49 protein-coding genes (1 of these 49 running past the window's edge) are annotated in these 57,671 nt (G+C 62.0%); 22 read left to right on the top strand and 27 right to left on the bottom strand.

Annotated features, from left to right (window positions below; all coding sequences use genetic code 11):
- The first annotated feature begins 23 nt into the window (after window positions 1–23).
- From PW789_RS08300 to PW789_RS08285, 4 genes are all read left to right on the top strand, one after another.
- Entirely contained in the window at window positions 24–1,436 is a 1,413-nt protein-coding gene (locus PW789_RS08300; protein WP_299374185.1) for a TldD/PmbA family protein, read from the top strand.
- A gap of 23 nt (window positions 1,437–1,459) precedes the next feature.
- On the top strand, window positions 1,460–2,839 hold the full coding sequence (locus PW789_RS08295; RefSeq protein ID WP_299374180.1) for an excinuclease ABC subunit C: 1,380 nt from the start codon (window positions 1,460–1,462) through the stop codon (window positions 2,837–2,839).
- 288 nt (window positions 2,840–3,127) lie between these two features.
- Complete coding sequence (gene rpe, locus PW789_RS08290; protein WP_299374176.1) at window positions 3,128–3,814, top strand: ribulose-phosphate 3-epimerase; 687 nt, start codon at window positions 3,128–3,130, stop codon at window positions 3,812–3,814.
- Window positions 3,815–3,870: 56 nt separating this feature from the next.
- Window positions 3,871–5,673: an outer membrane protein assembly factor BamD gene (locus PW789_RS08285; RefSeq protein WP_299374171.1), complete on the top strand. Its 1,803-nt coding sequence runs from the start codon at window positions 3,871–3,873 to the stop codon at window positions 5,671–5,673.
- Window positions 5,674–5,767: 94 nt separating this feature from the next.
- On the opposite strand, the gene PW789_RS08280 is transcribed toward PW789_RS08285, so the two are convergent.
- Window positions 5,768–6,283, bottom strand: a complete 516-nt coding sequence (locus PW789_RS08280; RefSeq protein WP_299374168.1) for a hypothetical protein — start codon at window positions 6,281–6,283, stop codon at window positions 5,768–5,770.
- A 126-nt stretch (window positions 6,284–6,409) separates the two neighbouring features.
- Window positions 6,410–6,931, bottom strand: coding sequence for a polymer-forming cytoskeletal protein (locus PW789_RS08275; protein WP_299374165.1), 522 nt, complete (start codon window positions 6,929–6,931; stop codon window positions 6,410–6,412).
- Window positions 6,932–7,046: 115 nt separating this feature from the next.
- Between PW789_RS08275 and PW789_RS08270 the strand changes: the two genes are divergently transcribed.
- The gene (locus PW789_RS08270; RefSeq protein ID WP_299374162.1) at window positions 7,047–9,827 is read left to right on the top strand and encodes a valine--tRNA ligase; all 2,781 of its coding nucleotides are present in this window, start codon (window positions 7,047–7,049) and stop codon (window positions 9,825–9,827) included.
- Here the strand turns inward: PW789_RS08270 and PW789_RS08265 are convergent.
- Window positions 9,804–10,352, bottom strand: coding sequence for an ester cyclase (locus tag PW789_RS08265; protein WP_299374158.1), 549 nt, complete (start codon window positions 10,350–10,352; stop codon window positions 9,804–9,806). The two genes, PW789_RS08270 and PW789_RS08265, sit on opposite strands and share 24 nt — an antisense overlap.
- Before the next feature lie 120 nt (window positions 10,353–10,472).
- Between PW789_RS08265 and nadC the strand changes: the two genes are divergently transcribed.
- Genes nadC through rlmD form a run of 5 tightly spaced genes read left to right on the top strand, consistent with a single transcriptional unit; the run spans window position 10,473 to window position 15,043 of the window.
- Window positions 10,473–11,357: a carboxylating nicotinate-nucleotide diphosphorylase gene (nadC, locus tag PW789_RS08260; RefSeq protein WP_299374155.1), complete on the top strand. Its 885-nt coding sequence runs from the start codon at window positions 10,473–10,475 to the stop codon at window positions 11,355–11,357.
- A 5-nt stretch (window positions 11,358–11,362) separates the two neighbouring features.
- Window positions 11,363–12,172 carry a biotin--[acetyl-CoA-carboxylase] ligase gene (locus tag PW789_RS08255; protein WP_299374149.1) on the top strand — a complete coding sequence of 270 codons (810 nt, stop codon included), beginning with the start codon at window positions 11,363–11,365 and terminating at the stop codon, window positions 12,170–12,172.
- Window positions 12,173–12,203: 31 nt separating this feature from the next.
- Window positions 12,204–13,010, top strand: a complete 807-nt coding sequence (locus PW789_RS08250) for a type III pantothenate kinase (protein ID WP_299374144.1) — start codon at window positions 12,204–12,206, stop codon at window positions 13,008–13,010.
- Window positions 13,011–13,037: 27 nt separating this feature from the next.
- A complete protein-coding gene (locus PW789_RS08245; protein ID WP_299374141.1) occupies window positions 13,038–13,760 on the top strand; it encodes a hypothetical protein in 723 nt (240 codons plus the stop codon).
- A complete protein-coding gene (gene rlmD, locus PW789_RS08240; RefSeq protein ID WP_299374138.1) occupies window positions 13,757–15,043 on the top strand; it encodes a 23S rRNA (uracil(1939)-C(5))-methyltransferase RlmD in 1,287 nt (428 codons plus the stop codon). Before PW789_RS08245 ends, rlmD begins: the two co-directional genes overlap by 4 nt.
- A gap of 38 nt (window positions 15,044–15,081) precedes the next feature.
- Here the strand turns inward: rlmD and PW789_RS08235 are convergent, their stop codons facing one another.
- Complete coding sequence (locus PW789_RS08235) at window positions 15,082–15,264, bottom strand: hypothetical protein (protein ID WP_299374135.1); 183 nt, start codon at window positions 15,262–15,264, stop codon at window positions 15,082–15,084.
- On the opposite strand from PW789_RS08235, the gene PW789_RS08230 reads away from it, so the two are divergent.
- Together PW789_RS08230 and PW789_RS08225 are read left to right on the top strand one after the other, a co-directional pair.
- Window positions 15,179–17,767: a ComEC/Rec2 family competence protein gene (locus tag PW789_RS08230; protein ID WP_367182513.1), complete on the top strand. Its 2,589-nt coding sequence runs from the start codon at window positions 15,179–15,181 to the stop codon at window positions 17,765–17,767. The genes PW789_RS08235 and PW789_RS08230 overlap by 86 nt on opposite strands.
- Before the next feature lie 91 nt (window positions 17,768–17,858).
- Window positions 17,859–18,140: a hypothetical protein gene (locus tag PW789_RS08225; protein ID WP_299374394.1), complete on the top strand. Its 282-nt coding sequence runs from the start codon at window positions 17,859–17,861 to the stop codon at window positions 18,138–18,140.
- Between the two features lie 6 nt (window positions 18,141–18,146).
- On the opposite strand, the gene PW789_RS08220 is transcribed toward PW789_RS08225, so the two are convergent.
- The 11 genes from PW789_RS08220 to PW789_RS08170 all read right to left on the bottom strand — a co-directional run bounded on the left by PW789_RS08220 (window position 18,147) and on the right by PW789_RS08170 (window position 35,157).
- The gene (locus PW789_RS08220) at window positions 18,147–19,928 is read right to left on the bottom strand and encodes an NHL repeat-containing protein (RefSeq protein ID WP_299374133.1); all 1,782 of its coding nucleotides are present in this window, start codon (window positions 19,926–19,928) and stop codon (window positions 18,147–18,149) included.
- 458 nt (window positions 19,929–20,386) lie between these two features.
- On the bottom strand, window positions 20,387–21,658 hold the full coding sequence (locus tag PW789_RS08215; protein WP_299374131.1) for an MFS transporter: 1,272 nt from the start codon (window positions 21,656–21,658) through the stop codon (window positions 20,387–20,389).
- Complete coding sequence (locus PW789_RS08210) at window positions 21,655–24,264, bottom strand: M1 family metallopeptidase (RefSeq protein ID WP_299374129.1); 2,610 nt, start codon at window positions 24,262–24,264, stop codon at window positions 21,655–21,657. Before PW789_RS08210 ends, PW789_RS08215 begins: the two co-directional genes overlap by 4 nt.
- An 88-nt stretch (window positions 24,265–24,352) precedes the next feature.
- Complete coding sequence (gene glk, locus PW789_RS08205) at window positions 24,353–25,399, bottom strand: glucokinase (protein ID WP_299374126.1); 1,047 nt, start codon at window positions 25,397–25,399, stop codon at window positions 24,353–24,355.
- A complete protein-coding gene (gene pgl / locus PW789_RS08200; protein ID WP_299374123.1) occupies window positions 25,400–26,191 on the bottom strand; it encodes a 6-phosphogluconolactonase in 792 nt (263 codons plus the stop codon).
- Window positions 26,192–26,322: 131 nt separating this feature from the next.
- The gene (zwf, locus tag PW789_RS08195; protein WP_299374120.1) at window positions 26,323–27,873 is read right to left on the bottom strand and encodes a glucose-6-phosphate dehydrogenase; all 1,551 of its coding nucleotides are present in this window, start codon (window positions 27,871–27,873) and stop codon (window positions 26,323–26,325) included.
- A 43-nt stretch (window positions 27,874–27,916) separates the two neighbouring features.
- Window positions 27,917–28,822 (bottom strand): phosphogluconate dehydrogenase (NAD(+)-dependent, decarboxylating), encoded by a 906-nt coding sequence (gnd, locus tag PW789_RS08190; protein WP_299374117.1) that lies wholly within the window; start codon window positions 28,820–28,822, stop codon window positions 27,917–27,919.
- Window positions 28,823–28,926: 104 nt separating this feature from the next.
- Complete coding sequence (locus PW789_RS08185; protein WP_299374114.1) at window positions 28,927–29,799, bottom strand: oxidoreductase; 873 nt, start codon at window positions 29,797–29,799, stop codon at window positions 28,927–28,929.
- Window positions 29,800–29,866: 67 nt separating this feature from the next.
- Complete coding sequence (rpiA, locus tag PW789_RS08180) at window positions 29,867–30,544, bottom strand: ribose-5-phosphate isomerase RpiA (RefSeq protein WP_299374108.1); 678 nt, start codon at window positions 30,542–30,544, stop codon at window positions 29,867–29,869.
- A gap of 27 nt (window positions 30,545–30,571) precedes the next feature.
- Window positions 30,572–32,572, bottom strand: coding sequence for a transketolase (gene tkt / locus PW789_RS08175; protein ID WP_299374105.1), 2,001 nt, complete (start codon window positions 32,570–32,572; stop codon window positions 30,572–30,574).
- Window positions 32,573–32,691: 119 nt separating this feature from the next.
- Window positions 32,692–35,157: a glycoside hydrolase family 15 protein gene (locus PW789_RS08170; protein WP_299374102.1), complete on the bottom strand. Its 2,466-nt coding sequence runs from the start codon at window positions 35,155–35,157 to the stop codon at window positions 32,692–32,694.
- Between the two features lie 237 nt (window positions 35,158–35,394).
- Here PW789_RS08170 and PW789_RS08165 point away from each other — a divergent pair, with 237 nt between their 5' ends.
- Window positions 35,395–36,006, top strand: a complete 612-nt coding sequence (locus PW789_RS08165) for a superoxide dismutase (RefSeq protein ID WP_299374099.1) — start codon at window positions 35,395–35,397, stop codon at window positions 36,004–36,006.
- A 76-nt stretch (window positions 36,007–36,082) separates the two neighbouring features.
- Here the strand turns inward: PW789_RS08165 and PW789_RS08160 are convergent, their stop codons facing one another.
- The 3 genes from PW789_RS08160 to typA all read right to left on the bottom strand — a co-directional run bounded on the left by PW789_RS08160 (window position 36,083) and on the right by typA (window position 40,297).
- Window positions 36,083–36,949: an alpha/beta hydrolase gene (locus tag PW789_RS08160; RefSeq protein WP_299374096.1), complete on the bottom strand. Its 867-nt coding sequence runs from the start codon at window positions 36,947–36,949 to the stop codon at window positions 36,083–36,085.
- 66 nt (window positions 36,950–37,015) lie between these two features.
- Window positions 37,016–38,329, bottom strand: coding sequence for an acetylxylan esterase (locus PW789_RS08155; protein WP_299374093.1), 1,314 nt, complete (start codon window positions 38,327–38,329; stop codon window positions 37,016–37,018).
- A 153-nt stretch (window positions 38,330–38,482) separates the two neighbouring features.
- Window positions 38,483–40,297, bottom strand: a complete 1,815-nt coding sequence (gene typA, locus PW789_RS08150) for a translational GTPase TypA (RefSeq protein ID WP_299374091.1) — start codon at window positions 40,295–40,297, stop codon at window positions 38,483–38,485.
- 318 nt (window positions 40,298–40,615) lie between these two features.
- Here typA and PW789_RS08145 point away from each other — a divergent pair, with 318 nt between their 5' ends.
- Genes PW789_RS08145 through PW789_RS08135 form a run of 3 tightly spaced genes read left to right on the top strand, consistent with a single transcriptional unit; the run spans window position 40,616 to window position 44,055 of the window.
- Window positions 40,616–42,031 (top strand): circularly permuted type 2 ATP-grasp protein, encoded by a 1,416-nt coding sequence (locus tag PW789_RS08145; RefSeq protein ID WP_367182511.1) that lies wholly within the window; start codon window positions 40,616–40,618, stop codon window positions 42,029–42,031.
- Window positions 42,032–42,044: 13 nt separating this feature from the next.
- Entirely contained in the window at window positions 42,045–43,010 is a 966-nt protein-coding gene (locus tag PW789_RS08140) for an alpha-E domain-containing protein (protein WP_299374086.1), read from the top strand.
- Window positions 43,011–43,023: 13 nt separating this feature from the next.
- Entirely contained in the window at window positions 43,024–44,055 is a 1,032-nt protein-coding gene (locus PW789_RS08135) for a transglutaminase family protein (protein WP_299374084.1), read from the top strand.
- Window positions 44,056–44,270: 215 nt separating this feature from the next.
- Here the strand turns inward: PW789_RS08135 and PW789_RS08130 are convergent, their stop codons facing one another.
- From PW789_RS08130 to rpmI, 6 genes are all read right to left on the bottom strand, one after another.
- Complete coding sequence (locus tag PW789_RS08130; RefSeq protein ID WP_299374082.1) at window positions 44,271–45,032, bottom strand: SDR family oxidoreductase; 762 nt, start codon at window positions 45,030–45,032, stop codon at window positions 44,271–44,273.
- On the bottom strand, window positions 45,029–46,372 hold the full coding sequence (locus tag PW789_RS08125) for an FAD-binding oxidoreductase (protein WP_299374391.1): 1,344 nt from the start codon (window positions 46,370–46,372) through the stop codon (window positions 45,029–45,031). The genes PW789_RS08130 and PW789_RS08125 overlap by 4 nt, the downstream gene beginning before the upstream one ends.
- Before the next feature lie 99 nt (window positions 46,373–46,471).
- A complete protein-coding gene (locus PW789_RS08120) occupies window positions 46,472–46,900 on the bottom strand; it encodes a hypothetical protein (RefSeq protein ID WP_299374079.1) in 429 nt (142 codons plus the stop codon).
- Window positions 46,881–47,387 (bottom strand): polysaccharide deacetylase family protein, encoded by a 507-nt coding sequence (locus tag PW789_RS08115; RefSeq protein WP_299374076.1) that lies wholly within the window; start codon window positions 47,385–47,387, stop codon window positions 46,881–46,883. The genes PW789_RS08120 and PW789_RS08115 overlap by 20 nt, the downstream gene beginning before the upstream one ends.
- A gap of 138 nt (window positions 47,388–47,525) precedes the next feature.
- Complete coding sequence (gene rplT / locus PW789_RS08110; protein WP_299374073.1) at window positions 47,526–47,897, bottom strand: 50S ribosomal protein L20; 372 nt, start codon at window positions 47,895–47,897, stop codon at window positions 47,526–47,528.
- Between the two features lie 185 nt (window positions 47,898–48,082).
- The gene (gene rpmI, locus PW789_RS08105) at window positions 48,083–48,280 is read right to left on the bottom strand and encodes a 50S ribosomal protein L35 (RefSeq protein ID WP_299374070.1); all 198 of its coding nucleotides are present in this window, start codon (window positions 48,278–48,280) and stop codon (window positions 48,083–48,085) included.
- A gap of 330 nt (window positions 48,281–48,610) precedes the next feature.
- Between rpmI and gyrB the strand changes: the two genes are divergently transcribed.
- Window positions 48,611–51,241 (top strand): DNA topoisomerase (ATP-hydrolyzing) subunit B, encoded by a 2,631-nt coding sequence (gene gyrB / locus PW789_RS08100; protein WP_299374067.1) that lies wholly within the window; start codon window positions 48,611–48,613, stop codon window positions 51,239–51,241.
- Between the two features lie 135 nt (window positions 51,242–51,376).
- On the opposite strand, the gene PW789_RS08095 is transcribed toward gyrB, so the two are convergent.
- Window positions 51,377–51,982, bottom strand: a complete 606-nt coding sequence (locus PW789_RS08095) for a PEP-CTERM sorting domain-containing protein (RefSeq protein ID WP_299374064.1) — start codon at window positions 51,980–51,982, stop codon at window positions 51,377–51,379.
- A gap of 272 nt (window positions 51,983–52,254) precedes the next feature.
- Here PW789_RS08095 and PW789_RS08090 point away from each other — a divergent pair, with 272 nt between their 5' ends.
- Genes PW789_RS08090 through PW789_RS08075 form a run of 4 tightly spaced genes read left to right on the top strand, consistent with a single transcriptional unit; the run spans window position 52,255 to window position 56,196 of the window.
- A complete protein-coding gene (locus tag PW789_RS08090; protein ID WP_299374061.1) occupies window positions 52,255–54,114 on the top strand; it encodes an amidase in 1,860 nt (619 codons plus the stop codon).
- A gap of 21 nt (window positions 54,115–54,135) precedes the next feature.
- The gene (locus tag PW789_RS08085; protein WP_299374058.1) at window positions 54,136–54,900 is read left to right on the top strand and encodes an ATP-binding cassette domain-containing protein; all 765 of its coding nucleotides are present in this window, start codon (window positions 54,136–54,138) and stop codon (window positions 54,898–54,900) included.
- A 31-nt stretch (window positions 54,901–54,931) separates the two neighbouring features.
- Window positions 54,932–55,711 (top strand): sulfite exporter TauE/SafE family protein, encoded by a 780-nt coding sequence (locus tag PW789_RS08080; protein WP_299374055.1) that lies wholly within the window; start codon window positions 54,932–54,934, stop codon window positions 55,709–55,711.
- A 41-nt stretch (window positions 55,712–55,752) separates the two neighbouring features.
- Complete coding sequence (locus PW789_RS08075) at window positions 55,753–56,196, top strand: DUF971 domain-containing protein (protein WP_299374052.1); 444 nt, start codon at window positions 55,753–55,755, stop codon at window positions 56,194–56,196.
- Window positions 56,197–56,208: 12 nt separating this feature from the next.
- On the opposite strand, the gene PW789_RS08070 is transcribed toward PW789_RS08075, so the two are convergent.
- A complete protein-coding gene (locus PW789_RS08070; RefSeq protein ID WP_299374049.1) occupies window positions 56,209–56,748 on the bottom strand; it encodes a TIGR00730 family Rossman fold protein in 540 nt (179 codons plus the stop codon).
- 145 nt (window positions 56,749–56,893) lie between these two features.
- Window positions 56,894–57,226: a hypothetical protein gene (locus PW789_RS08065; RefSeq protein ID WP_299374046.1), complete on the bottom strand. Its 333-nt coding sequence runs from the start codon at window positions 57,224–57,226 to the stop codon at window positions 56,894–56,896.
- A 225-nt stretch (window positions 57,227–57,451) separates the two neighbouring features.
- Between PW789_RS08065 and PW789_RS08060 the strand changes: the two genes are divergently transcribed.
- Window positions 57,452–57,671: the 5' portion of an ATP-dependent helicase gene (locus PW789_RS08060; RefSeq protein WP_299374043.1), read on the top strand. Its footprint extends 2,591 nt past the window's final position; the window shows 220 of its 2,811 coding nt (coding positions 1–220); its start codon is at window positions 57,452–57,454; the stop codon falls past the right edge of the window.

The raw sequence follows: 57,671 nt of genomic DNA, 5'->3' as shown, positions 1-57,671 counted from the left end.
CCCCCCATTTATCCTGTGAGGGCATGCCCACCGAGACGCAGACGCCCCCGAAGACCGACCTCCGCCAGCTAGCCCAGGACGTGCTCGACCGCGCCCTGAAGGCCGGCGCCACCGACGCCGAGGCCGTCGTCTACGAAGGCGACGAGTTCTCCGCCCGCGTCCGCCTCGGTCAGGTAGAGACGCTCAAGGAGTCTGGCTCCCGCGCCGTCGGCCTGCGTGTCTTCCTCAGCTCTGGAAAAGCTCAGCGCACCGCCAGCACCTCATCCTCCGACTTCTCCGACGACGCCATCCAGCACCTCGTCGACGGCGCCCTCACCCTGGCAAAGATCACCAGCGAAGACCCCTTCGCCGGCCTCCCCGAGCGCGAAGAGTTCGGCCAGCTTCCCGGCGACCTCAAGCTCTACTTCGACGACGTCAACCACCTGCCCCCCGCCGAGCGCATCGAGATCGCACGCCGCGCCGAGGCCGCCGCCCTCGCCTGCGATACCCGCATCCAGAACTCCTCCGGCGCCGACTTCGACACCGGAACCTCCCACAAAATCCTCACCAACTCCCGCGGCTTCACCGGCGAGTACCGCCGCTCCTACTGCGGCTTCTCCGTCTCCCCCATCGCCATCGACGAAAAAGGCGGCATGCAGCGCAACTACTGGTACTCCAGCGCACGCACCATCGCAAAGCTCGAGTCACCCGAAGAGATCGGCCGCATCGCCGCGCAGCGCACCCTGCGCCGCCTCGGCGCACGCCGCGTTCCCACGCAGAAGGCCTCCATCGTCTTCGCGCCCGAGATCGCCCGCTCCATCATGGGCAACATCTTCGACGCCGCCAACGGCGACGCCATCTACCGCCACGCCACCTTCTTCGCCGACATGCTCGGCAAGGAAGTCGCCGGCAGCAATATCACCATCGTCGACGACGGCACCATGCTCCTCGACAACCGCGGCATCCAGACGGGCGGCTTCGGCACCGTGCCCTTCGACGGCGAAGGCCTGCCCACGCGCCGCACCGTGCTGGTCGACAAGGGCGTCCTCCAGACTTACGTCAACAACACCTACACCGCCCGCAAGCTCAACATGCGCTCCACCGGCAGCGCGTCGCGCGGCCTCGCCGGAAACCCAGGCATCGGCGCGCACAACTACTATCTCGAACCCGGCGACTGCACACCCGAGACGCTCATCGGCGACGTCAAGAACGGCCTCTACGTCACCGAGACGATGGGCTTCGGCGTCAACCTCGTCACCGGCGACTACTCGCAGGGAGCCTCAGGCATCTGGATTGAAAACGGGGAGCTTGCCTACCCGGTCGAAGAGATCACCATCGCCGGAAATCTCAAGGACATGTACCGCAACATCGTCGCTATCGCCAACGACCTCGAGTTCCGCAGCTCCAGCGCCGCACCAACCATGCGCGTCGAAGGCATGACCATCGCCGGCGCGTAACCGCGACAGCTAAAATCGCAGACGTGGCAGCCAGCTTCACCTTCGAGCAATCCATCGCCTTCTCCCCCGAGAACGCAGAGGAGATCCTGCGCTCCATCCCCGCGCTTCCCGGCGTCTTCGCGCTCTACGGTCAGCAGGAGAATGCCGAACCGTATCTGACACGCGCCGCCGATCTGCGCCGCCGCATGAAGCGTCTGCTCGCGCCGCCCGAGTCGCAGTCCAGGCGGCTCAATCTGCGCGATCGCGTGGCTCGCATCGAGTACACCGTCACAGGCTCCGAGTTCGAGTCGACGCTCACCCTTTACCACGCTGCCGCCAGCATCTACGGCTATGCCGAGGCGCGCCGTCGCCTGCGCCTGCACACGCCAACCGTGCTGCGCATGACGATGGAGAATGAGTTCCCCCGCGTCTACGCAACCAACCGCCTCTCCAGGCGCGGCCTCGCCCAGATGTACGGCCCCTTTCCCTCGCGTGCCGCAGCGGAGCGTTACTGCGATGCCGTGCTCGATCTCTTCAAGCTGCGCCGCTGTCACGAAGACCTCGCGCCATACCCCGAGCATCCCGGCTGCGTCTACGGCGAGATGCACAAGTGCATCGAGCCCTGTAAACAGGCCTGCACACCGGAGCAGTACGCCGCCGAGGCCGCTGCCGTGAAGGCCTTCTTCGACACCCGCGGCGAGAGCATGCTGACCAGGATCGGCATCGACCGCGATAAGGCCTCCGAAGAGATGGAGTTCGAGCGCGCCGCCGAGCTGCACGAGCAGTATCAGAAGGTGAAGGCCGCCGCCTCTTTGGCCGACGAGCTCGTGCGCCCCATCCCGCAGCTGCGCGCCGTCATCGTGCAGAAAGCCGCCGAAGACGAGGCGCATCGCCACTCCGCCGACGCCGCCATCATCCTTCTTCAGGGCGGCTGCCTTCTCGGCCCCGAGCGACTCTCGACGCTCGGCGTGCGTGCCGTCAAGGAGCAGACCTCGGTCGGCAGCTCGCTCTTCGCGCAGCCGCTGATGCTTGAGGCAGTACCGCTCGAAGGCGAGGCCGCCGACACCACCAACTCCCCGGAGCAGCGCGCGCGAGCCGTGCTCGAACGCCTTGAAGCAGCCGCGAGCCCGTCGAATGACGTCGCCATGCTCAGCGATCATCTCTCGCTGCTGCGCCGCTGGTACTACCGGCCCGAGAAGCAGCGTGCCGGCGAAGTCTTCCTGCCGAACGCCGACGGCGGCTGGCCGATCCGCCGCATCCTCAACGGCACCGCACGCGTCGTGCTCGGCGACCCCAAACCCATGGCCGACACCGACCGCGAGGCTGCGAAGAAGATCGCAAAGGAGACCAAGACCCGCATCCTGCACGAAGGCCGCCCTGACGTCGAGCGCGTCGTTCCGGTCATCACACGCGACAAGCAGTAAACAGCTCTTCCCGTCTCAGACTCTTTCCTCTCCCCGCACCACTGGCACGCTGGCCCTGCACACCATCATCCTCTGCCCGCACACTGTCATTTCGACCGAAGCGCAGCGAAGTGGAGAAACCCGCTTTTCGACCACCCAAGCTCGCATCAGCAAAGACAGACAGCAAATTCCCTGGCGATGCCCGGCAAGGACTACCATTTCGGCGGATCGAACAGGTCTTACCCGCGATCCACGATTCATGAAGCACGGCGTCTCCGCTGATAGACTTAACCGCAGGAGCAACCCCCTTTGATCGAACTGGCATTCTCCATCCTGGCTTCGGACTTCGCCCACCTCGCCGACGAGGTGAAGGCAGCAGAGCGCGGCGGCGGAAGCATCGTGCACGTCGACGTCATGGACGGCCACTTTGTCCCCAACATCACCTTCGGGCCTCCTATGGTGCAGGCGCTGCGCCCGGTCACGAATCTCCCTCTCGACTGCCATCTGATGATCGAGAATCCGGATGAGTACATCCCGGCCTTCGCCGAGGCGGGCGCCGACCTGATCAGCGTTCACCAGGAGGTCTGCCGCCACCTGCACCGCACCCTGCAGCTGATCGCCGATCACGGAGCGCTGCCCGGCGTGGTCCTCAATCCAGCCACCCCGGTCGATACGCTCATCGAAGTCCTTCCGATGGTGCACTATGTGCTGATCATGAGCGTGAACCCCGGCTTCGGCGGGCAGAAATTTATCCCCTTTGCGGTAGAAAAAATCGCTTATCTCGCCGAAATTCGCAAGAAGATGGGCCTGAACTTCCGTATCGAAGTGGACGGCGGCGTGGCTCACGACACGGTGGCCTCGGTCGTCCAAGCGGGAGCGGATATGCTCGTCGCCGGTTCGGCCGTCTTCAGCAAGGGCAAGACCGAACAGAACGCCCGTAAATTATTGAAACTGGCGAACGCCGCAGCACCGGACAAGAAGGCACGGAAAGTCTAGAATATTGACAAGCCGTGGCTCGCTCCGCGACCCGGCCGATGTGAGGTCCTTAGTTGATGAATCAGAACCGTTCTTTCTTCCCCAGTCTCAAGGCCAGCCTGCTGGCCGGAGTCGCCGTCGCTGCGCTTATCGCCGGTACTGCAGGCGCTCGCGCCCAGGACAACGGCGCAGCCGCGCAGCAGACCACTGATGCCAGCGCTCAGCCGCAGCAGAGCGCCACGCTCTCCAACAACAGCGACAACGACAAGAAGGGCAAGAAGAAAGAGAACAAGGAAGATAAGGTCGTCCAGTCCAAGGACACCAAGAAGCGCCTTGCCTCGGAGAAGAAGAACGACGAGCTCGCCGCCACCGACGCCAAGCTGCCGGACCGTCAGCTGTACGACAAGGCTCTCGCTGCGACCAAGAAGGGTCACTTCGACGTCGCCCGTCTCGATCTGCAGACCCTGCTGAACACCTATCCCGATTCGCAGTACCAGATGAAGGCCAAGCTGGCCATCGCTGACAGCTGGTACCGTGAGGGCGGCTCAGCGGCTCTCACTCAGGCCGAGCAGGAGTACAAGGACTTCATCACCTTCTTCCCCAACGTGCCTGAGGCCGCCGAGGCCCAGATGCGCGTCGGCGATATCTACTTCCGGCAGATGGATAAGCCGGACCGCGACTACACCAAGTCCATGCACGCGCAGGAAGAGTACCGCCTGATGCTGCAGCAGTTCCCCGAATCCACACTGGTGCCGCAGGCCAAGCAGCGCCTGCGCGAGGTGCAGGAGGTTCTGGCCACCCGCGAGGCTGAGATCGGCGCCTATTACGCCACCCGCGAGAACTGGCCTGCCACCATCGCCCGCTACCAGACCGTCGCCGATACCTATCCGCTGTACAGCCACATGGACGACGTGCTGATCGCGCTCGGCGACGCCTACGAGTCCGAGGCTCGCATCGCCCGACTGCAGAAGCAGCTTCCGTCGGATGCCCGCGGCCGCCTGGCCTCGATCTACGAGGCGCACGCAGCCGATGCATACCGCAAGGTTGCGCTCGAGCACTCTGCCTCCCCGCACGTCGAAGATGCACGTGATCGTCTCGCGGCCATGAACATTCCGATTCCGACGCCGACGCCGGAGCAGGTTGCGGCCAGTACGGCGCTCGAAAACAGCCGCGGCCAGTACAGCCTGCAGAGCCGCGCCATGCTGATGGTGCTGCGCCGCCCCGACGTCGTCACCGCGGCCCGTCTTGGCGACCCGTCGATGAACGACGCCAAGCCCACCATGGCCCCCGAGGTCACCAAGGGCATCATCAAGGACTACCAGACGGCGATGAACCCCACGGCAGCTCCGGCCACGTCGGCCGAGAAGCCGGCTGACGCCACGCCGTCGACCGCGGCAGCCGACACGACACCGGCCCAGCCCGCAGCACCGGCGAAGCCGGCCACTCCGCTGGCCTTCCAGGATATTCCCAGCGCCGGCACGGGTTCGGACGGTGCCTCCGTCATGTCCAACGTGCCTTCCACTGGCGGCGCCGCGACCCCTGCAACGGCAGCTCCGGCAACCAGCGGTGGATCGAATGCGATGGGTGTCGAGATCCTGACTCCCGGCGCGAACGGAAGCTCCACTCCTGCGCAGCCCGCGCCAGACGCTAACGGAGGCCTGAAGGCTGTGGGCCCGACCAACACCGAGGCAGCTCCGGCGATCGAGAAGCCGGCAGCGGCTCCCGACGCGATCAACGATGTCAACGCCGCCGAGCAGCCCAAGGCTCAGCCTACCAAGACAGGCGACAAGAAGACTCCTAAGCCGAGTTACGACAACGGCGAAGAATCCTCGAGCACCCACAAGAAGAAGAAGGGTCTCGGCAAGCTCAACCCCTTCTAAGCTTCAGAAGACCTTTCTAGCTTCAGAAGAGAAGACAGACAGAAAAATCCCCGGAGCATCTCCGGGGATTTTTCTTTGTTTCAATCTGCCGCGCTCAGGCAGGCTGGGAGCGACGCCGCAGCACCAGGATCGTCGAAAGCAGCACAAAAGCCACGACTGCCGCCGCCGTCGAAACCAGCGGGCTGAAGAAGAAGCGCCGCGCCGTATGCGGACGGTGGCCGCCCATCGGCGACAGGTGGCCGCCGATGACCCAGGCGTTGCCCGAGATGGACTCATCGGCCTCGTAAACTGCATTGCCGCCGACGATCAGCGCATTTCCGCCCAGCCCCTCCACCGAATCGATCACAGCATTCCCGCCGACGATCGTAGCCCGCCCATCCACGCGGCCCGTGATGTTGAGGCTTCCGAAGAGGACGGTGACATTGCCCGTGACCTCGCCTTCCACCTGCACCGAACAGAAGAGGCAGACCGCATTATGCACCTGCTGGCCCTGCGCTACGAAGATGTCCTGATTGAAGTAGGTACGCGAACCGCCCTGCGCCCGCGCCGTGACCACGGTGACGAGAAACAAAAACACGATGCCGAGAGATCGAAGGACACGGCTGGACACGGCTCAACTCCTGGAGATGAAATGCAGAACGCTGGCAGCGATACCGTGGCGTCGCCGTTCTCCCTCCATACGCAGGCGAGGCGGGCGCAGTTCCGTAAACCGCGCAAATCGAGGATCTTGCTGGACTTACCTCGGAGGCGGAGGAGCCCCATAGCCCTGCGGGTACTGCGGAAAGCGGTAGCGGTTGCGCCGCACCAGGTAGACGATCAGCCAGATGATGAGCGCCAAAACGATCAGCGGAGAAAACAGCAGAAGTGTCCCCAGGGGCGGTGGAAGCACGGCGCGATCTCCATGGATGATTGCGCCCTCAGCCACATCAGCGACGCCGCTCAGGATGGCAACATCGCCGTGGACCGACGCACCCTCCTCAAGCCGCAGATTCCCCCCGGCAATCGCCGTATCCCCCGCAATGGTCTGGCCGGGGTCGACGATCACGCTTCCCCAGAAGACGGCGACATCGCCGGTTACGTCCCCATGGACGTGGACCGTGCAGAAGCTGCAGGCGATATCGCCAACCGACTCCCCCTCCGACACGTTAATGTCCTGGCCGAAGGAGGCGCGATTGTTGCCGCCGTGACCTTTGGCGAAGGCCGTCGCCAGCGGGGAGACCAGCAAGATCGTCATCAGGGCAAAGCGGGCACATCGCATCAGAAACGCCACCTCGAAGAAGAGTCTAAGGCCCGTCCCGAAGGACGGGCAAACATCGTTACAGCGACATTTGAGGACGCATCGTAAAGCTGCATGAATGCTACGCTTAAACAGCATGAGTCACGAGCTTCCGAAGACATACGATCCGTCCGTTATTGAAGAGCGCTGGGCCGAGTACTGGGTCCGCGAGCACCTGTTCGACGTCGCCACACCAGATGGTACGGCGGACGACGCCAAGAAGTTCACCATGTTGCTGCCGCCGCCCAACGTCACGGGCCGCCTGCACATGGGCCACATGCTCAACCAGACGGAGATGGATATCCTCACCCGCTGGCATCGCATGCGCGGCGAGACCTCGGTCTGGATCCCCGGAACCGACCACGCCGGCATTGCCACGCAGATGATGGTGGAACGCCAGCTGGCCAGCGAAGGCAAGAACCGCCGCGAGCTTGGCCGCGAACCTTTTATTGAGCGCGTATGGCAGTGGAAGGAGCTCTACGGCGGAGCCATCCTCGACCAGATGCGCCGCCTGGGAGCCAGCGTCGACTGGAGCCGCGAGTACTTCACCATGGACGACCGCCTCAGCGTCGCGGTGAAGGAGTGCTTCGTGCGCCTGTGGGAGCAGGGGCTGATCTATCGCGGCGCCTACATCGTTAACTGGGACCCAGCGATTCAGACCGCCGTCTCCGACCTCGAGGTTGAGCACGAGGAACGCGCGGGGAAGATCTATCACATCCGCTATCCGCTGGCTGATGGCACAGGTTCCATCGTCGTCGCCACCACCCGGCCGGAGACGATGCTGGGCGACGTCGCTGTTGCCGTGAACCCTGAGGACGAGCGCTACAAGGCACTCATCGGCAAGCTGGTTCGTCTGCCGCTGAGCGGCGTCAACGGTGGCCCCGACCGCGAGATCCCGATCCTCGCCGACGACTGGGCCAAGCCCGAGTTCGGCACCGGTGCCGTGAAGGTGACCCCGGCGCACGATCCCAACGACTTCGCCATCGGCCAGCGCCACGGCCTGCCGAACCTATCGATCCTCAACGACACCGCGCACGTCGATCTGCCGGGCTCGCACTACGACGGCCTCGATCGCTACGCTGCGCGAGAGAGGATGATCGAGGATCTGCGCGAGCTGGATCTGCTGGTCGACATCAAGGACCACACGCTGTCGATCGGCCTCAGCCAGCGCACCGGCGTCGTCATCGAGCCGCGGCTCTCGCAGCAGTGGTTCATCAAGATTCAGCCGCTCGCCGACAAGGCCATCGAGGCCGTCGAGCAGGGCCACATCCGCTTCACGCCCGACCAGTACCGCAAGACCTACGAGGAGTGGATGAAGAACATCCACGACTGGTGCATCTCGCGGCAGCTCTGGTGGGGTCATCGCATCCCGGCGTGGCACTGCATCAAGTGCGCGGAGATCAACGTCGCCCGTGAGACGCCGACGGCGTGCGCGAAGTGCGGCTCGACGGAGCTGACGCAGGAGACCGACGTGCTCGACACCTGGTTCTCGAGCGGCCTGCTTCCCTTCACCGTCTTTGGCTGGCCCGGCACCGAAGGCTCGAACGGCCTCACGCCTGATCTGACGGCCTTCTACCCCACGGAGCTTCTGGTCACCGGCTTCGACATCCTCTTCTTCTGGGTGGCGCGCATGGTGATGCTGGGCTGCCACTTCATGCTCGACGTGCCGATGCCCGACGGATCGAAACGCGAACTGAAGGATGCCGTCCCCTTCCGCGAGGTGTACATTCACGCACTGGTGCGTGATGCCGACCGGCAGAAGATGTCGAAGACCAAGGGCAACGTCATCGATCCCATCGAGGTGGTGACGAAGTACGGTACCGACGCTGTCCGTTTCACGCTGGCCAGCATGGCCTCGCCCGGCACCGACATCGCATTCAGCGAGTCGCGGACCGAGGGCTATCGCGCATTCGCCAACAAGATCTGGAATGCAGCTCGCTTCCTGTTTATGCAGGCCGATCGCGCGAAGGAGGCAGGCTACACGTTCTCGATGCAGGCCAGCGGCACGGTGCCTGATCTACCGGCAAACACGCCACTCGAGACGCGCTGGATCTTCGGCCGCCTGAGCGCCGTCTCCGCCGAGGTCGATCGCGCTCTCACCGACTATCGCTTCGACGAGGCCGCCGCAGCCGTCTACCAGTTCTTCTGGGGCGAGTTCTGCGACTGGTATCTCGAGCTGATCAAGCTGCGGCTCGAGTTCGGCGAAGGCCACGAGAAGAACGACGTCACCGCACTTACGCTGGCTTCACTGGTCGCCTCGTTCGAAGCAGCGCTGCGGCTGCTGAGCCCTTTCATGCCTTTCCTCACCGAAGAGCTGTGGCACGCGCTTTATGAGAACAACGCTCCGGCAAAGTCCATCGCGCTGACGCGCTATCCGCAACCCACGGATTTCGCTGCCGATGAAGCATCGGTCGCCGCCATGACCACGTTGCAGGAGCTGATCACCACGATCCGCGCCCTGCGCAAGGAGCTTGGCGTACCTGAGAAAGAGGCTGCGCCGATCAATCTGCATGGCGACAATCGCATCGTCGCGCTGGTCGACGCCAACCGCGATATGCTCTCCCGCATGGCGCGCGTCTCCAGCGTTGAGTTCGCCGAAGCAACGCTCTCCGGCAGCAATGCGCGGGCCACGGCCAGCTTCGATGTCGCAGTGATCTACGAGCGGCAGATCGACGTCGTCGCCGAGCGCGAGCGCCTGAGCAAGGAACTCGCCAAGCTGGAGAAGGGCCTGATGGCGGCAGAGAAGCAGCTGGCCAACGAGACCTTTATGTCGAAGGCGCCAGCCCACATCGTCGAGGGACTGCGCAAGCAGTCTGCCGAGACGAAGATGCTGTACGACAAGGCCAAAGCTGCGCTAGATGCTCTGCCCCCTGCCTAGAAGAATTGGCCGCGGGATGGCAGCGGGGACAGGTATCTGCAGTGGCTCTGAAAGCGGCTGCATCTGCGATACCTGGCTCTGCTGCTGCGGCGGCTGAGGCATCAGGCCAAGCTGCATCAGCAGGTACATGGCATTCCAGTCGGCCCACATCTCAGCGATCCTGCCATCCTCGAAGCGGAAGATGCTGCTCCCCGTAATCGCCGCGCACTTTCCGGTGGGTTTCATACCGAAGTAGTCGCCTGTGTGGGTGCCGGTCGCGCTCCAGTGCAGCACCACCTCATTCCGCTCGGCAATGGTGTCCTCGATGGTGAACTCCATATCAGGGAAACCATTGCGGCAGGAGCAGATATGACGAGCAAGACTACCCGGCCCCGTCACGGCATCAGGAAAAGCGGTGTCGTGCAGGCAACAGTCCGCTGCAACCATGTCCCACAGCGTCTCCATCTTGCCAATGTTCCAGCACTCATAGATAAAGCGCTGGGCCATCTCCCTATTGTCGGCGAGCATATTCCTTTCGGTCGTCATAGCCGGTTCTCCCTTCCGAGGGCACGGATTATACCCCTGCCATCCCACGACTTTCGCTGCCCCGTCGCTTTGTTGTTCGCCTGCCGTCAGATAGCACCGAAGAGGTTTAGGATTTAACTCATGGACTGGAAGAGCAAAAAGATTCGGACGATCCTCGAAGCCGCGCTTGCCGAGGATAAGGCCGCCAACGACGTGACCACTGCACTGACCATCGACCCCAGACTGCGTGCCACAGGCACCATCCTGGCCAAGCAGGCCTGCGTCGTCTCCGGTCTCGGCTGTATCCCTATCTTTCTCGACATCTTCTCCAAGATGAACAATCAGTCCGTCGGGCGCTTCGAGGTGGTCAGCCATTCCGAGATCTTTGACGGCGTGAAGGTTCGCGCGGGCCAGCCGCTGGCCGTCATCCGCCACAACGCCGCCGCCCTGCTCTCCACGGAACGCGTGATCCTAAACCTGATGCAGCGCATGTGCGGCATTGCCACACTCACGAACCAGTTCGTCACTGCCGTGGGCAAGACGAAGACCAAGGTGCTCGATACCCGCAAGACGATCCCCGGCCTGCGCACACTCGACAAGTACGCCGTCAGCTGTGGCGGCGGCACCAATCACCGCCTCGATCTACAGGACGGCATCCTCATCAAGAACAATCACATCTCGCTTGGCGGCGGTTTGCCTGCGGTGCTGGAGAAGGCGCTGAAGGGCCGCAAGACCGGCCAGGTGGTGCAGGTCGAAGTCCGCTCTCAGGCAGAACTCGATCAGGCGATTGCAGGAGGCACCGAGTCCATCCTGCTCGATAACATGACACCAGCGCAGGTGAAGAAAGCTGTCCGGCAGATCCACAAAGCGCTGCCCGGCGTGCCAGTCGAGGCTTCGGGCAACATGAACCTCAAGACCGTGCGCAAGTACGCACTCACAGGCGTTGACTTCATCTCCGTCGGCGCTCTCACGCACTCCGCCATCGCCGTTGACCTCAGCATGCGCATCACAGCGGACGTGTACTAAGCAGTATGCCGTTTGATCTTCAGGCAGTCATCGACGCGATTTCAGATACGCGCTTCGCAGGCCGCATCCATCATCTCGACTCCGTCACCTCTACCAACACGCTGGCTCTTGAAGCGGCGCAGGCAGGAGCGCGGGAGAGCGTCTGGATCGCCGATGAGCAGACCGCGGGCCGGGGTCGCGGCAGCCACGGCTGGCACTCTGCTGCAGGCGATGGCCTGTACGTCAGCGCGCTGGTGCGACCGCCTCTTCCCCCCACCGATGCCTTGCGCATCTCGCTCGCCACCGGCGTCGCCGCGAAAGCCGCCATCGCAGAGACCACAGGAGCCGAGATCGACATCCGCTGGCCCAATGACCTGCTGATCGGCACGAAGAAGTGCGGCGGCATCCTGGTGGAGACGGCGATGACACCGGAACAGAATGGCTCGCCTGCGATGCTGCGTTATGCGGTCATCGGCATCGGCATCAATCTGAACTACGCGACCTTTCCCGACGAACTATCTTCTTTCGCAACCTCGCTGCGCATCGCTACGGGCAAACTCATTTCGCGCGAAGATCTGCTCTCTGCATTGCTGCACCACATCGAACGCGAGATGATTTTTCTGAAGCGCGACTCGCACGGCACAAACGACAACTCCAGCCTGCTCGAACGCTTCGCCGCGGCCTCCACCTGGGTGCAGGGCAAGCGCGTGCATGTGGCCGAAGCGGGCGGATATACTGGCATGACGGCAGGACTCGACTCCAGCGGCTTCCTGCTGGTGGATGGCGACGACGGTCAGCGGCACACGGTGCTTTCGGGCGGCGTGCGCGAGCTCTAAACACAAGCACTAACGAGGCGGGAGAGCGAAGATGCTACTGGCACTCGACGTAGGAAATACCAATGCTGTCTTCGGGCTGTTCCGGCTCGGCGCAAACGGCAGCGAAACCGAGGTGATTACCAACTGGAGAATCACCACACCCACAGAGCAGACGGTCGATGAGTTCTGCATGCTGCTGCGACAGATGTTCGATCTGCGCGGTCTGAAGACCGACGCCGTCACCGGCGTGGCTATCTCCTCCGTCGTGCCTCCGCTCGACAGCATGATGCGCAAGGCCTGCGAGATCCACTTCGGCGTCAAGCCTCTGTTCATCGAGCCCGGCGTAAAAACCGGACTGCCCATCCTCACCGACAATCCCAGCGAGGTCGGCGCAGATCGCATCGTCAATTGCGCGGCAGCATTCGAGCAGTATGGAGGGCCCACCATCATCGTCGACATGGGCACGGCAACCACCTTCGACGTCGTCTCGAAGAAGGGCGAGTTCCTCGGCGGAGCCATCGCGCCGGGACTTGGCATCTCAGCCGGAGCGCTCTTCGCACGCGCTGCACGTCTACCGCGCATCGACATCAAGAAGCCCGCCAAGGTCGTCGGAACCAATACCGTCGACAACCTTCAGATCGGCCTCTACTACGGCTACATCGGCCTGGTCGACGGCATCCTCGAACGCATGATCGCCGAGCTTGGACCGGAGACAAAGACCGTCGCTACCGGTGGCCTCGCCCGGCTGATCGCGGGCGGCTCCAAGTTCATCGCCGTCGTCGACGAGATGCTCACCCTCAATGGTCTGCGCATCATCTATGAGCGCAGCCTCGACAAGAGCAGGAGACGCGGAGCCTAGCTCCGCACACAACAGTACCCCTCAGCAATGCGCAATTACATTAATTACTTCACCGAGATCGAGGAGCGCTTCCAGCAGCGGCGTGGATCGCTGCTGATGCTCTCCACCCTGGACTGGTCGTTGATCGAGACATGGCGCGAGGCGGGCATCCCGCTTGAAGCCGTGCTGCGCGGCATCGACAACGCCTTCGACAAGCACGACGCCAAGACGATGCGCTCCACCGCGCGCGCCCGCAAAATCAACGGCCTCGCATGGTGCGCACAGAGCATCATGGAAGCCACTGAACAGGCGATGGAGGCCGCCGTCGGCAGCACGAACAGCACCGAGGCCACCACGCCGGCCGAGAGTGGCTTTGAGGGCGAGCGCATCGCCGCCTATCTCGAAGAGAACGCGGAGACGATCCTCGCCGCAAGCATTCCGGCGCCGGCCGATGTCATCGCACAGGAGATCGGCGAGCGTCTGCGCGCGCTGGCCGCAGGCGTTCGCATCGACAGCGGCAGTGCCTCGCTCGAAGAGCTCGATCGCACGCTAACCGTCCTCGAAGAGAAGCTCTTTGCCGCGCTGCTGACGGCCAGCGACGAGACGACGCTGACCAGCCTGCGCGATCAGGCGGCACGAGAACTCGCGCCGTATCGCGGTAAGATGCAGGCCGTGCAGATCAAGCAGGTCCAGCAGCAATTTCTGCAGAAGAAGCTGCTGGAGGCCCACAGACTTCCCCGCCTCAGCCTCTTCTACATGAGGCTGGGATGAACCTGACAATCGAGAAGGTCATCTACGGCGGCAACGGCCTCGCCCGTCTCAACGATCAGGCCGTCTTCGTGCCCTTCACGCTGCCGGGAGAGGTCGTCGAAGCCACAGACGCAGGCGTCAAGGACGGCGTCGCCACTGCCCAACTCGAAGCCGTCCTTCAACCTTCTGACGACCGCGTCGCCGCAGCGTGCGATCACTTCACCGCCTGCGGAGGCTGTCATCTTCAGCAGGCCAGCTACAAAGCTCAGCTCACGATCAAGCGCGGCATCCTGAGGGAGACTCTCGAACGTGCAGGCGTCAGCGATCTTCCCGCGATCGCGACGCTTTCCGCCGAGCCCTGGGGCTATCGCAATCGCATCCGTCTGCGCATCGCAAAGCACGATGGCGCACTGCGCGTCGGCTATCTTCGTCGCGGCACACTGGAATTTCTTCCCGTGCATATGTGTCCCATCGCGGCTCCACTTCTTTGGCGGGCGGCTGAGTCACTGCTCACGCTCAATGAAAATCCGTGGATACAGGACGCCGAAGAGGTCGAACTCTTCGCCAACGATGACCTCACGAAGCTACAGCTCATGCTCTTCCTGAGCAGACAGCCCAAGGGTTCCTTCAACAGCTTTTGCGAGAGCCTGCAGCAGCAGCTTCCCGAACTTATCGGCGCAGGCGTATCCATCATGGAAGGCGCAAGCAGAGGCCGCAAGACACAGCGCTTTCGGCCCGGGCCATCATGGGGCGCTACCGGAATGAACTACCATGTTGCGAACGAAAGCTACTGGGTCAGCCGTGGCGGATTCTTCCAGGTCAATCGCTCTCTGCTCAGCGATCTCGTTCATCTCGTCACGCACAGTCGCAGTGGCAGTCTTGCATGGGATCTATATGCAGGCGTTGGATTATTCTCTCGCGTGCTCGCCAAGAATTTCTCCGCTGTCGTCGCCGTCGAGGCTGCGGCCGAAGATCTGCAGCGCAGTTTCCGCGGTAACGGCCGCCGCGCGATCGAAGCGACCACGGTCGAGTTTCTGCGACGGGCCGTGCTCGAACGCGACCGCCCTGATCTCATTGTGCTCGATCCTCCGCGTGCAGGCGCTGGCGCTGAGGTCTGCTCGCTGCTCGCTCGAATGCGAACTCCCGAGATCGTCTACGTCTCCTGCGACCCGATCACCCTCGGGCGCGACCTGAAGCTGATGGTAGACTCCGGCTACAGGTTGTGTGCGCTGCATCTGGTCGACATGTTCCCTCAGACCTATCACCAGGAGACCGTCGCCGTGCTGCGCTACACCGCCACCTAAGCCAGGAGCACGACGCTGACGGGCCACGCTGAGCAGGATCAGGCCACGACAATCGAACCGCTTCGCCTGCGTCGCATACCACTACTCGTCGCAGCGCTCTCGTTCGCCGCGGGTATCGCCATCGCCCGCAGCTGGATCCCCGCATTCTGGTTTGCATTCTCCATCATCTTCTTATCGCTGCTTCTCGCCATCGCGATACGCTTTGCCGAACGCACGGCCATGCTTGCCCTCGTCGCACTCTGGGTCGCCGCAGGTGCGTGGAGCTGGCAGCTGCGTCCGCTTCCGCTCACGCAACATGAACTGCAACAGTACGCAGACGGCCTGAGCCGCCAGGTGCGTGGCCGGATCATACGTGTACGCCACCTGCCATCACGGCACGGCAGGCCCGATCGCGATACCGACTCCACATGGTGGGAAGAACACGATGCAGAAGAAGGCGATGCCGTCTCCATCGATATCGCGGTCGATGCCGTCGAAGAGGTGACGCCGGACATCTCGCGCATGGTGCCCATCACCGGTGGTGTGCGCGTCACCATGCTCACAGACACCATGCCCTACGCCGACTCGCGATGTGGAGACGGCATCGAGCTTCCGCTGCGTTTGAAGGTCCCTGTACGTTTCCGCGATCCCGGCGTCTGGCAGTACGCGGACTATCTCCTGGCACAGGGCATTGGCGTCGAAGCCACGGCACACACGAGCAAAGCGCGTTCTCTTGCGCATCACAGCAACGATCCCCGCTGCCTGCTCGCTGCGGCTCAAAACTGGTCCTCGGCGCGCATGCTGACCGCAATATCTTCACCAGCCATGCGCCGTCTTCCGTCCGCACTGCGCCTCAGCGGCGACGACGCAGCGATGCTCAATGCCATGCTCTTCGGTGACCGTTCGCGTCTCACGCAGCAAGTACGCGCCGGATTCGTCCGTACCGGATCGTTTCACCTCTTCGTCGTCTCCGGCATGCACGTCGCCGTGGTCGCAGGAATCCTTCTCTGGATTCTTCACCGTTTACGCATCAGGGCGTGGATTGCAACGCTCCTCGCTCTCTCGCTGACAACCGCATATGCTCTGATCACCGGCTTCGGCGCGCCGGTGCAACGCGCGCTCTTCATGACCGCAATCTTCCTTGCGGCACGCTTGCTGGCGCGAGAGCGCAGCGTGCTCAATGCTATCGGCGCTGCAGCGCTGGCTGAACTCATCTGGTCTCCCGGGAGCCTGTTCGATGCGGGCTTTCAGATGACCTTCCTTGCAGTGCTTGCCATCGCAGGCATCGCCGTGCCGCTGGCAGAGCGCAGCTTTCTGCCGTGGCTGCACGCCTCGCAAAATCTTGACGCCCTGTGGCTCGACCCCGTGTTGCCACCGCGCCTTGCGCAGCTACGCATGATGTTGCGCATGTGGAGAGAACTCCTGATCGCCGCCTTCGGGCGGTGGTGCAGCATGTTTCCCGCTCTAGCATTAACCGCTGCGCTGCATCTGTTGGAGCTTGCATGGATCGCTCTCGTCGCGGAGATGGTCATGGCGCTTCCCATGGCGCTCTACTTCCATCGCGCAACCTTCTTCGCGCTACCGGCAAACATGTTGACCATTCCGGTCATCGGTCTGCTGGTACCGCTCTCGCTTCTCTTCTTTTTCACATCGCTCCTTGCGCCTGCACTCGCTGTGCTTCCAGCTGCTGCCACCGCAGCACTGCTGCATAGTATGGAGTGGGCTATCGCACACGTCAGCAAAATGCCGCATGCGGACATCCGCATCCCGGGTCCTGCAGCATGGGCTGTTCTTCTCGCGCTCACCGTGTGGGCTTTTTGCCTTTACGCTGCTCGCCGATCGACAGCGTGGGCGCTCGCCGCAGCTCTCTGTCTGCCAATCGGAACGCTGCTCGTCTTTTGGCCCGAACCGCCCATCTTCGCGCGCAACATGCTTGAAGTGACAGCTATCGATGTCGGCCAGGGCGATGCAATCTTTGTTGCAGACCCGCGAGGCCGGACGATGCTCGTCGACGCCGGAGGCCCCATCGGCCGAGCAGGAGAAGCCGCAACGGCGGCGGGCAACTTCGACATCGGCGAGGAGATCGTCTCGACTTACCTGTGGTCGCGTCGCATCCGTCGTCTCGACACGCTGGTGCTGAGCCATGCGCACAGCGATCACATGGGTGGCATGGCCGCCGTGATGCGCAACCTGCGGCCGCGCGAGCTGTGGGTCTCCATCGACACCGACTCGACGGCCTATCGCAACCTGCTTGCTGAAGCCGCAGAACTCGGCATTACCGTCCGACACCTGCATGCTGGCAACTCCATGCCCTGGGGCGATACGCAGATTCAGGTGTTATCTCCAACTACTAGCTACATCAACCGCGACGCCCCGCGTAACGATGACTCGCTGGTGCTCCGCATCGAGTACGGCTCCTCCTCTGCCCTACTTGAAGGCGATGCCGAGGCTGCCAGCGAGCAGGCCATGCTGCATCAGAATCTTCACCCCGTTACTCTTCTCAAGATCGGCCACCACGGCAGTAAAACCTCGACGACGGCACCGTTTCTAAACGCGCTGCACCCGCGCGATGCGATCGTCTCTGTTGGACGGAGGAATACCTTCGGCCATCCACGCGTCGAAGTGATTCAGCGCATCGCCGCAGCCGGAGCCAGGCTGTACCGCACCGATGAGTTCGGCCTCACCTCTTTTCTGCTCGATCACGATGGCGGCATTCGCGAACACGTTGCCTCGCTGGAGCCGTGAATCCAGGTCGGCACATACACACACTTTTTCCTGTAGATGTTCCGGAAAACGAGAGTAAGGTGGAACCATCGCGGAGGCTCGGCCCATGGAAATGCAGGACCCGGATCAGACGCAGCGCAGCACAACCACCACCCACACAACCGAAGAACTTGCGGAAGAGCGGAAGCTGATTCGTCGCTTGCAGATGATGATGAACATGGTGATGCAGGTCATTGCGCAGGATGCAAGCCTGTCCATCGACGAGGCATCGCAGATGATCTCGGATGCGCGCCGTGCAGCGCTGGCCATGTTTCCCGGCAAGGAGCTCGCCTACGATCTCATCTGGAAGCCGCGATTTCAGCGACTGATGCGCGAACGCTTCCGCCTGATGTAGTCGCCGCTACGGCGCCTGCGCAGGCCCCAGCATCGGTGTCTTCACCGGAGATGCCATACCGATGACCTCGGTGATCGCATTGCCGTGAGGAACGCTCGCGTCGCTTGTAAAGTTGGTCATCCACAGGTTGCCGCTGGCATCGATCGCCAGGGAATACGGCTGCACCAGTCCTTCATCCGCCAGCCATCCTGTCGCAGGCGAAAGCACACTTCCTGGCGCCGACGTATTCGATCCGGCCAGTTCCGTCAGTACCGGATACTCTGTGCCCACGACACTGCGTGCGTTAACCACCCACACCGTACCATCGCCGTCGATCGCAAGACTCTGCGGCTGAGACAGACCGCCGCCAACATATCCACTCGAGACGATCGCGCCGCTCGATGCTAGCTGACTGACGCTGTCCCCAAAGTAGTTCGCTATCCAGATATTGCCACGCTGGTCGATGGCCAGCGCCTGCGGGCCATTGCAGCACGACACCCCCATACTCTTGCTGCCGTCTGAAGAAAGCCGCGTTACCATCTGGTTGTTCTGGTTGCCGATCCACGCATGACGATTCGCATCGATCCCAATCGACACGATAAACGCAAGCGAAGACGCGCTGTAACCACTGTTCCCCGAAAGCGCTGCTCCCGCGGAACTAAGCTGTGTCACCCGCGAATCATGATAGTTCACTACCCAGACCGTGCCTTCCGCATCGATGGCCAGCGAGACCGGATAACTCAAGCCACCGGCAACAAAGCCGTTTGCGCCAGACAGCACCTGACCGTCTCCTCTAAGCTTCGTGACCGAGCCCATACCGCCATTCACTGTGGCCGCACTCACGCCGTTTGTGATCCACACATCGTTCGAAGCGTCGACCGCAACGCCATAAGAGCTCCCAAGACCGCTGCCCTTAATGCCTGCAGAAAACGCGGGCGCTCCCGTCGTGCTGAACTTCGACACAACGCCGTTATAGCTCGCCACCCACAACGAGCCTTCACCGTCGACGGCGATCCCCGTCGGCGCGTCGATGCCTCCACCGGTATAGCTCACCGTCAGTGTCCAGTCTGCTGGAGCTGCCGTCAGCGCTGGAGCGTACGCCGCGCTCGCCAGCGCCTGCGTGTAGAGGATGCCGATGTTGCTACCTGGATGACCGGCAAGCAGGCGCGCAGCCTCCAGCGTATTCGCAGGGGCAGCTGTGCCATCCATCGTCGTCGCGCCGAATAGAGCGGCGCATGCGCTGGCTACGACGACGCAGCGATTCAGCAGGTTCGCCAGTGTATTCACCTTCGCGGAGGGATAGTGCCCGGTCGAAGGAAATGTCGCTCCAGGTGTCCCTCCTGTCGTCGCGTTCGCCAGATTTGCGGCAGTGGCAAAGGCATTAGCGATACCAGAGGCATTGCCCGCAGTCGCGCCTACCGCACCTCCCGCAGAAAGAAACTGCGACAGCGACCACGCGAAAGCCACTGTCGTCACTTCATTCATAGTGAATGCACTCGCCGTCCTGGCAGACAGCTTGCGGCAATCTCCCACTGCCGCCGCAAGCGTGATTGCCGCATTCTCCGCCGACGAACCAACGTGGCCTCCACTTGCCACGAGGTAAAACAGTGGCTGTGTCGAGGAACAACTTAATCCTGACGAGATCGAAAAGCTTCCCTTCGCGTCCGTACTCGCTGGTTCGCTCAGCAGCGACTGCGCTCCCATGCCGCGACCAGCCGTTCCCGCCGCATACACCTGCACGCTCGCACCCACAACAGGCTGCGTGCCCGCCATCACCTTCCCCGAAAGAAGCACAGAGGATGTAGTCACCGATGGCGGTGCCGATGTTTCATCACGACTTCCGCTTGAGCCACCGCATCCCAGCACAGCTACACAGAAGATGACGACCCAAAGCATGGAGCAAACACGTTGAAAGACTTTCATCTTGGGAGAAAGAAAAACAGTTTGCGCGCTACGCACACAATACGGCGCAGCAGCTTCCGTGGTCAGTCTGGAGGAGAAAGGCGTTCCTCTCTTCTACGAGGCCGCAGGCCAGCAGTTCGTATCCAGGGTATCGTCGACGACAGGATCGGGAGGGCGCAGGAAATCCTGTGAATCAAAGAATACGGTTCTGCAATAAGCCAGACAAGCCGAAACTGCACTTATTCTTTGCCATCACAGCTCTCCTCTCTTAGAGAGCTGTCAGATCAATCACTTGCCTCAGCCGCCATTGAACCGTTCTCCACCGCGAGCACGCGATGAATGTCGCTTCACCACTGGCGGGACCATCAATGCTCTATCGAAAGGCCCGGCTCGCAATGCAGAACCGACCACAGCACAGTCCCCAGCAGCGGCAGACACGCAATGCACCAGAAAGAAAGATCGTAGTTCTTCCGGTCGAAGAGATGGCCGATCCATGGCATCAGAGCTCCCGTCACCAGCGCCCACGCAGAGATGCTGAACCCCGCCAGGAATGCCGAGTGCTGCTTCGGAATCGCCATCATCCCGTCCGACAATGCGAACACCACAAAGCCCCCGGCGATAAACATCTCAAAGACAAAAAGCGTCATCGTCGCTGCCACTGGTGAGGCGCTGCGGGCAAGCATCGGGGTTAGCACGATACCGATGCTCGCCACCGAGAGCACGGCAAAGATTGCCCCCGGCCGCCGTGGCTGGACCCCACGCTTCACATCTCTGCGGCGCAGCGCATCGGCAACGCGGCCGAAGATGAGATAGCCCGCCTCCCACCCCAGCGGAGGCAACCACAGAAGATGTCCCAGCGATGCCTGGCCGAGATGCAGCACGCGCGTCAGATACAGCGGCGCGGCGTACAGTCCGAAGGCCAGCGGCGCAGCCCCCAGCCCGTACACCAGCGCAGCCGCAAACAGGTTGCGGCTCCAGCGCGACGTAGAGATGCCCTCAGTCTCTTCGCGACGGATCGTTGCCGAGAGACGAGGAGGAGCGTAGAGGCCCGTCGTGCGAAGGATGAACCACAACACGATCCACGCGAAGCCAAACGCGGCCGTGACACCAAACGCCGCTCGCCATCCCCAGCGAATCGCAATCGGTGTAATGAGGAGCGGTGTGATCAACGCGCCGGTTGAGCCGCCGCTATACGCTACTCCCAATCCGAAGGAGCGCTTCTCCGCGGGCAGCGTCTCGGTGACGGTCTTCAATCCTGCCGGAAAGGTCGCTCCTTCTCCAAAGCCGAGCACGCCACGAGCCACGCACATGCCTACGAAACCCATCATGAGCCCGTGGCTGCCCGAGGCGAGCGACCACAGCAGCACCGCGCATAGCGTCGTGACCCATAGGCCGGCGCGGTCCATCCACGCTCCCCAGATGGGGTTGGCCACCATGTAGCAGAGACTGAACACGAGAATGGCGTATCCATACTGTGTGGCCGAAAGATGCAGATCCGCAAGGATCGTCGGGCTCAGGATGGCGAGCACGCTGCGGTCGACGTAGCTGAGCAGCCCCAGCAGCGTCATCGACGCGGCCGGCGCCCACATGCGGAGCGCCGACCGCGGCTGCAGCTCAAGCTCCGCCGATGCGCTCACTGCTTCGCCTGCGACATCAGCCACTGATGCAGGGCGGGCTGTTGTGCCGCACGTACCTGCACGCAGTCGTTGATGTTATCCAGCGCCTTGGCCAGCGTCCGCTCCGCAGCATCCACTTTATGAGACGCGAAGAACGTTGCCACCTCGTCGTGCTTCTCCGCCGAACAGAAGCTGCCCGCGGCACCGACCACACGCGACCCCGAGTTCGTCGTGAACTGTGCATGCACCTTCTCCCAGTTGTTCTGGATGTAGGTCCACGTCTGCTCGCGCGTTTCTACATTTAGCAGCATGACAGATATCGGAATCCAGCTGTCCTGATTGCGCACCGCGCCCGAGGTCACATAATCGAGCGTGCGCGTCACCAGCGCCGGATCGGTGAATAGCGCCAGCGTGATCAGAGCATCGTGCTGCGAACCGGGGTCTGCAGGATTCTTGCTCGCTGCCAACACCTTCTCGTAGAACGCCGCATCGCCGCTGGCCGCAGCGATGCGCACTGCCTTATCTGTCAGCATCGGATCGAGGTCGTCCCTGTGCGATCCGGAGGCATACGACTCATCCGCAATCTTTCTCGCCTCAGCCATCACAGCAGGGTCCTTCGCCATGCCGAGAATATCCATCAGCTGCGCACGCAGCTCCTGACGCTCATACGAATCGCCGCGACGCGGACGTCCAAGCGCAGCGTACACCGGCCCGAACTCGTGCTGCAGCGAAGAGGCCAGAAGCTTGCGGTCCTCCTCATTCGCCAGGTGCGAGTCGATCCATGCCAGCTTCACGGTCAGGCTCCCCATCACCGAGCCGCTGGGATCGTTCTTCATCGCCGCCATTAGATTGAGATAATCTCCGATCGAGCCGTTGCCGGAGCGCACCAGCGCCCACTGATCGCCCAGCAATCCAATGCGCTCTGGAGCACTCAGCGCCGTCTCTGCCTGTGCCGAAACAGCCCTCAACTGATCGCTGCTATAGGCCGTGCGATAGTAGCCCTTCGCGCGCGCATTGGCATAGAACAGCGATCCTGTAGTCGCAGGTATCGTAATGGAGTTTTCTTCCGGCGTCAGTACATGGCACGACGGCTGGCCATCGGTCTTCAGGCACACCGGCAACGACCACTGCTGCGCCGTGCTGGTCTGCCGCGGGTTCGAAAGGAAGAAGCGCTGCTGCGCCACCGGAACCGATCCAGAGGCCGCCTGCGAGAAGATCAGTAGAGGAACGCCGGGCTGCGTGACGAAGCTCTTCATCATCACGTCAACCGGCTGGTGCGAGGTTGCCGTCTGCGCATTCCAGAAGTCCTCCGCCGTCGCATTCGCATACAGGTGCGCGGCGAGATAGTTATGCACGCCCTGGCGAAAGACCTCTTCGCCAAGATAGTTCTCCATCATGCCCAGCACCGCGCCGGCCTTGCCATAGGCGATGCCATCGAACATCTCGTTGATCTCCTCCGGCGTCTCGGCCTTGGCACGAATTGTGCGCGTCGTCGCCTGGGCATCGAGGTTCAACGTCTTGTCCATGTCATCGGCATCGTCCTCGGGGAACGACCACTCCGGCTTCCACTTCGCCACCGGCTTGGACTCCATCCAGCTCGCGAAGCCTTCGTTGAGCCAGATATTGTCCCACCACTGCATCGTTACCATGTCGCCAAACCACTGGTGAGCCATCTCGTGCGCGACGACGATTGCAACCCGCTTCTTCGCAGGGATTGACCCCTTCTTCGCATCCACCAGAAGGTCGGTCTCGCGGTAGGTGATGCAGCCGAAGTTCTCCATCGCGCCCGCTTCAAAGTCAGGCAGCGCAATCATGTCCAGCTTGGGCATCGGGTACTTAATGCCGAAGTACTTGTTGTAGTACGACAGGATGTACTCCGCGCTCTCCACCGCGAACTTCGTCATCCCGACCTTGTCCGGCGTCGAGCAGGCGCGGATCGGCACGCCGTCTGCTTTGCCGCTCGTGCACTTGAAGTCGCCGACGAGGAACGCGACGAGATACGTCGACATCTTCGGCGTCGTCGCAAACTTCACCGTATGCTTGCCCGCAATCGGCCCGGGCGTATCGGAGACGACCTGCGTATTCGAGATCGCATTGTCACCGGCATCGATGACCATCGCGATATCGTAGGTCGCCTTCAACGCAGGCTCGTCGAAGCTGGGATAGGCGCGCCGCGCATCCGTCGGCTCAAACTGCGTCACCGCGTAGTTGCGCGCCTTGGTCTTCGAGAGATAGAACCCACGCAGCTTGTCGTTCAGAATGCCCGTATAGCCGATCGTGAGCGTAGCTTTACCCGCGGGGATCGGATTCGCCACCGTGAACGTGGCCTGCTCCTTCGCCGCATCGAGGCTGACACTGGCGGTCTGTTCTCCTGAGCCTGTCGAAATCTTTACCGAAGAGAATTTGATCTCCGAAGCATTCAGCGTAATCGCCGTTGCAGGCTGATCGAGCGTAACGTCGATCGTCTCCTCACCCGTGAAGGTGGCCGCCTTTAGATCAGGCGTCAGGACCAGCGAGTAATGTTCAGGGTGTACGCCCTGCGGAAGGCGCTGGGCGTAAAGCGCGGAGGCCGAGGTGAAGACGAAAGCACTAAGGGCTACCAGGGTACGGCGGAGAACAGCATTCAAAACCATACCCTAAAGAATATCGAAAAGGCGCCACACTCTTCAGCGAAAACCCGCATCGCTGCTGAAGAATTGTGGCGCCTGGAATAGCCTAGGACTTGACCGAGGCTGCCCTCTCCGAGACGTCGCCCATCTCCGCCGCGCGTGCCTCGCCGTAGGCCGCCGCGCCCAGCAGGGCGCAGCTGTCGTCGAGGATAATGCGTACCGGAATCGACTGCAGCAGCGGGGACATGCGGCCCTTATCGAGGAACGCCTGCATGAAGAAGCCATTCTGCATCGTCTTCAGCCGCTTGGGCGCGATGCCGCCGCCCAGGTAGATGCCCCCCGTAGCCAGCACCTTCAGCGCCAGGTTGCCCGCCTCGGCACCATAGGCCGAGGCAAACAGCTTCATCGTCTCAAAGCAGATCGAGCTGGAGCCATCCTCCGCGCACTCTCCGATGACGGCGTTTGGGTCCTCGCCCGCCATGCGGTCGCAGAGCCACTTCGGCTCGTCCAGTTTTTCGACCTCGCGCAGAAAGCGGTAGACGTTCTTGATTCCCAGCCCCGAGACCACGCGCTCGAAGCTGACGCGCCCCTTCAAGGTGCCGCGCAGATATTCCAGCATGGCGATCTCGCGGTTGGACCGGGCCGCGAAGTCGCAGTGCCCGCCCTCCGACGGAATCGGGTTGTGCCTCTTGCCGTCCCAGATCAGCAGCGCCTGTCCCAGTCCAGTGCCCGCCGCGATCAGTCCGCGATGGCCCACCGCGTTGGCGTCGCCCTCGTGCAGCGTGAAGATCTTGTCGGCGGCCAGCTCCGGGATGCCGTATCCGTTCGCCTCAAGATCGTTGATCAGAAAGACGTGCTTGATCGAGAGCGACTTCGACAGATCACGCGCGTCGAGAACCCATGGAAGATTGGTCAGCTTCAGACGGCCATCGCGCACCGGCCCCGGGCAGCCGAAGCAGGCGGCGAGGATCTCTTCGCGCTTGGCCGCAGGAAACTGTTCGTTCCCGGAGAGGAACTTGTTGACGATCTCGTCAAGCGATCCAAACTGATGCGCCGGGAACTTCTCATCGCGGATCGCGTGAAGATTTCCCTCTGCAAAGTCGTAAAGCGCCAGGTGAACCTTGGTACCGCCAACATCGCCGGCAAGAATCATCTATTTAAGCTCCAGTGTCCCAGTCGATCCCTGAGGTGCAGGCAGCTTAGCCGCCGCCATTTGGTCGAGCAAGAGAGTCAGTTTGCCGCTCGCCGGACGAATGATCTGCGACGGATACGTCTCCGGCTGGTACGGCCCTTCGAGAACTTCGTGCAGCACCTGGGCCTTCTTCTCGCCCTCAATCAGGAAGGCGACCTCGCGGCCCTGGTTGATCACCGGCCAGGTCAGCGTGATGCGCCAGGTGTCCTTCTGCGGAACGTGGTTCGCCACCACGATGTGCGCCATCTCGTTGAGCGCCTCGGTGTGCGGAAACAGCGAGGCAGTGTGCCCGTCGTCGCCCATGCCCAGCATCACCAGGTCGAAGGTCGGCGTCTCCGCACCCTCCAGCTTGAAGCCGTTGCGAATCGCCGCCTCGTAACGCGCAGCGGCAACCTCGGGCTCCAGCTCGCCTTCCATGCGATGAATATGCTCCGGCGCCAGCGGCACCTTCGAGAGCAGCGTTTCGTTCGTCATGCGGTAGTTGGACTCGGCATCGTCCGGCGCCACGCAACGCTCATCGACCCAGTAGAGATCCAGCTTGTCCCACGGCACCTGCTTCGCAAACGGCTGCGCCGGATCGGCGAGCAGAGCGAACATCGCCTTGGGGGTTGTTCCGCCCGAGATGGCAATGCGCGCAACTCCTCGCGCGGCTGCGGCCGCCGTCACCGACGACGCGAACAACTCTGCGGCTGCCCTGGCCACATCGGCCGGGGTCGTATAGACGTGATAAGTAGCAGTGGTCTGACGCGGCATACTCTTCCTTCTCTTTGAATGCTTGTTGCGAATGCAATCTCTAGGATGCGTTTTCCGAATGCAATGGCTAGGCCTCGCGGACTGCCGGCATAACACCGGCAGATCCGCGAGGCCCAAAGCGATGTTGCGATTTAGAGCTTACGCCACTTGCGGCCCTGCGATGCCAGCAGCTCATCGGCTGCCTCCGGACCCCAGGTTCCTGCAGCGTAGTTCGGGAGATCCTTCAACGGATTCTCCTTCCATGCCTTGAGAACCGGCGTCATCAGAGCCCACGTTGCCTCCACACCATCGCGGTGCGTGAACAGCGTTCCGTCGCCCAGCATGGCATCGAGCAGCAGGCGCTCGTAGCCGTTGGCCGAGGACTTGCCGAAGGCATCCGCGTAGCTGAAGTTCATCTGCACGGGGCTCAGATCCATGCTCGGGCCAGGCAGCTTGGCGCCAAAGCGCAGCGAGATGCCCTCGTCCGGCTGAATGCGCATCGAGATCAGGTTCGGCTCGACGGCCTCGGTGTTATGGCACTCGCCACCCTGGAACAGGTGCATCGGCGGCTGCTTGAACTGGATCGTGATCTCTGTAACGCGCTTCTCCAGACGCTTACCGGCGCGGATGTAGAACGGTACACCGGCCCAGCGCCAGTTATCGATCTCCAGCCGAAGCGCGGCAAAGGTCTCGGTCTGCGACTCCGGGCTCACGCGATCTTCCTCGCGATATCCGGGAACAGCCTTGCCACCGATCGTGCTCGGGCCATACTGCCCGCGAACCGTGTCTTCCAGCTTGATCGGGTTGATGGCCTTCCAGACCTTCACCTTCTCCACACGCACAGCCTCGGACTGGAACGAGATCGGGGGCTCCATCGCAACAAAGCTCAGAAGCTCCATCACGTGGTTCTGCACCACGTCGCGCAGAGCACCGGCCTGCTCATAGAACGGGCCGCGGCCTTCGATGCCGATCGACTCTGCAGCGGTGATCTCGACATGATCGATGTAGTTGCGGTTCCACACGCTCTCGAAGATGCTGTTGGCAAAACGGAAGACGAGGATGTTCTGCACCGTCTCCTTGCCCAGATAGTGATCGATGCGGAAGATCTGGTCCTCGTGGAAGACCTTGTTGACCTCATCGTTCAGCGCGCGGGCCGACTCCAGATCGTGGCCGAACGGCTTCTCAATGATGGTGTGCACCCAGGGCGTCTTACCGTCCTTGTCCTTCTCAGGCTGGGCCATCTTGTGCTCGCCAAGATAGTTGATGATGTCGGAGAAGTACTCTGGCGCCGTCGCCAGATAAAACAGGCGGTTGCCCTGGGTGTTGAACTTGCCGTCCAGCTCGGCCAGCTTCTTCTTCAGTGCGTCATAACCGTCGCCGTCGTCGAAGTTCATCGCAAAGTACTGCACGCGGTCGACGAACGGACCCAGCTGAGCCTCGCTCTCCTCCACGCCGCCGCCGGCGATGATGCCTTCCTTCATATCCGGAGCAAACGTCGTCTCCAGAGCACGGCGCGCCACGCCGAGAACCGCAAAATCCTTGGGCAGCAGGTTGGCCTGCTCCAGGTGATAGAGCGCGGGCAGCAGCTTCCTCTTCGTCAGGTCACCGGATGCGCCAAAGATCACAACAACGCATGGATCGGGCACGCGCTCGCTATTCGAAGCCGCGTTCTTTTCGGGAGCAATAACTTGTGTCGTAGCCATTTCTCTTCCTTTTCTCTTAACCAGTTCTTATCCAGGGAAACCGTTAGGCCTTCTTCACGGCATGGCCGCCGAAGGCTCCACGCATGATCGAGATCATGCGATCGGTAAAGTTGTTCTCTTCGCGCGAACGCAGGCGGCGGATCAGCGACTCGGTGATCACCGGAGCCGAGATGTTCAGGTCGATCGCCTCCATCACGGTCCAGCGGCCTTCGCCGGAGTCCGGCACGTAGGCCTCAAGGCCAGCCAGCGTCGGATTCTGGTCAAGCGCATCCGCGGTCAGGTCCAGCAGCCACGAACGGACAACCGAGCCCTTCTGCCAGATGTGCGAGATCTGCGTCAGGTCCAGGCCGAGCGGCTCCTTGGCCTTCATGATCGAGAAGCCCTCGGCATACGCCTGCATCAGGCCGTACTCGATACCGTTGTGCACCATCTTCACGAAGTGACCGGCGCCCGAAGGTCCAACATGTCCCCAGCCCTCGGTGGGCGAAGGGGCCAGCGCCTCGAAGATCGGCTTCAGGCGATCGACCGGGCCCATGTCGCCACCGATCATCATGCTGTAGCCCTCCTTCAGGCCCCAGACACCGCCCGAAGTACCGCAGTCAACGTACTCATAGCCCTTCTTCGTCACGGCCTCATGACGGCGCTGCGTGTCCTTGTAGTTCGAGTTGCCGCCGTCGATCAGGGTGTCGCCCTTCTCGATCAGCGCCTCGAGCTTCTCGATCGTCTGATCGACTGGATCGCCCGACGGAACCATGATCCAGATGGCGCGAGGAGCCGACAGGTTCTTCACCAGGTCCTCAAGCGAATCCACTCCAAGCGATCCGGTCGCCGTCAGCTTGGCCGTCGCGTCTTTGTTGAAGTCGAAACCAACGACCTTGTGGCCCGCCAGCCGCAGACGCTCCGCCATATTGAATCCCATCTTGCCAAGACCAATCAGTCCAAGTTCCATTTGTTTATCCTTTCCTCGCTGGACGGCCATGCCGTGTTTTTGTCGATGCGTCTCATCGTGCCGTTCTAATCACCAGCAGCTTGATCCGTACTTCTATCGAAGGGCTACTTCCCCTCCGCAAAATCTGCGCCTACCGTCACTGGCTCCCAGGCGGTAAGCTCTATCTGCCAATTGTCGAGCTTTTCGCGTAAACGCTTCAGCGCCCCCGCGCCCAGCAGCAGCCGCAGCGGAGGCTTCTCCATCTCCACCACCTGCTGCATGGCCTGCACAGCCTTCAGCGGATCGCCCGGCTGCTTGCCGTCCTGCGCACTCATGTAACGACGCGCATTGGCGGCGGTGGTCTCGTAATCATCAATCTTCGTCGCGGCCTCGGAGCCCGAACGTCCCAGGAAGTCCGTGCGGAACGGTCCCGGCTCGATGATCGTGAGCTTGATGCCGAGCGGCGCAATCTCCTGCGCCAGTGCCTCGGAGATACCTTCAACAGCAAACTTCGTGCCCTGGTAGAGGCCCATCCCCGCGCCGGCGACCACGCCGCCGATCGACGAGAGGTTCAGGATATGTCCGCTGCGCTGCTTGCGAAGCTGAGGCAGAAATGTGCGCGTCACGCTGAGCAGGCCAAAGACATTGGTCTCGAACATCGGACGAAGCTCGTCCTCGGAGACCTCTTCGACTGCACCGAAGACGCCATATCCTGCATTGTTGACCAGCACGTCCACACGACCAAAGCGCTCGATGGTCTTCGCCAGAGCGGCATCAATCTGATCCTGCTTCGTCACATCGAGGGGAAGAGCCAGCGCGCGGTCAGGATAGCTCTCTTGCAGGGGAGCTACCTGCTCCACCTTGCGCGCCGTCGCAACCACCGTGTCGCCGGCCTTCAGAACTTCTTCCGCCAGAATGCGGCCAAATCCAGTAGAAGCGCCTGTGATGAACCAGACACGCGAGACAGAGGCCGAATTGATGTTTGCAGCGGTTGACATGTGTATAGGACGCGTCTTCCCTTAGTCTCGATGCAAGATCAACAACCGTTGTGGTGTCTGCGTGCGTTCATCGCCCGACCTCCACAACGCCCTGGTCGCTCGCAATCAGTGCAAACGACGCCATATTCAGAAATAATCCGTGTTCGACCACGCCCACGATCGAGCGAATATCGGCCGCCGTCTTCGCCGGATCAGCGATGACACCCGCGGAGCAGTCGAGAATGAAGTTGTTCTCATCGGTCAGGTAGACCGAGCCATCCTTGTGGTGCCGCAGCTTCGGATTCAATCCCAGCGCCTCCAGCCGATGCGTCACCAGCGGAAGCGCCATCTTAACCACCTCGACCGGCAGCGGGAACTTGCCCAGCTGCTTGACCAGCTTTGAACCATCTGCAATGACGATGAACTTCTTCGCCGCGCTCTCCACAATCTTTTCGCGCAACAACGCGCCGCCGCCGCCCTTGATCAGTGCGAGGCCGGGGCCGACCTCGTCGGCCCCGTCGATCGCAAGATCCAGCGCCGGCGTCTCTTCAAAGGTCGTCATCGGAATGGACAAGGACTCAGCCAGCTTCTGACTGGCGGCAGAGGTGGCGATGCCATGCACCTTCAGACCGCCCTTCACGCGTTCGCCCAGCTCCTGGATAAACATCGCCGAGGTGGTGCCGCTGCCTAATCCCAGCGCCATCCCATCCTCGACAAACTCCAGAGCGCGTCGAGCCGCTGTCCGCTTTGCTTCGTCCTGTGTCATTTCCGTTTCTGTCGACCCCTGCCGTGCCTACTTCTTGACCAGCTTCTTGGCCAGCTCAACAACGTGAGCCACGCTGATGCCCAGCTTCTCCATCGCGATCGGTCCCGGAGCCGAAGCGCCGAAACGATCCAGACCAATCACCGCACCGTTGTGGCCGATGTACTTGTACCAGCCCATCGTGGCGCCTGCTTCAACCGCAAGCTTCGGCGTGCCTTCCGGCATCAGGCTGGCCTTGTACGCCTCGTCCTGCTCCTCGTACAGCTTGAAGCTCGGCATCGAGACGACGCTGGCGTTGATACCGGCAGCCTTCAGCTCCTCGGCCGCCTTCACGATCAGCGAAACCTCGGAACCGGTGGCGATCAGGATGATGTCCTTGCCCGAATCGTCCAGAGCATAAGCACCCTTGCGCGTGCCCTCGAGCACGTTGTGCTTCTCGGCATCGATCACCGGCAGGTCCTGGCGCGAAAGAGCCATGAAGCACGCGCTCTTGCGCTCGAGCGCAATCTGCCAGCAGGCAGCCGTCTCGTTCGCGTCCGCCGGACGGAAGTCCGTCAGCTGCGGGATCAGGCGCAGGCTCATCAGGTGCTCGACCGGCTGGTGCGTCGGTCCGTCTTCGCCGAGACCGATGGAGTCGTGCGTGAAGATGAACAGCGAGTGCACGCTCATCAAAGCCGCAAGGCGGATGGCGTTACGCGCATAGTCGGAGAAGACGAAGAAGGTCGAGCCGAACGGAATCAGTCCGCCGTGAGCCGCCATACCGTTGACCATCGCGCACATACCGAACTCACGCACGCCGAAGAAGACGTTACGTCCCTTGGGATCGAGATGGAAGTTCAGCGAGTCCTTGAAGATGGTCTTGGTCGAAGCCGTCAGGTCGGCAGCGCCACCGAACAGCTCAGGCACCACACCGGCGATAGCGTTCATCACCACCTGGCCTGCATTACGGGTCGCAACGGGCTTGCCCGTGGGGAATACAGGAATCTTCTTCTCCCAGCCAGCAGCCAGCTCAGCCTTGATCACACGATCGAATTCAGCAGCCGGCTCCGGATACGCCTTCGCGTACTCGGCAAAGTCCTTCTGCCACGCCTCGTGAGCCTTCTTGCCCTTCGTCTTGGCCTCGGCCCAGTTCTTCGCAGCCTCTTCGGGAACGTAGAAGGTCTTGTCCTCGGGCCAGCCGAGGTTCTTCTTGGTGGCCTTCACCGCCTCAGCTCCCAGCGCCTCGCCGTGAACCTTGCTCGTACCGGCCTTCGGGCTGCCGAAGCCGATCACCGTGCGCACGCGAATCAGCGAAGGACGCGTCGTCTCTGCCTTGGCAGCGGCGATCGCAGCCTCGATAGCGACGAGGTCGTTGCCGTCGTCGACCATCTGCACATGCCAGTGATAGCCCTCGAAGCGCTTGGTCACGTCCTCGGTGAAGCTCAGCTCCGTCGGGCCGTCCAGCGAGATCAGGTTGTCGTCGTACAGAACGATCAGCTTGCCCAGGTTCAGCGTTCCGGCCAGCGAGGCCGTCTCGTGCGAGATGCCTTCCATCAGGTCGCCGTCGCCGCAGAGAACGTAGGTGTAGTGGTCGATGACCTTGTGTCCGTCACGGTTGTAGACGGCGCCCAGATGCTTCTCGGCGGTGGCGATACCGACTGCCATGCCGAAGCCCTGGCCGAGCGGACCGGTGGTCACTTCAACGCCCGGGGCCTCACCATACTCCGGGTGGCCGGGGGTGTGCGAACCCCACTGGCGGAACCTCTCCAGCTGGCTGATCGGAAGGTCATAGCCGGCGAGATGCAGTACGCCATACAACAGCGCCGAGGCGTGGCCGTTCGAGAGAACAAAGCGATCACGGTCGATCCACTTCGGGTCCGACGGATCGTACTTCATCAGCTTGTGATAGAGGAGGTAGGCGATCGGTGCGCAGCCCAGAGGCGCGCCAGGGTGGCCAGAGTTGGCCTTTTCCACCGCATCCACGGCGAGAAAACGGAGAGCGTTGATGGAGAGCTGGTCTAGCGCATTCTGCTGGTCGGTCTGTTCGCTCATTCTTGTCCTTTTCCTTCAATCTCGGCGCGCACAGGGAAGCGCTCGCGCTCGATTCGCGTATTTATTCGATTAGGGCGTTCCCCAATCAGTGTACAGCTGTGACCACGATCACTGCATCTTCAGCACATGGGAGCGGCCGATAAAGGAACGATCGCAATCTCGATATTCCGTCCCAGCCAACGTTCCTGTTTGTCCTCGCCGGGCCAGCTCTGCGTAAAGATAATCGACCCTGCCTGCCCTGCCGGTGTCGGAATATCCACATATGCCCCGATGCAGCCCACCATATTCGAGATGGCCGTCTGCACCGTCGCCCATCCATCCAGCGTGTACACCACGCGGAAGTGCCCGGTATCCACGATCCGCAGCGTATGTCCCTCGCGGATATGCCGCACCGGCCTGCCCGCCGAATAGATCTCCAGGTGATTGGTAAACGTACGCTTATCCGCTGCCACCTGGTAGCGCTCCGCCACCAGCGGAATGAAGTCGAAAACTTTACTGTCTGTTAACGAGCGCAGCAGCTTCAGGTACTCCGAGTGGGCCCAGACCAGCGGTTGCGCCGCCCCCGCCGACTTGCCGAAGTACATGCCCTCCGACGGCAGATCCTCGTGGTCCCACACCTGCTCCGGCAGCATGCCGCCCTTCGAGGCGAACGCCTCCAGCGCATGCGTCAGCGTATCGCTCTTGTTGCCCGCAGCCAGCTCATAGTGCGCCCGCTCACCGCCCAGCAGGGGCCACGCTCTGCCCTGCCCCCAGCCATCGAACGGCCCGCCATCCTTCTTCTGCCCGTAACCATCGTGGTTGTAGCGCCGCCAGCAGGGACCGTAGGGCGTCTCGATCTTCAGCACATGATCGACGACCTTCAGCGAATCCACGATCAGCGGATCGTCCGGCTTCCGTATGCCATAGCGCACCAGCTCCAGGAATCCGGCGTCGATCACCTCGCGCGCCTCGTAGACCGATCTCTCCTCCGGCCCGCGATTGTTGATGCGGAACATCCCCACCGGCACGCTCGCATCATGAAACGGCTCGCCCGGCGCAGGCGGCGTAATCCGCACGTAATGCCGCTTCACCTCCGGGTGCAGCACACCGTCGCAGGTCGTCGTCCACTCATCCAGGTGGGCCTCGATCCAGTCCGCATAGCCCTCGAGAAAGTCCGCCAGCTCCAGGGACTCATGCGCCCGCGCAATATCGGCCGCGCACACCAGCCCCGAGATCACCGCCGCCAGCGTCGACGGCGAATAACCCGCAGTCTCTTCCCACCGCTCCTGCTGCGTTACCGGGGCATACTTCACCAGGAACGTCGCCGCACGCTCTACAAAGGGAAAGATCTTGAAGGTGCCGATGCTGCCTTTCTTCCACAGCCGCCACGCCAGGATGATGGGAAACGCCACCTCGTCCAGCTGAATGCCGTGCCAGTACGGTGTTCCATCGATCCAGAAATTCTGCGCGAAGCTTCCATCCGGCTGCTGCGTACAGGCCAGATACACCAGTGCCCTCAAGGCCGTGTCGTCGCGTCCGCAGGCCAGCAGCGCCGTCGCGGTATGCACCATGTCGCGCGTCCACACCAGGTGATATCCGCCCAGATCGTTATCGCCCTTCGAAGCTCCCCAGGGAATCGAAGCCGATGCGATAAACGCACCCGAATAGGTCTTGTCTTCGTGCGCCAGCAGTACGTTCTGGCTGATCCTCGCCAGCCATCCGTTATCCGACGACGACACCACCAGCTGCTCCGGCGAGCGCACCCGCGCCCACTGCGCCAGAAAGCGCTTCAGATGATCGTCAAACGGAGTCGCCAGGCTCTGCATCATGCACGCGAGCGCCGCATGATGACCATCGCCAAACGCCATCGCAATAGTGAACTCCGGCGTCTTGGCCACGTCGATCTCGCCCATCACCGCAATGTTGCCGTCCAGCGCCTGACCGAACTGCCACTTCATCTTCATGTCGCTGAACAGGTCCTGGTAGCCATCGCTGTGGCCGACGTAGCCGCACGAGGACCGCGTGAAGCCGCCGCTCGCGCTCATCGCCAGCGATGTATTACCCTTCCACGCCAGCAGCGATCTGCGTCCCGCCACATCGATGCTGCGCGCCGAGTTTCCCGCGCCGCCGCCGTTCAGATGCGGCGCCAGCAGCGCATAGCACTTCATCCGCTGCAGCACCTCGGCATCGCCCTCGATCTTCACGTTGATCAGCACGCAGGGAAAATGCGGGTTCGAGATGACGACCTTGGTGACGCGATAGCGTCCGCCCCGCTCCTTCGCTTTCATCCGCACCGCCAGCGCCGTGCCTTCCACATACGCGAAGTCGTAGTCCAGATCGCGCTTCTCTTCATGAAAGAAACTCTCGCCGTCGGTAAACAGCAGCTCCATGTCGCGCGTCTGCGGGCGGTCGATCGTCGGATAGTAGATTTCGTTCAGCGTGCCGTGCGACATCGTGTACCAGACGCGGCTTGAAGCCGAGTACGCCGTACCCACCGCATCCTTTCTGCTGGAGGTCCACCGCGGCTCCAGGCCAGGGGCGCCAAAGGCAGGTCCATCATCGTCGAGCCAGCGGTAACTTGCAGAGAGATCGTTGAGATCGTTCATCCTTCAACAATAAACCTCTCCCGCAACCTGAGACGCACGGAAGCGGAAGGACGCCTTACTTCATGCGGTTGCGTTATGATGGCCGGGGTCACGGATTTTTCTGGCCGATTTCCGACGCTCGAGTTCCGGCACGTTGCATCGCGCCGGTCGCAAGAGGCATCAGAACTCATTGAACGCCCGGCCCCGGCAGATCTTTTACGGGATGCCGGCCATGGACCTTCCACACAGGAGACGACAGTGGCTTACGAACTTCCCCCCTTGCCCTACGACTACGCCGGCCTTGAGCCCACCATCGATGAAGCGACCATGAAGCTTCATCACGACAAGCACCATCAGGCGTATGTCACGAACCTGAACGGCGCCATCGAGAAGCACCCCGAGCTCGGCTCTAAGTCGCCCGAAGAGTTGATTAAGGACCTAGCCTCGATCCCTGAGGACATCCGCAAGGTCGTCCAGAACAACGGCGGCGGCCACGTCAACCACACCATGTTCTGGCAGATCATGAAGCCCGCAGGCGGCGGCGCTCCCACCGGCGCCATCGCCGAGCAGATCACCAAGGACTTCGGCGACTTCGAGGCCTTCAAAAAGCAGTTCAACGAGGCCACCGCCAAGCAGTTCGGCTCCGGCTGGGGCTGGTTGGTGTTCAAGGGCGGCAAGCTCGAGATCGTCACCTCCGCCAACCAGGACAACCCGCTCTCGCAGGGCCTCTACCCCATCCTCGGCAACGATGTCTGGGAGCACGCCTACTACCTGAAGTATCAGAACAAGCGCCCCGACTACCTCGCCGCATGGTGGAGCGTCGTCAACTGGGACGAGGTCAACAAGCGCTTCGAGACCGCCAAGAAGTAGTATTCTTCCAGCGCATAAAAGCAGAAAAGGCCGCGAGCAATCGCGGCCTTTATCTTTCGCCTCTGGCAGTTGCGACCTACTGCACCTTTAGCGCCTGCTTCAGAAACATGATCGAGGCATCCATGCTCGGCTGCAGCCACCGCTGATCCTTCCAATAGGTATGCGGACCGCCGGGGGCGGTAAATACCATCACCGCCACACTCGCCTTCTTCAGCTTGTCGATAAACTGCTCCGCCTGCGCATAAGGCACAGCCTCATCCTTGGTGCCGTGTCCCACAAAGAACGGCGGCGCACCCATCAGGATGGCCTGTGACGGAGAGGCCTTCTTGCACGCATCCTTCATCGCCTCGCAGCTTCCGCCCAGGTACATCTCCACCATCTTCTGGTTCACCCCAGGATCGCTAAGGTCAAGCACGCCGTTATAGACAACCGCCGCAGCCGGCTGCTGCACACCCGACGGCTGTCCCACGCCCAGCGCCACCAGCGCAGCAAGCTCTCCCCCCGCCGAGCTGCCCGCAACCGCAATCTTCGTGGGGTCGATGCCATAGTCCTTCGCATGCTGCCGCATCCATTGCAGCGCCATCCAGCACTGGTCGAGTGCCGTGGGAAAGTGCACGCTGCCTCCCTGGCTGCTCAGGTCATACTCGATGCTCACGCCCACAAAACCCGCCGCAGCCATATCCTCCGTCGCCGGACTCATATCGTGACGCGTGCCGTGGCTCCAGCCGCCGCCGTGGATATCCAGCACCGCGGGCATATTCTCCCGCTTGTTCTGCGGCAGGTAGATGTCCGCCACCAGGTCACCGTTCGTGCCCTTGCCGTAGACGACGTCCTTCTGCACCGTAAATCCGGTCTTCACCGCCATCGGGTGCGGCGACCCGGCCGGAATCTGCGCCAACACGGGCGCAGCCAGTGCGCCCAGCAGCAATATCAAACTCTTCATGCGTTCTCCTGTCGCGAATCTTTCTCTATCTCTTCAAACGATGACGGCAGCGGAGGTGCTGTTGCCTCACTGCGCGGGCTGAAGGTGCATCTTCAGAAACCGGACGTAGATCTCCCAGTCTCCCGCCACCATGCCGTGACCGCCATCGTGCATGTAGTAGCCAAGATCATGCAGCACCGGCTCCTTCGCCTTGGGCCACGTCTCCGTGTCGAGCGCATCCTTGCCCAGCAGCTTGTAGACCGGCCCTGCCGCCACCGCCGCCAGAAACTCTCCCTTCGGGTCCGACCAGTAATCCGTGTCTCCCGTCTGCAGCAGCAGGGGACGCGGCGCAATCAGCGCAGCCAGCATGTGCCCATCCATGGGGGCCTTGTCGGGAAAGCCGCCCCACTTCGCATAGTTCTCCGCAAACTGGTAGGGAAACCGCGACGGCGCCGTCAGGTGAGCGATCGTCTCGCCATAGTTGCGAGAGCTTAGCGCCGTGCCGCCCTCGCCCGAGCAGCTCTCGATCACCAGCGCAAAACGCTGATCGTGCGCGCCCGCCCACATCACCGTCTTGCCCAGCCGCGAGATGCCGTGAATCGCAACCCTCTTCGCATCCACACTCTTGTCCGTCTCGAGATAATCCATCGCGCGGCTCATCCCCCAGGCCCACGCCGCAATCGAGCCCCAGTCCTCCGGCCCGCGCTCCGTCTGCCCCTTCTTCAGATAGAAGCGGCGTATCCCCTGCGAAAAACCCTCCGCGTAGTCCGGCTCCACGTCGCCGTAATAAAACGTTGCCACGCCAAATCCCGCATCGAGCAGCAGCGGCACCGGAATCTTCCCGAAGGCGCGCCCCTGCGTCGCCGGAACCTTCGCCTTCGTCTTCGCGTCCCAGATCTCGCCCACCGGCAGCGTCGGGTCATCCACCGTATTCGAAGCCGCCGAGAAGCTGATATTCAGCAGCAGCGGCACCTTCCCGCTGGCATGCGCCGGCAGATACTCCACCAGGTGAATCACCGGCGCGCTCTTGTCGGCGTTGAGATGGATATCCACCCGCCTGCGCAGCGCCTTACCGTCAAGCGCTGCGGTCCCCTGCTCAATCACCTCAAAGCGCTCGGCCTTCGGCCTTCCCGGAGCCACGCCAAACTGCTGCGTCTCAAACATCCGCAGAATCTCAGGCCGGCGCTTTTTATTCCATGCCGCCGCGTCCTTCACCGGCTTGCCATCCGCCATCACCAGCGGATCGGGCAGCGTATACGTGCCCACCTTGTCCTCGTCGTAGTTCACTGGAATACCGGCAGCCACGCGCGGAAGACTCGCGGGCGCCTGCGCCGACGCGGCAGCGCCACTCAACAACACACAGGCAAACGACAGGCTCGCATAAAAAGGCAGCTTGTTCACAAAGGCTCCAGTCATTCTTCGCAACATTCAGCAACAGTTACATTTGCGCCGACCCACCTTACCTGCAACCACCTGCGAAGAACAAGCCATCGTCCCCGCCACAAACAGAAAAGCCCCGGCGCACCGGGGCTTTTCTTGAATTACGTCTTGCGATTACTCCGGCTGCTGGTTCTTGCGCGGACGGCGGTTGGCCTGCAGCACCTTCTTGCGCATGCGCAGCGACTTCGGCGTCACCTCGACCAGTTCGTCATCGGCGACAAATTCGATGGACTGTTCCAGCGTCAGCTGCTTGTACGGCGTCAGGCGCAGAGCGTCGTCCGAACCCGAGGCACGCATGTTGGTCAGCTTCTTTTCGCGCACGCAGTTCACATCCAGATCGTTGTCGCGCGAGTGCTCGCCGACGATCATGCCCTCGTAAACCTCGATGCCATCCGGAACAAACAGGACACCGCGATCTTCGAGACCCGAGAGGGCGTACGTCGTCGTTGTTCCCTGACGGTCGGAGATCAACGCGCCCGAAGGACGCTGCGGAATCTCACCGGTGTAAGGGATATAGTCGCCCGCGATCGAGTTCATGATGATCGTGCCGCGGGTCTCCGTCAGCATCTCGTTGCGCAGGCCGATCAGGCCGCGCGACGGCACCGTAAACTCCATGCGGACACGGCCAGAGCCGTGATTGCTCATCTTGGTCATCTCGCCCTTGCGCGGCCCGAGCTTCATGATGACCGTACCCGAGAACTCTTCCGGCACGTCGACCGAGAGAATCTCCGAGGGCTCCATCAGAGCATCGTTGACGCGCTTGGTGACGATCGTCGGACGCGACGCCATCAGTTCGAAGCCTTCGCGGCGCATGTTCTCGATCAGCACCGAGAGCTGCAGCTCTCCGCGGCCCATGACCTTGAAGCTGTCGGGCGAACCCGTGTCTTCAACGCGGATGGAGACGTTAACCAGCAGCTCGCGCTCCAGGCGCTCCTTGATGTTGCGGCTGGTGACCAGCTTGCCTTCCTTACCCGCAAACGGTCCGTTATTGACCGAGAAGACGATGGAGATGGTCGGCTCATCGATCTTGATGCGCGGCAGCGGCTTGGGGTCTTCGATCGCGCAGAAGCTGTCGCCGATCGTGATGTTCTCGATACCCGCAATCGCGACGATGTCGCCAACGTCGGTGGAGTTCGTATCGACTCTCTTCAGTCCATCGTAGGTGAACAGTTTGGTGATCTTGACGGGCGCCAGCGAGCCGTCAGCGCGCGAAACGTTGACCTCCTGCCCGTTGCGCAGCGTGCCGTTGAAGACACGGCCGATCGCCAGACGGCCCAGGTAGTCCGAGTAGTCGAGGTTGGTGACCAGCACCTGCAGATCGCCGTCGGGCGATCCGGGCGCAACCGGGATCGTCGCAACAACCAGGTCGAAGAGCGGCATCAGGTCCGTGCCGGGCTTGGCCAGGTCCATCGTCGCCGTACCCAGCTTGCCGTTGGTGTAGATGATCGGGAAGTCGAGCACGTTCTCATCGGCATCGAGGTCGATGAACAGGTCATACACCTCGTTGACGACCTCCTGCGGACGGGCGTCGGGGCGGTCGATCTTGTTGATCACCAGGATCGGCGTCAACTTGGCCTCGAGCGCCTTGCCCAGTACGTAACGGGTCTGCGGCAGCGGACCTTCGGAGGCGTCGACCAGCAACACCACACCGTCCACCATCTTCAGCGCGCGCTCGACTTCGCCGCCAAAGTCGGCGTGGCCCGGCGTATCAACGATGTTGATCTTCGAGTCTTTGTAGTGAATGGCCGTGTTCTTAGCCAGAATCGTGATGCCGCGCTCCCTTTCGAGGTCGTTCGAGTCCATGACTCGATCGGCGACTGCCTCGTTGCTGCGGAAGGTGCCCGACTGGCGGAGCATGGCGTCGACAAGCGTGGTCTTGCCGTGGTCGACGTGGGCGATGATGGCGATATTACGGATCGTCTGGCTCACTGCTTGATAATGTCCAATCTTTCGCGCGAAAAAAATGAGGAAAACCGTGAAATGCGCGTGTTGTTTTAGTTTACCGTACCCAGCCGTCCGGAACCCGCTAATCCGCTGAATTTGAGCCCGAAGACCTCTGAAGCCCTCCCTTCACAGCCGCTTTTGCTCCCGCGGCAGCGTCACAGCCAGGAATCACATACAAATGACCTGCCTGAAACCAGGAGCACGTAAAGTATTTGGCCTCCCGCCCCGCTGCCGCTATACTCAAAAAACTTCATGCCCCAAAACCAGTCCCAGCAGTTCGCGCAGATGGCTATGAATAACTATCTGCTGGACCACGCCTACGACGAGATGTTTGCGGCACCAGGCGAGATCCACCGTCACTACGAGCCTCTGCTCAGCCATTTCTCTTCGCTTCCGGCAGACGAGTTGCAGCGCCGCAAGCAGGCCGCCGACCTCAGCTTCCTCAATCAGGGCATCACCTTCACCGTCTACGGACGCAACGAAGGCACCGAGAAGATCTTTCCCTACGACCTGCTGCCGCGCATCATCACCGCCGCCGAATGGGCCAAGGTCGAGCACGGCCTCATGCAGCGCATTACCGCGCTCAACCTCTTCCTTAAGGACATCTATAACGAGGGACGCATCCTCAAGGAAGGCATCGTTCCCCGCGAGGTCGTCTACAGCTGCAAGCAGTACCGCCGCCAGATGATCGGCCTGCAGGTGCCGCGCAATATCTACATCGCCATCTGCGGCACTGACCTGATCCGCCTGGAAAACGGCGAGTTCGTGGTCCTGGAAGACAATCTCCGTGTCCCCTCCGGCGTCAGCTACATGCTGACCAACCGGCGCGTCATGAAGCGCATCTTTCCGCAGCTGTTCCGGCGCTACAACGTGCGCCCCATCGAGCAGTACACGCAGCTGTTGCTGGGAACCCTGCGCTCGCTGGCCCCCGAAGGCCGCCCCGAGCCCAACATCGTGCTCCTGTCGCCCGGCGTCTTCAACTCCGCCTACTTCGAGCACGCCTACCTCGCTCGCCAGATGGGCATCGAGCTGGTCGAAGGCCGCGACCTCGTCGTCCACGACAACGTCGTCTATATGCGCACCACCAACGGCCTGCGCCGCGTTGACGTCATCTACCGCCGCGTCGACGACGACTTCATCGACCCGCTGGCCTTCCGCCCCGACACCATCCTCGGCGTCGCCGGTCTCTTCAATGCGTACCGCGCCGGCAACGTCACTCTCGCCAACGCCTTCGGCACCGGCGTCGCCGACGACAAGGCGCTCTACGCCTACGTCCCCGATATCATCAAGTACTACCTCTCCGAAGAGCCCGTCCTCAAAAACGTCGAGACCTACCTGCTCACGCGCCCCAGCGAGCGCCAGCATGTCCTGCAGAACCTCGACAAGCTCGTCGTCAAGGCCGTCGGAGAGAGTGGAGGCTACGGCATGCTCATCGGCCCGCAGTCCACCGCGGCGCAGCGCGAGGAGTTCGCCCGCAAGATCGAGGCCGACCCGCGCAACTACATCGCGCAGCCCACCATCTCGTTTTCACGCGCGCCGTGCCTCATCGATGACGCCCTCGAGCCGCGCCACGTCGACCTGCGCCCCTACGTTCTCTACGGCGACAAGGTCACGGTCGTGCCCGGAGGCCTCACGCGTGTCGCGCTCACCCGCGGCTCGCTCGTCGTCAACTCCTCCCAGGGCGGAGGAAGCAAGGACACCTGGGTCCTGAGCCAGTGAAGGGAGACCGACGATGCTGTCACGCGTAGCCGATAGCCTGTACTGGATGAGCCGCTACCTCGAGCGTGCCGAGCATACGACGCGGCTGCTCGACGTCAATCTGAACCTGATGCTCGACGAGAGCTCGCCGAGCTCCGAGCACCGCTGGCTGCGTGTGCTGCACGCGCTCGGCCACCCCCGCGAGCTTACCTGGGGAGGCGATCCCTACACGCTCACCCGCACCCTCACCTTCGACCTCACCCACAAGGCCTCCATCGTCGCCTGCATCATCTCGGCGCGCGAGAACTCGCGCCATGTCCGTGAGCAGATCTCCACCGAGATGTGGCAGCGTCTGAACTCGCTCTATCTCGACGTCACCCGGCCCAACATCGAGATCGAGACCGAAGGCGACGCCACCGAGTTCCTGCAGACCATCACCGAGGCCATCCACCAGTTCCAGGGCATCACCGACTCCACCATGAGCCACGGCGAGGGCTGGCAGTTCATCCAGGTCGGCCGCAATATCGAACGCGCCGCAGCCACCGCCATGCTGCTCGAGGCCTACCACGAAGACCTCTGGACACATCCTGAGGGCATTCCCGAGGGCACCGAATATCTCGAATGGATGGGCCTGCTGCGTTCCGCCACCGCCTTTGAGGCCTACTGCAAGGTCTACACCGCCGACCTCAGCCCCGACCGCATCCTCGAGTTCCTTCTGCTTGACGCCCAGTTTCCGCACTCGCTGCGCTTCGCCATCGACGCCATGCAGCACGCCCTGGAAGCCATTCAGGTGGAGAGCGGCGGAATGAGCCGCGCCGAGCCGCTGCACCGTCTCGGTGGCCGCCTGCAGGCGATGCTCAGCTTCTCCAGCATCGACGATGTGCTCGATCAGGGCGTCATCGCCGTAGTGCGCAATATTCAGCAACAGTGCCGTTCCATTCACAGCACCATCTACGAGCTCTACGTCGATTACTCCATCCAGACGGCGCTTGCAGGCTAGGAGAGGAACCGCCATGTATTACTCGATTCGCCATCTCACCAAGTTCCTCTACAGCAATCCCATCAGCGAGAGCATGATGGAGACGCGCATGCACCCGCGCAGCGACCAGAACCAGCGCTGTCTCACCTTTCATCTCTCCGTCAGCCCGCGCTGTCGCGTCTTCAGCTACCGCGACCACCTCAGCAACCACATCCATCACTTCGACATCCCCGGCCAGCATCCGCAGCTGGTCGTCGTCGCCGAGTCCCTGGTCGAGGTGCAGCCGCCATCGCACATCCCATCGTTCCTCGCTCCCGACGCCTGGACCGAACTCGACAACCTCGTCGAAAAGGGCGACTACTGGGAGATGCTGCTGCCCAGTGAGTTCGCCGCTCCCAGCGACGCCCTCGACGACCTCGCACAGAAGCTCGACGTCCGTCGCCGTGACGATCCACTGATGGTCCTGCACCAGCTCAACCAGCAGATCTACGAGTACTTCGACTACAAGCCGAAGTCCACCAGGGTCGACTCGCCCATCGACCTCGCGCTCACCAACAAGGCCGGCGTCTGCCAGGACTTCGCGCACATCATGATCACGCTGCTGCGTACGAAGCTGCGTATCCCGTGCCGCTACGTCTCAGGCTATCTCTATCACGGTGAGAGCGACCACGACCGCTCGCTGCACTCGGCCACACACGCCTGGATCGAGGCCTTCCTGCCGCAGCTCGGCTGGGTCGGCTTCGACCCCACCAACTGGCTCGTCGCTCGCGACCGCCACATCCGCACCGCTATCGGCCGCGACTACGCCGACGTCCCCCCAACGCGAGGCATGTTCCGTGGCCGCGCCGCCAGCGACCTCACCGTCGCCGTGCGCGTCACCCCCAGCGACGCCACCGCCGGACTCGACCAGGAGCTGCCGGTGCCAGAAGACTGGTCGATCCTCGTCGAAAAAGCCACGCAGCTCCCCGAACAGCTGCCGACGCCTACCCGCATGCAGCAGATGGCGCAGCAGCAGCAGGACGGCATCTCCGACCACCTGAAGCGCATCACCGAACTCGACTTCTAGAGCTCGGCCACGCTTCTAGAGGGAACTTGGGCTTCTAACGCGCATTCGGCCATCCGCTCGCCTTGTGAGTTCTTCTGTATGAATGAGCGCACACTCTCCGTTTGTCATTCCGTAGCGAAGCGGAGGAATCTGCTCTTCATCTTCCTACAGCCACAAATAAGAAGCCCATCCACGCCATAGGCGCGGATGGGCTTCGCATCACAGCTACTCAAAATCTACAGATTCAGCTTCTTGAACACCCGTTCCGGAATATGCCGGATCACAAACATAATCGGCTGCCACTGGAACGGTACATAGAGCGTATCCACGCGCTTGTCGATGGCCGCAACGATCGACTTCGCCACCGCATTCACATCGGCAAACTTCTCCGAGCCCTTCATGCCTGCCGTCATCGCCGTCTTCGTCGGTCCTGGCTTGATCGTCAGCACCGTCACGCCCTCGCGGTCGACGCGGTTCCGCAATCCATCGAGAAACGTCGACAGCCCTGCCTTCGACGAGCCATACACGTAGTTCGACTTCCGGCCACGGTCTCCCGCCACCGACGACAGCACGGCGATCACGCCGCTGCGCCGCTGCACGAAGAAGTTCGCCAGCCACGTCACCAGCGACACCGGAGCGATGAAGTTGGTGTGCAGAATCTGCTCCGCGGTCGTGAATTCCTGCTCCGCCGCCGTCTGGTCGCCCAGCACGCCGTGTGCAAGATACGCCGCGTCCAGACCTTCAAGCGCATTGACCGCGTGGGCCAGCAGCGCCGGATGCTGTGTCGTATCGTCCAGGTCGGTGACCGCTGTGTCTACAAATCTGGCCCCACGCGTGCGCAGATCCGATGCCACGGCGGCGAGCTTCTCCGCGTTGCGTGCGACCAGGAACAGGCTCGCACCCTGCGAGGCCCAGATACGGCAGGTGGCTTCGGCGATACCCGAGGTCGCGCCGAGAACAAGAATCTTCATAGGAGAGGAGTTTGCAAGACTGGTCATAGATTCGACGACTCTCCGGTGACGCGCTCCCAGAAGCTCGACGTGATCGCCGGATCACGGAAACGCGAGAGCTGCTGCCACTCCGGATAAAAGGTCTGAAACTGCTGCGCGGTCATCGCGGCGTCCTTGGCCGGGTACAGGCGACCGCCGAACTCGCGCGTCATGTCGGCCAGCCGCTCGAAGACGTAAAACGTCCTGCCCGCCTTAATAGGAAAATCGAGCGCCAGCGTAATGCCGGGGCGCGGGAAGCTCATCACTCCCGGCGACGGTACATCGCCGAAGGCCTTCAGCACCGCCAGGAAACTCGCCAGGCCCGACTTCGCAATCTCCTTGAGAATTGCCACCGTGCCCTCGCGCGCGTTGTCCCACGGAATCACATACTGAAACTGCAACAGCCCGTTCTTGCCGTACATCCGGTTCCAGTGGAGCGCGATGTCCAGCGGATAGAAGAACGGCTCGTAGTCCATCTCCAGCACCTTCCGCTTGACCATCTGCTTATTGAAGTACAGCGCGTTGAAAGCCGCTACCGTCCAGTGGTTCAGCATCTGACCCGGAGCTTCGAACGGAAAGACCAGCTTCGGCTCAGGCGACGCCTTCAGCTCGCCGCGCTTGGTCGAATGATCGCCTTGCATGAAGATGCCGCGGCAGAAGTTCTTCCCCGTCGAGGCACAGTCCACCCAGCTGACCGTGTATTCGATATTCTTGCTCGCCTCGGTCAACGCCAGGAACTCGTCGATACCGTGAAACTGGATTCCCTCGTAGTCGATCTTGCGCGTCACAATCGGCTTCATGCGCAGCGTCGCCCAGCGGATCAACCCCGTCAGCCCCATGCCGCCGATCGTCATGGCGTAGTAGTCCGGGTTCTGCGTCGGCGAGCACAACAGCACCGTACCATCCGAGCGCACCAGCTCGAACTCCGTTACGTGGCAGCCAAACGTGCCTGCAACATGATGATTCTTGCCATGAATGTCATTGGCAATCGCACCGCCCAGCGTGACGTACTTCGTACCCGGCGTCACCGGCAGAAAGAAGCCGCGCGGCACCGCGAAGTCCAGAATCTGCGCCAGCGAGATGCCGGCCTCAGCCGTCAGCAGCCCCGTCTCCGGGTCGAACGAGATCAGCCGGCTCATCGCCGGAGTCGGCAACAGCGTACCGTCCTTCAGCAGGCAGACATCGCCATAGCTCCGCCCCAGTCCTACGGGCAGAACGCCATGATGGATATCTCGGATGATCGACGGATAATCGCTCTGCCAGTGCAGAGGCAACAGGGTGGCATCATACTTCGGGTAACGCCCCCACGGCTCAAATGCTGGTTTCACTGGACCCTTTTCGGAAGCCATTCCCTGCTCGTAGCCGAGGCTCTGCTGAATCTCGGTCTGGGCATCTTTAAGCTTCATGATATCCGAGGTTGCTTCGACGCCATGAGTTAAACTTTGTCGTTACTTCGGCTTCAGACATACCGTATCCAGCTTCGCCGGCGCAGCCGTCTCCACCTGCACGCTCAGCCCCCGCGCCGCCGCCACCTGCTGCTGAAAGGTCACACCATGCGCCAGGGCGACATGCGGATCCTCTGCATACGCCGGGTCGGACATCGCCTCCGGCAGCGGGATGAAGCTGAACCCCTGGCTGCGCAGCAGCGCAATCAGCTCCGGCAGCATCTTCGCGTCGAACGGCCCAATATGCAGCAGCATCACGTAGCGGATATCGTGTCCGTACAGCTGCTGTGTCAGCGCACGCAGCTCCTTCGTCGAGCGGTCCGCCGCGTCGAGGTAGCTGTCATGCAGCCACTGGATCTCTTTTGCATCATGACTCTCCGAGCAGCGTGCATACGGATCGTTCCACGCCCAGTCATCGAAGTTCAGCGACACCTGCGCTGTGCGGTAGCCCCGGTCTTTCAGATAGTCCGCGAATCGTCTCGCGCTTCTCCAGTGTGTCGCCCTCCCTCAGGTAGGGATAGCGAAACCACCGCCAATCCTGCCCCGCCATCAGCTTCTCCAGAAATGGCTCGTCGCGAGCGATATCACTCTCGTACTTCGGAACCGTCCAGGCGGTCAGGTCGGCGTGCGTGTAGGTATGGCTGCCCAGAGGCTGCCCGGCCGCACGCCACGCCCGCAGAACCTTGATCTCGCTCGGGGTATCCTCCAGCGCCACGGCATTCACGAAGCCATACACCGGCGGCATATGTTCAGCCTTCAGCGTCCCCAGGATCGAGCGCGCCACGCCCACCCGTGTGACATGCGGCGGGAGATCGCCGTGCTCCGGCAGGTCGTCGAAGGTCAGCGCGACCTGCTGCGGGAAGGCAGGGATGGCAAACGGCAGCACAAACAGAACGCAGAACAGCAGACGCTTCATCATCGCTTTCCAGTGTAGGACGCACAAGATTGCCATTGCTAGGAGGAGCGAGCCCAAACTCACCGGGGCGCAAAGTCTTGCCCCAAACGCAAAAGAGGCACGGCCGAAGCCGTACCTCTCTCGAATCTTGCCGGATGAAACTTAGGCGGCCTTCGCGGTAGCCAGTGCTGCCTTCGCCTGCTCGGCGAGCGCGGTGAAACCGGCTGCGTCGTTTGCGGCGATGTCGGCCAGGATCTTGCGGTCCAGACCGTTGCCAGCCTTCTTCAGGCCGTCGATGAAGGTCGAGTAGCTCATGCCGTTCAGCTTGGCGGCTGCGCCGATACGGACGATCCAGAGCGAGCGGAACTGACGCTTCTTCTGCTTGCGGCCCGTGTAGGCGAACATCAGGGAGCGCTCAACGGCCTCCTGGGCTGCCTGGTAGAGCTTGGATTTCGTGAGGAAGTAACCGCTTGCGCGCTTGAGGATCTTTTTGCGCCGGTCGCTGCGTTTTGTACTCCGTTTTACACGGGGCATGGTGGTTCTCCTTTTGCGTACTTCGTTTGAGCGGCTGGAGGCAAGGGTGCCTCTTCACTCGCTTTGCAACTTCAGATCTCGGTGGAGTTCGCTTTCGCTCGCTCCAGGGGCCTCTACGCTTTTCCGGCCCTTTGCTGTTTTCTCAGCGGCTCGATCTGAAAACTTATCGACTCCCTCGCCTAAACTCAGGCGTAAGGAATCATGCGGGCGACCTTGGGCGCATCCGCCTCAGAGACCAGGGTGATCGAGCGCAGGTGGCGCTTGGTCTTGGTCTTCTTCGAGGTGAGGATGTGGCGCATCTTCGACTGACCGCGCTTGAACTTGCCCGTGCCGGTCTTCTTGAAGCGCTTGGCCGCGCCGGAGTGTGTCTTCAACTTTGGCATTGTGATTCCTAAGAGTTGCTGTGTTTCGACAACCTTTCAATTGTAGCCGAGTTTTCACAGGGGACGAAGTACTTTTTACCCCATACATCTCCCACGCCCGGCCCGCTCCCGGCGCAACCTCCTTTGTTCTCCTTCTTTTCGCCGGGCGAACCGGCTCAGGCACGTACCTTTCAGGGAGCCTTTAAGAGGCTGATCCACGCAGTCCGCGTGTTATACTTAAGTCACCAAACTTGCCGGTCGAACCCAGCGCCAAGTAACTGATTTTTCATGTATTTCTGTTATAGGCACAAGGTTCCCGGAGGCTCCCATCCCCGCATTTTCAGGAGTTACATGGCAACGACTGCAGTCCCTACCGGAACGGATCTTTTAGACGATAAGAATGGCGCGACGAAGGGTGAACCCGCGGCGCCAGGAAGCTACTCGGCCGAGAACATCACGGTTCTCGAAGGCCTCGCCGCGGTGCGGAAGCGCCCGGCCATGTATATCGGCTCGACCGGCGAGCAGGGTCTGCACCATCTCGTCTACGAGGTCGTCGACAACTCCGTCGACGAAGCGCTGGCAGGCTACGCCACCCGCATCGACGTCACCATCCACGTCGACAACTCCATCACCGTCGTCGACGACGGCCGCGGCATCCCGGTGGATGACAAGGTCATCAATGGCGTGACCATGCCCGCCGTCCAGGTCGTACTCACCATCCTGCACGCAGGCGGCAAGTTCGACGCCTCCAACTACAAGGTCTCCGGCGGTCTCCACGGCGTCGGCGTCAGCTGCGTCAACGCGCTCTCCGAAGAGTTCGACGTGGAAGTGTGGCGCGACGGCTTTGCCTGGACGCAGGATTACTCCAAGGGCGACCCCACCAGCAAGCTGCGCAAGATGGGCGCCTCCACCCGCAAGGGCACCAAGGTCCACTTCCTGCCCGACAAGACCATCTTCTCCGTCACCGAGTACAACTACGACACGCTCTCCAACCGGCTGCGTCAGCTCGCCTTCCTGAACAAAGGCATCGAGATCACGCTGACCGATGAGCGCGCCTCCGACGCCAAGACCGGCGAAGCCAAGACGCAGAACTTCAAGTACACCGGCGGCATCGCCGAGTTCATCAAGCTGCTCAACAAGGGCAAGGCCGTCCTGCACGAGAAGCCCATCTATATGGAGGCCGAGCGTGACCAGGTCGCCATGGAGATCGCCCTCCAATACAACGACGCCTACTCCGAGACCATCTTCACCTTCGCCAACAACATCAACACCATCGACGGCGGCACCCATCTGCAGGGCTTCCGCGCCGCGCTGACCCGCACCATCAACGCCGCCGGTCAGGCCATGGGCCTCTTCAAGGACGTGAAGGAGAACCTCTCCGGCGACGACGTCCGCGAAGGCCTCGTAGCCGTGATCAGCGTCAAGCTCTCGCAGCCTCAGTTCGAAGGCCAGACCAAAGGCAAGCTGAACTCCGACATCGCCGGCACCGTGCAGGCCTTCGTCAACGAGCGCCTGGGAGCCTTCCTCGAGCAGAACCCGCAGGTGGCCAGGAAGGTCATCAATAAGGCTATCGACGCCGCCCGCGCCCGCGAGGCAGCCCGCAAAGCCCGCGACCTCACCCGCCGCAAGGGTGCCCTCGACGGCGGCGGTCTCCCCGGCAAGCTGGCCGACTGCTCCGAGCGCGAGCCCGACCGCTGCGAACTCTACCTCGTCGAGGGTGAGAGCGCAGGAGGAACCGCCAAGCAGGGCCGCGACCGTAAGTTCCAGGCCATCCTCCCGCTGAAGGGTAAGATCCTCAACGTCGAGAAGGCCCGCTACGACAAGATGCTGGGCCACGAGGAAATCCGCGCCATGATCACCGCCCTCGGCGCTGGCATCGGCAAGGACGACTTCGACGCCTCCAAACTCCGCTACGGCAAGCTCATCCTCATGACCGATGCCGACGTCGACGGTTCGCACATCCGCACCCTGTTGCTGACCTTCTTCTTCCGCCACATGACGGAGCTGATCAAGCGCGGCCACGTCTACATCGCGCAGCCACCGCTCTATCGCATCAAGAAGGGCCGCTTCGAGCAGTACATCAAGGACGACCGCGAATACGTCTCAGTCATGGTCAAGCGCGCCTCCGACGGTATGACCGTCCGCTATGGCACCGCAGGCGAAAAGCTCGAAGGCGCCGAGCTCACTAAGTTCATGGGCCAGCTCAACGACTACATCGGCTTCTTCGACAAGGTGGAAAAGCGCATTCGCAACGAAGAGGTCACCCGCGAGTTCGCCTCGCTCTTCGCCCACGAGGGCAAGGAACCGGCTAAGCGCTCGGACTTCGAATCGCCGGACAAGCTGAAGGCCATGAAGACCAAGCTGGATGCCGTCCAGAAGATTTACCAGTTCAAGCACGTCTCGGACGTTGAGTTCGACGAGGAGCACAAGACCTACTCGGTCAACTTCACCGATGCACAGGGCGCAATCCGCTCCATCGACTGGGCGCTGACCTCCTCCGCCGAGAGCCGCCAGATGCTTGCCAAGCATGCTCAGATCAAGGATCAGCTCACCGGTCCCTACATCATCGAGTACGCCTCCAAGGGCTCCAAGGCTGAAGAGGTCGAGGACACCCCCGAGGAGACCGCTGCCGAAGGCGCCGAGACCCCCGCGACCATCATCGAAACCCGCGCCGTCAAGAAGACCACCAAGGGCCCGCAGGATCCGGTCGAGAAGGCCACGGCCAGCGAACTCTTCACCTACGTCATCGAGCAGGGCAAAAAATCCTACGACGTCCAGCGCTACAAGGGTCTGGGCGAGATGACCGCAGAACAGCTGTGGCAGACCACGATGGACCCGGAACGCCGCACCCTGCTGCAGGTCAAGCTCGAAGATATCGCCGCCTGCGAGGAGATCTTCACCACGCTGATGGGCGAAGACGTCGAAAGCCGCAGGAAGTTCATCGAAGAGAACGCGCTGGATGTGAAGAACCTCGACATCTAGCCACTCGCCAACCGGCACAGAAAGGCGGAGAAGGGATCCCCCCTCCTCCGCCTTTCTCTTTCCCGCAAATCTCTTTCATGCAAAGAAATGGCCTGGTCTCGAGACCAGGCCATTTTGATTTGAAGCGACGTTCGCTTACTTCGCGAACATCTTGCGACGAACCACACCAGCAACACCGAGCATGCCGGTGCCGAGCAGGATCAAGCTGCCGGGCTCAGGCGTGGGAGCTACTCCCGTGTTGGTGAAGAGGAACTGGTTGTCGTTGTAGTCATAGTCGAACCAGGACGTATCCTCGAAACCGATGTAGGTTCCTGCAGGATAGGTCTCCGAACCAAGCACGCCGCCCGCAAAGTCCGTGGCGTAGCCATGGTTGTAGCCGTCGTTGTTCGCGGCTGCATCGGTCGAGTACTGGATGCCGCTGGTCGTATCAAGCAGCTCGAACACCAGAACATCGCCTTCGTTCACCGCACCGAAATTGACCGAAGTGCCAATTGCAGTGGTGTGGTTCGGAAGAAAATAGGCGCTTGTGTAGCCGGTGGTGACATCGACCATACGAATGACCGAGTCATCTCCAGCGCTTTGGCCGAGGAAATAACCTGTGATATCACCAGTTGCAGTAGCAATCAGGGTGACATTGGGGGCCGGTGTGCCGGCATTGGGATAAGGAATAGAGTCAGCCAGAAGTGCGGGGGCTGCTCCAACGAACAAAGCCAAGGCAAGGGCGATTGACAGATGACGCATAGGACTCCTTCAAAGATGGCCGAACGTACAGATAAAACTGATACGGTTACATCTGCCTATTAGCATCTGAATTGCCAAACGTTTCGTAAAAATGTGCCCTATGTTTTCAACCACTTACCTATGCAAGTTTTCGCCTACATGCAATCGCATGCACAGGCACTCCAAAGAGCGTGGGTAAAACCTTTCTCTGCAAATGGAAACCCTTTACCCACACCCGAGCTCTAAACCGCTTGTTCCCTTGGGGTTGACCGCAGGAATGCAATAATCTCGGCATGCAAAACAACGTGCGTCCCGGCCTCGACCGGCGTAGATTCCTCGGCGTCTGCTCCGCCGCTGGACTCAGCCAGACTCTGCTGCCCGGAGTTCTCTGGGGAATGGCCATGCAGTCTTCTGCATCCTCTGGGCAAAGTGTGGGAGCCGGTCTCGATCACGACCACCTCCCCGCCATCACGCCCGAGATGATCGACGCCGCAGCCGCCATCGCAGCCATTCAACTCACCGCCGCGCAGAAGCAGCAGGTGCTCGACGGCCTGCGCCAGCAGCGCGACTCCGTCGTGGTCATCCGCAGCATGAAGATCCCCAACAGCGTCCCCCCGGCCTTCGTCTTCGATCCCCTTCCCGCCGGCAAAAAACTCGACACGGCGCGCCACCCCATGCGCATCAGCCGCGCCCCCAAAGTCGAGAATCTCACCTCCTCCAACGAGGAGGCACTGGCCTTCGCCACCGTCCGTGAGCAGGCCGAGCTGCTGAAGACCCGCAAGATCACCTCCGTCGCGCTCACCAGGCTCTACCTCGACCGCCTCCGCCGCTACGATCCCCAGCTTCACTTCGTCATTTCCCTCACCGAGGACCGTGCCCTCCAGCATGCCGCGGCCGCCGACCGCGAGATCGCCTCCGGCAAATATCGCGGCCCGCTTCACGGCATCCCCTGGGGAGCCAAGGACCTGCTCGCCGTCAAGGGATACCCCACCACCTGGGGCGCCGCAGGCTTCGAGCAGCAGCACTTCGACGAGGACGCCACCGTCGTCCAGCGCCTCGACGCTGCCGGGGCCGTGTTGGTCGCCAAGCTCACCATGGGAGCGCTCGCGCAGGGCGATCTCTGGTTCGGCGGCCGCACCCGCAACCCCTGGAACCCGAAGCAGGGCTCCAGCGGCTCCTCAGCTGGCAGCGCCAGCGCCGTCTCCGCCGGCTGCGTCGGCTTCGCCATCGGCACCGAGACCCTCGGCTCCATCTCCTCGCCCTCCACCCGCTGCGGCACCACCGGCCTGCGTCCCACCTATGGCTTCGTACCCCGCACCGGGGCCATGGCCCTCAGCTGGACCATGGACAAGATCGGCCCCATCTGCCGCTCCGTCGAGGACTGCGCCCTGGTCCTGAGCGCCATCTACGGTCCGGACGGCCACGACCGCTCCGTCAAGGATGCCGCCTTCAACTGGGACGCCGACTTCGACTGGAAGAAACTGCGCGTCGGCTATATCAAGGCCGACTTCGAGCTGCCCGTCCTTCCACCCAATCCCAACGAGCAGCAGCGGCGCGACTTCGTCAACGACACCTACGACTCCAGGTACGAGCAGGCCGCCCTCGCCGCCTTAAAAAAGATGGGCGTCGATCTCATCGACGTCACCATCCCCAAGGGCTACCACTACGGCGACCAGACGCGCCTGCTCGGAGCCGAGGCCGCCGCCGCCTTCGAGGAGCTCACCCTCAGCGGGCGCGACGCTCTGCTCAACGGGCAGGAAGACTTCGACTGGCCCAACTCCTTCCGCCGCGCCCGCTTCTACTCCGCCGTCGACTACATCCAGGCGCAGCGCGCGCGCATGCTCACCATCGACGCCTTTGAAAAGATCTTCGAAACCGTCGATGTCATCGTCACGCCCAGCGGAGGGTCCCAGCTCTCCGCCACCAACCTCACCGGCCATCCCGCCGTCATCGTCCCCAACGGTGTGCGCGGCGACGACGCTCCCCCGCCCGAACACACCGGCGACGGCGACCGCAAGAACACCGATGGCCCCGGCACTCCTGTCTCGCTCACCTTCCTCGGAGCGCTCTACGCCGACGCCCGCCTCGCTGCCTTCGCCCGCGCCTACCAGGAGGCTACCGGCTTCCACAAGCTGCACCCCAGGCTGGGCTGACCGGGCTGCTACCATCCGGCTATGGGCTCTGCCGCACCTCTGATCGCCGCCACCGGCCTTATTAAGGAGTACGGCCCCGGCGTGCGCGTCGTCGACAGCGTCTCGCTCGCCATCGCACGCGGCGAGACCCTTGGCCTGGTCGGCGAGTCCGGCTCCGGCAAGAGCACCGTCGCCCGCATGATGCTCCGCCTCATCGAACCCACGGCTGGCAGCATCACCTACGACGGCCGCGATCTGCTCGCCATGAGCCCCCGCGACCTGCGTACCCTTCGCCGCAAGGTCCAGGTCGTCTTCCAGGATCCCTTCGCCGCGCTCAATCCCCGCATGCGCGTCCGCGAGATCCTCACCGAGCCCTTCCGCATCCACGGCGAACCCTGCAGCAGCCAGCGGCTCGACGAGATGCTGCGCGAGGTCGGACTCGATGCCTCCGCTCTGCCCCGCTATCCGCACGAGTTCAGCGGCGGCCAGCGCCAGCGCATCAACATCGCACGCGCCCTCGCCCTGCGCCCGGAGTTCGTCGTCCTCGACGAGCCGGTCAGCGCCCTCGACGTCAGCGTCGGAGCCCAGGTCGTCAACCTGCTGCGCGAGCTGCAGCAGCGCTACGGACTCACCTACCTCTTCATCTCCCACTCCATGCCGCTGGTGCGCTACCTCTGCGACCGCGTCGCCGTCATGCAGCGCGGCCGTCTGGTCGAGATCGGAGACTGCGAGTCAGTCTGCTGCTCCCCCGAGCAGGCCTACACCCGCGAACTGATCGCCGCCACCCCCGCCATGCCCACCGCCTGACTTTCGTACGTTTCATTACAATGAAACATGGATGATCAGTGAGCTGAGCACGCACTGGCGCTACGCCTGGATGGTTACGGCGAGCATGATCGCCGGCGTGATGAACGCGCTGGCCGGCGGCGGCTCGTTCCTCTCCTTCCCCGCGATGCTGGCGGTCGGCATTGCCCCCATTCAGGCCAACGCCACCAACACCGTCGCCCTCTGGCCGGGACAGCTCACCTCCGTCGCCGCGCTGCGCAGCGACCTCCGCAAAGATCTTCTGCCCACCGTCGTCAGCGCCTCCATCATCGGCGGCGTCGTGGGCGCGCTCGTCCTGCTGAAAACAAAGCAGGTGACCTTCCTGCACCTGGTTCCGTGGCTGCTGCTGATCGCCTCCGTCATGTTTGGCCTCAGTGGTCCGGTCTCTCGCTGGCTGCGCCGCCGCTCCGCCGAGCCGCACATCCCCCGCAAGCCTGCGGGCCTGCCGCTGTTTCTGGCCCTGCTGCCCGTCTGCTTCTACATCGGCTACTTCGGCGCAGGAGCGGGCTTTCTCATCATGACGGCGCTGGCCCTGTTTGGCGTAGAAGAGATGCATACGCTGAACTCGCTCAAGGTGCTCGCCGCCTGCATCTCAAACCTCTGCGCCGTGCTGACCTTCATCGTCAGCGGAGCCGTCGTCTGGCACTACTGCCTCATCTCGATGGTCTTCGCCGGGGCAGGTGGATACGTCGGAGCCCAATATGCGCGGCGAATGAACGCCAACCTGCTGCGCGCCATCGTCGTCGTGACGGGATGCCTCGTCGCGGCGTACTTTTTCTGGAGATATCAATAGAGAACGACCCGGCATCAGCCGGCTGCAGGAACGAGAAAAATATGAGTCACGAAGGAATCAGAATCGTCAGCGCAGAACAGGCCCGCCGCGAGGCCGTGCACGAAGAAAAACTCTCTGCCGACGCCATCACCCCCGCCAAGGTCAAGGTCCACAAGACCGAAGGCACAGGCGTGGAAATCCTGTGGAAGGATGGCCATCGCAGCGTATGGACTTTTCCCTGGCTGCGCGACGCCTGCCCCTGCGCCACCTGCCACGAAGAGCGCGAGCGTAACGACCGCCTGCCCGGGGAACCCAAACCCAAACCGCAGTCTCTGTTGCCCATGTATGAGGCCCCGGCGCGCCCTGTCGAGGTCACGCCCGTCGGCAAGTACGCCATCAAGTTCAAGTGGTCCGACGGCCACGAGGCCGGCATCTATTCGTGGGAGTTTCTGCGCCGCGTCTGCAGCTGCGAACCCTGCCAGGCAAAGCTGCGCGCGGGCCGCTAGAGACCGCGCAGCCTAAATCTCCAGCTGTGCAAAGACCTCATCCACACCGCTCACCACGATCAGTAGCTCGCGGTTGCGCTGCTTCAGCACGCCATGCTCCACGCAGTGGTCGAGGAAGCTCAGCAGCTTGTCGTAGAAGCCGTTGATGTTGATCAGCACGATGGGCTTCTGATGGATCTTCAGCACCTGCCAGGTCAGCACCTCAAACAGCTCCTCCAGCGTACCGAAGCCTCCGGGCAACACAAGGAACGCATCGGCCAGCTGCGCCATCATCTCCTTGCGCGTGTGCATGGAGCTGGTGATGTGCAGCTCCGAGAGATCGCGATGCGCCACTTCGAGATCCACCAAGACCTCGGGGATCACGCCGACGACGCGGCCGCCCAGCGCCAGCGACGATGAAGCCACCGCCTGCATCAGGCCTACGTTTGCACCGCCATAGATGATGCCTATGCTACGCTGCGCCAGCTCGCGGCCCAACTCCTCCGCCGCACTGCGATAAGCCGGATCAACCCCGTTGGCCGAAGCACAATACACTGCAACGTTACGAATCACACCTCAGAGCATATCAAGCTCGCATGAGGGGACGATAAACAGCCCGGAGCGGACAAAAGGCTACACAAACAACAGTGCGGCTCCTGAGGCGAGTCTCCCTTTTGAAGGAGCTCCGCCTCAGGAGCCGTATTTGCGACAGTAACTGTTACTTGATGTGGATGGTGGCGCCGTTCAACGAGCTCGAGACCTGAGCGATCAGCGATCCAGCCTGCGACTTTTCGGTGGTCGTATTGGAGACCATGCGCGTGCCCTCAGGCAGATTCACGGTGACGGGCTTGCCTGCGTCGAGCTTGATCACTTCATCGCCTGCCTTGATCTCCATCGGAGATCCGGAGTCGTTCATCAGGACGATCTTGACGGTCTTGGTCTTCGCAAACATCGCGTGAACCGGAGAGTTGAGGCCAGCGGCATGCACCATGGGGGTGGCCACGAAGGAGGTTGCGACGATGGCTGCGGCGAATACGTTGCGGATGTTCATATCTCAGCTCCTGGATGTTCGTAACTTCGTATTGCTTCACTCGAGGAACCCGCTGCCATGGTTCAGCAAGTTCGTCTTTGTTCCATACGCATTCGACTCAAAGAAGTTCCGCAGGTTTTTTCGAAGTGACCAAACGTGTGGAAATGGGGACGAAACAACAGAACTGTTTCACGAGCGATAATTAAGGACGGAGCGTGTACCAGGTTGAGTCATCTTTTGGAGAACATGAATCCCCAGCAGCAGGAAGGGATTCGCACGGTGGATGGACCGGTGCTGCTGCTCGCAGGAGCAGGCAGCGGCAAGACCCGTGTCGTCACGCATCGCATCGCCTATTTGATTGAAGAGCGCGGCGTCTCTGCCGACAACATCCTCGCCGTCACCTTCACCAACAAGGCAGCGAAAGAGATGCAGGAGCGCGTCGACAAAATCCTCGGCCACTCTTCTT

The sequence above is a fragment of the Edaphobacter sp. genome, assembly GCF_028283685.1.
Taxonomy (GTDB): Bacteria; Acidobacteriota; Terriglobia; order Terriglobales; family Acidobacteriaceae; genus Edaphobacter.
The sequence above is the reverse complement of the archived record's forward strand: the minus strand, read 5'-3'. Positions and strand labels throughout refer to the sequence as shown.

Coding starts and splice junctions, on each gene's coding strand:
- PW789_RS08090 (WP_299374061.1), top strand. CDS start 52,255: ATGCAAAACAACGTGCGTCCCGGCCTCGACCGGCGTAGATTCCTCGGC.
- rplT (WP_299374073.1), bottom strand. CDS start 47,897: ATGCCCCGTGTAAAACGGAGTACAAAACGCAGCGACCGGCGCAAAAAG.
- nadC (WP_299374155.1), top strand. CDS start 10,473: ATGGACTGGAAGAGCAAAAAGATTCGGACGATCCTCGAAGCCGCGCTT.
- PW789_RS08125 (WP_299374391.1), bottom strand. CDS start 46,372: ATGGCTTCCGAAAAGGGTCCAGTGAAACCAGCATTTGAGCCGTGGGGG.
- PW789_RS08255 (WP_299374149.1), top strand. CDS start 11,363: ATGCCGTTTGATCTTCAGGCAGTCATCGACGCGATTTCAGATACGCGC.
- PW789_RS08250 (WP_299374144.1), top strand. CDS start 12,204: ATGCTACTGGCACTCGACGTAGGAAATACCAATGCTGTCTTCGGGCTG.
- PW789_RS08170 (WP_299374102.1), bottom strand. CDS start 35,157: ATGAACGATCTCAACGATCTCTCTGCAAGTTACCGCTGGCTCGACGAT.
- PW789_RS08095 (WP_299374064.1), bottom strand. CDS start 51,982: ATGCGTCATCTGTCAATCGCCCTTGCCTTGGCTTTGTTCGTTGGAGCA.
- PW789_RS08130 (WP_299374082.1), bottom strand. CDS start 45,032: ATGACCAGTCTTGCAAACTCCTCTCCTATGAAGATTCTTGTTCTCGGC.
- gnd (WP_299374117.1), bottom strand. CDS start 28,822: ATGGAACTTGGACTGATTGGTCTTGGCAAGATGGGATTCAATATGGCG.
- PW789_RS08115 (WP_299374076.1), bottom strand. CDS start 47,387: ATGATGAAGCGTCTGCTGTTCTGCGTTCTGTTTGTGCTGCCGTTTGCC.
- PW789_RS08080 (WP_299374055.1), top strand. CDS start 54,932: ATGATCAGTGAGCTGAGCACGCACTGGCGCTACGCCTGGATGGTTACG.
- PW789_RS08085 (WP_299374058.1), top strand. CDS start 54,136: ATGGGCTCTGCCGCACCTCTGATCGCCGCCACCGGCCTTATTAAGGAG.
- PW789_RS08285 (WP_299374171.1), top strand. CDS start 3,871: ATGAATCAGAACCGTTCTTTCTTCCCCAGTCTCAAGGCCAGCCTGCTG.
- PW789_RS08140 (WP_299374086.1), top strand. CDS start 42,045: ATGCTGTCACGCGTAGCCGATAGCCTGTACTGGATGAGCCGCTACCTC.
- PW789_RS08160 (WP_299374096.1), bottom strand. CDS start 36,949: ATGAAGAGTTTGATATTGCTGCTGGGCGCACTGGCTGCGCCCGTGTTG.
- PW789_RS08185 (WP_299374114.1), bottom strand. CDS start 29,799: ATGTCAACCGCTGCAAACATCAATTCGGCCTCTGTCTCGCGTGTCTGG.
- PW789_RS08265 (WP_299374158.1), bottom strand. CDS start 10,352: ATGACGACCGAAAGGAATATGCTCGCCGACAATAGGGAGATGGCCCAG.
- PW789_RS08270 (WP_299374162.1), top strand. CDS start 7,047: ATGAGTCACGAGCTTCCGAAGACATACGATCCGTCCGTTATTGAAGAG.
- rpiA (WP_299374108.1), bottom strand. CDS start 30,544: ATGACACAGGACGAAGCAAAGCGGACAGCGGCTCGACGCGCTCTGGAG.
- pgl (WP_299374123.1), bottom strand. CDS start 26,191: ATGCCGCGTCAGACCACTGCTACTTATCACGTCTATACGACCCCGGCC.
- PW789_RS08275 (WP_299374165.1), bottom strand. CDS start 6,931: ATGCGATGTGCCCGCTTTGCCCTGATGACGATCTTGCTGGTCTCCCCG.
- PW789_RS08300 (WP_299374185.1), top strand. CDS start 24: ATGCCCACCGAGACGCAGACGCCCCCGAAGACCGACCTCCGCCAGCTA.
- PW789_RS08135 (WP_299374084.1), top strand. CDS start 43,024: ATGTATTACTCGATTCGCCATCTCACCAAGTTCCTCTACAGCAATCCC.
- rpmI (WP_299374070.1), bottom strand. CDS start 48,280: ATGCCAAAGTTGAAGACACACTCCGGCGCGGCCAAGCGCTTCAAGAAG.
- gyrB (WP_299374067.1), top strand. CDS start 48,611: ATGGCAACGACTGCAGTCCCTACCGGAACGGATCTTTTAGACGATAAG.
- zwf (WP_299374120.1), bottom strand. CDS start 27,873: ATGGCTACGACACAAGTTATTGCTCCCGAAAAGAACGCGGCTTCGAAT.
- tkt (WP_299374105.1), bottom strand. CDS start 32,572: ATGAGCGAACAGACCGACCAGCAGAATGCGCTAGACCAGCTCTCCATC.
- PW789_RS08065 (WP_299374046.1), bottom strand. CDS start 57,226: ATGAACATCCGCAACGTATTCGCCGCAGCCATCGTCGCAACCTCCTTC.
- PW789_RS08225 (WP_299374394.1), top strand. CDS start 17,859: ATGCAGGACCCGGATCAGACGCAGCGCAGCACAACCACCACCCACACA.
- PW789_RS08235 (WP_299374135.1), bottom strand. CDS start 15,264: ATGGCCGTGCGTTCGGCAAAGCGTATCGCGATGGCGAGAAGCAGCGAT.
- rlmD (WP_299374138.1), top strand. CDS start 13,757: ATGAACCTGACAATCGAGAAGGTCATCTACGGCGGCAACGGCCTCGCC.
- glk (WP_299374126.1), bottom strand. CDS start 25,399: ATGATTCTTGCCGGCGATGTTGGCGGTACCAAGGTTCACCTGGCGCTT.
- PW789_RS08075 (WP_299374052.1), top strand. CDS start 55,753: ATGAGTCACGAAGGAATCAGAATCGTCAGCGCAGAACAGGCCCGCCGC.
- PW789_RS08245 (WP_299374141.1), top strand. CDS start 13,038: ATGCGCAATTACATTAATTACTTCACCGAGATCGAGGAGCGCTTCCAG.